Genomic DNA, 53,557 nt, shown 5'->3' on the forward strand with positions numbered 1-53,557 from the left:
GCTTGGGCCGTCTGGCTGCGGCAAGTCGACGCTGCTGAATATTATCTCCGGTCTACTGGTGCCGTCCCAGGGCGAGGTGCTGTTCGATGGTGTTCAGGTCAATGAGCTGCCGCCGGAAGAGCGCAACATTGCCCAGGTGTTCCAGTTTCCGGTGGTCTACGACACCATGACCGTGTTCGACAACCTGGCCTTTCCTCTGCGTAACGTCGGCACTTCCGAGGAGCGTGTCAGAGAGCGGGTCGAGGAGGTGGCGGACATTCTCGACCTGACCGCGCAACTGCCGCGCAAGGCGCGCAATCTGACGGCCGATGAAAAGCAGAAAGTGTCGATGGGGCGGGGCCTGGTGCGCGACGATGTTGCGGCGATTCTGTTTGATGAGCCATTGACGGTGATCGATCCCCAGCTGAAATGGAAGCTGCGTCGCAAGCTCAAGGAGATTCATCAGCGCTTTGCGGTCACGATGATCTACGTGACCCATGATCAGCTGGAGGCCTCCACCTTTGCCGACAAGATCGCGGTGATGTACCAAGGCAGCATCGTGCAATTCGGGACGCCGCGGGAACTCTTCGAAGCCCCCGCACATACCTTTGTCGGCTACTTCATCGGTAGCCCCGGCATGAACTTCTTCACGCCACAGCTCGACGCCGATGGGGCACTCGTGGGTGGGCAGCCGCTGCCGCTGTCGCCCGGCTTTATGAGTGCCCTGCGCGATGCCATGTCCCGCAGCGACAACGTCACCCTCGGCATTCGGCCTGAATTCATCGAGGTGGTGTCCGCGGACGACGGCGGCATGCCAGCCACGGTCTCTCACCTTCAGGATCTTGGTACCTACCGCATTGTCACTGCCTCGCTGGGCAGTCTGACCTGCAAGGTACGGGTCGACGATGCCCTCGACCCAGCGACGTCGTGCATTCACCTGCACTTTCCCGAGCGTTGGTTGGGGCTCTACGTGGATGAACGGCGGGTGGAGGTGGCGTCATGAACAAGGTGCCGAATAACCGGGCCTGGTGGCTGGTGCTGCCCATGCTGTTGCTGGTGGCATTCTCCGCCATTGTGCCGTTGATGACCGTGGTCAATTACTCCGTACAGGATGTGTTCGACGCCAATACGCGGTTTTTCACCGGAACCGAATGGTTCGTGCAAATGCTCAATGACCCCGCCTTGCAGGCGGCTCTGGGTCGGCAGTTTGCCTTCTCGCTGACCATTCTGGTGATTCAAGTGCCCCTGGGGGTCGGTATCGCGTTGCTGATGCCCAAGCGGGGCTGGCGGGCCTCGCTGGTGCTGGTGCTGGTGACATTGCCACTGCTGATTCCCTGGAATGTGGTCGGCAGCATCTGGCAGATATTCACCCGCGGGGATATCGGTCTGATGGGTTTCAGCCTGCGCCAGCTGGGGTATCCCTATAACATCACCTCGAATCCGATGGATGCCTGGGTCACCATCGTGCTGATGGATGTGTGGCATTGGACATCGCTGATCGCCTTGCTGTGTTACAGCGGTCTGCAGGCGATTCCCGAGGCCTACTACCAGGCTGCCAGGATTGACCGGGCGTCACGCTGGGCGGTGTTCCGCTACATCCAATTGCCCAAGTTGACCAATGTGCTGGTGATTGGCGTGCTGCTCCGGTTCATGCACTCCTTCATGATCTATGCGGAACCCTTCGTGCTGACCGGCGGTGGGCCGGGCAGTGCCACCACCTTTCTCAGTCAGTCCCTCGCCATCATGGCCACCGCCCAGTTCGATGTGGGGCCGTCGGCGGCGTTCTCGTTGATCTACTTCCTGATCATTCTGCTGGTGTGCTGGGTGTTCTATACCGCCATCATGAATCTGCAGAAGGATCGCCAAGGAGGGTCGCGCCATGACTAGGCCATTGCCATCCAGCCCTGACCAGGTGAACGAGCACGCCGCACGGCAGGCGGCCAGGCGTCGGCGTCGCCAGCGCTCGGCCGGACGCAGGATACGACGCGGTGGGTTGATGCTGGCCTATCTGGTGTTCGTACTGCTACCCATCTACTGGTTGGTCAACATGTCACTGCAGACCAACAACGAGATCCTGGGAGAGCTGACCCTGTGGCCTCAGGCGCTGACCTTCGACAACTACACCCGGATCTTCACCGACCCCAGCTGGTACATGGGCTACGTCAACTCCATGACCTATGTGGTGATGAACATGGTCATCAGCATGGCGGTGGCCTTGCCCGCCGCCTATGCCTTCAGTCGCTATCGGTTCATCGGTGACAAGCACCTGTTCTTCTGGCTTTTGACCAACATGATGGCGCCGCCTGCCGTCTTCCTGCTGCCTTACTTTCAGCTCTACTACACGGTCGGCCTGTTCGATACGCACATCGCCGTGGCCTTGGCCCATTGCCTGTTCAACATACCGTTGGCGGTCTGGATTCTCGAGGGCTTCATGTCCAGCGTGCCCAAGGAAATTGACGAGACCGCCTTTATCGATGGCTACAGCTTCCCGCGGTTCTTTGTCCAGCTCTTCATTCCGATGATTCGCTCAGGCATCGGCGTGACCCTGTTCTTTCTGTTCATGTTTTCCTGGGTCGAGCTGCTGCTGGCCCGCACCCTCACCTCCACGGAGGCCCAGCCCATCGTGTCTGTCATGACGAGAACCTCCACCGCCTCTGGTATCGATTGGGGAACCCTGGCGGCAGCGGGAGTGCTGACCATCGTGCCGGGCATCGTGGTGGTGTTTTTCGTCCGCCATCATATCGCCAAGGGCTTTGCTCTGGGGCGCACCTAAGGAGCCGCGACATGGACTGGATGGTGTGGACCCTACCTACGGCGATGTTCTTCTCCGTCATCGCACTGCTGCTGGTGCTGATGACCACCTGGGAGCTGATCTCGCCCAGCCGCGAGCGCCGCGGTTTTCTTCCGATCAGCACAACGCGGGGAGACCGGTTCTTTATCGGCATGCTGTCGGCGGCGTATATCCACCTCGCCGTTATCGGCTTTACCAGCCTTGGTCTGTGGCTGGCATTGGCGTTATCGGTGGTGTGGATGGTGCTGCTGTTGCGCTGGGGGTAACCGACAGCATGCCTGCACCCATTGGCTGGCGACGATAGCGAGGCTGGCCTTCATCAATGATAACAATGAGGTGACCATGAACGTGAGACGCAAGCTCAGCAGGGTAGGTGTAGCCGGATTGCTGCTATTGGCAGGCGACGCCATTGCCCAGGAAGATCGTGCCGCAGTGATCGAGCGGCTGGCCGATGAAGTGTTCGCAAACTCCACCTTGACGCGGGAGCAGCGGATCGCCGAACTGGAGTGGTTTGCCGAGGCCGCGGAGCCCTTTCGTGGCATGGCAATCAACACGGTGGCGGAAGGGTTGACCACCCATACCTGGGAGCGGGACGTGCTGACGCCGGCCTTTCTCGAGCTGACCGGGATAGAGGTGACCCACAACATCATCGGCGAGGGGGATGTGGTTCAGAACATGCAGACCCAGATGCAGTCGGGTCGCAATATCTACGACGCCTATATCAATGACTCCGATTCCATTGGCACCCACATTCGCTACGGATCGACCATCAATCTCAGTGATGCCATGGCCAACGAGTGGAAGGAGCTGACGCTGCCAAGCCTGGATCTGGAGGACTTTATCGGGATTCAGTACACCACGGGGCCAGATGGCAGCCTTTACCAGCTACCGGACCAGCAGTTCGCGAACCTTTACTGGTTCCGCTACGACTGGTTCCAGAGAGAGGACTTTCAACAGCAGTTCCGTGATCTCTACGGCTATGAGCTAGGCGTGCCGACCAACTGGACGGCGTACCAGGATATCGCTGAGTTCTTCAGCGAGCACATCGGCGAGATCGACGGGCAAAAGGTCTATGGCCATATGGATTATGGACGTCGAGATCCCTCGCTGGGTTGGCGTTTCCATGACTCCTGGCTATCAATGGCCGGAATGGGCAGCCCTGGGGTGCCGTTCGGCAACCCGGTGGATGACTGGGGTATTCGCGTAGACGAGGACAGTCATCCGGTGGGAGCCAGCGTCAGCCGAGGCGGGGCCACCAATTCCCCGGCTTCGGTGTTTGCCGTCACCAAGATGGTCGAGTGGCTCAGAGACTTTGCTCCTCCCGAGGCACAGGGCATGACCTTTGGTGAGGCGGGTCCCGTGCCGGCCCAGGGTAATGTGGCGCAGCAGATGTTCTGGTACACCGCCTTTACCGCCGACATGGTCAGTCCGGACGTGGCGGTGACCGATGACCAGGGCAATCCCAAATGGCGGATGGCCCCATCACCGACGGGTCCGTACTGGGAAGAAGGAATGAAGGTGGGCTATCAGGATGTTGGCGCCTGGACCTTCTTCGACTCGACGCCTGAAGACCGTCGCAGTGCTGCCTGGTTGTTCGCTCAATTCAGCGTGTCAAAGACGGTGTCTCTGGAAAAGCTGATGGCGGGGCTGACGCCGATTCGGCGGTCGGACATCTTCTCCGAGCAGATGACCGAGATGGCGCCCAAGCTGGGTGGGCTGGTGGAGTTCTACCGCAGCCCCAACGAAGCCAAGTGGACGCCAACGGGAACCAATGTGCCGGACTATCCGCGCATGGCGCCATTGTGGTGGCAGAACTTGGCACCGGCGGTGAATGGCGATATTTCCGCCCAGGAGGCGCTCGATAATCTGGCGGCAGATCTGGATAACATCATGGCGCGACTGGCTCGGGCCAAGGTGTTTGCCACCTACGAGCCGATTCTCAATGAGCCCAAGGATCCCGAGCAGTGGCTGAGCCAGCCTGGCTCGCCCAAGGCCAAGCTGGACGATGAAATGCCCCAGGGCACCACGGTGCCCTATGACCAGATGATGGAAGACTGGATGTCCGCGGGTACCCGAGAGTAATCCCGGTATAGCGGTGTGTGCCGGCCCCCCAATCCTCAGGATGGGGGGCTTTGTCTTGCAGAGCAGTTTCAGCAGCACTGAGTGAGCCATCAAGGGGAGCCATCAGGGGGAGCCAAAGGGGGACTAGCGCTTGGCAAAAAGGGGAAGGGTTGCGTGATTGCTGCGTTGGCGACCTGGGGTTGGCGCAAAATTGTGCCCTGAAGGGGCGCCGGGATTGGTAACATGGCCCGCGTTTGGAATCGGCTGTTGGCGCGATGAGCCTCTTTTCGCCCCACAGCAGACTTCCTGTTCACCACGGAGCCCCCTCATGTCTGACCCCCATTCTTCGTCAACTCAGCCACCCGAACCCTCAGCGACGGCGTCGGATTCATTGCCCAGACTCGCGCTGGTCGGCGCGCAGATGCTGTTCGTGGCCTTCGGTGCCCTGGTGCTGGTGCCTCTGCTGACCGGGCTTGATCCCAATGTCGCTATGTTCACCGCCGGTATCGGTACGCTGGTGTTTCACTTCACCACGCGGATGACGGTGCCGGTGTTCCTGGCATCCTCCTTTGCCTTCATCGCGCCAATTCAGGGCTCCATTGCGCACTTTGGGGTGTCCGCCACCCTGGGCGGGTTGATCGCGGCGGGCCTGGTGTACGTGGTGATTTCGCAGGCGGTGCGCCTGAAGGGGACCGGTTGGCTTCATCGGTTGCTGCCGCCGGTGGTGGTAGGGCCCGTCATCATGGTGATCGGCCTTGCTCTGGCGCCCGTAGCGGTCAATATGGCGACCGGTGAGAACAGCGAAGGGATCGGTTACGCTCAGGCCATGGTTCTGTCCATGTCGAGCTTGCTGGTTACTTTGATTCTGGCAGTGTTCGGACGTGGTCTGCTGCGCCTGGTGCCGATCATGGGTGGCATCGTGACGGGCTACCTGCTGGCCCTGTTGATGGGAGTCGTTGACTTTACTCCGGTGCGCGAAGCCTCTTGGCTGGCGCTGCCATCCTTTACCGCTCCTAGCTTCAACTGGTTGGCCATCGCGTTCATGATCCCTGTGGCCATTGCGCCTGCGGTCGAGCACATTGGTGACATGATTGCCATCGGTTCGGTCACGCGCCGCAACTACCTGGAAAAGCCCGGTCTTCATCGCACCTTGCTGGGCGATGGCCTCGCCACCATCTCTGCGGCCATGTTCGGCGGGCCGCCCAATACCACCTACTCCGAGGTAACCGGGGCGGTCACCCTGACCCGGGCGTTCAATCCGATGTTCATGGTGTCGGCGGCGTTGGTGGCCATCCTGCTGGCCTTCGTGGCCAAGCTGGGAGCCGTACTCCAGACCATACCTGCGCCGGTCATGGGGGGCATCATGACGCTGCTGTTCGGTTCCATTGCGGTAGTCGGGATGAATACCCTGGTGCGCGCGGGCAAGCCGCTGACGGCGCCGCGCAACCTGGTGGTCGTGTCGTTGATTCTGGTCTTCGGTATTGGTGGCATGCAGTTTGGTGGAGGGCAGTTTGCCCTGCAGGGCGTCAGCCTCGCCGCCCTGGTGGGCATCGCGCTGAACTTGGTACTGCCGCGCGCTCGGGAAGAGGACTAGGGCTTGTACGAAAAGTGCCTGCGCTTGGTGATACGGCGTTAAAAATCGGCTGGTACGCCAGTCCGGTCAAAATGCTCATTTACACCTCGTAAACTGCGCTTTCCCACCGATTTTTGCCTTGTCTAACCTTCGCTCGTCGACTTTTCGGACAAAGTCTAGCCGAAGTGCCGGGGCGACGCCGCAGCCTGGCGGCGTCGTCCACTGCTTGACGCTCACTCGGTGAGCGGTGAGATTGTCCCTGCGGTCCTGATCGGACAAGGGCTGAACAGCCAAGCCCCTCAGTGATGGATCTGTTCGCCACCATCTGAAAAGGTGGGCGGGGTATTGGCGCTGACGATCACGCATTCTTCCTGCCCCAGATTGCGAAACCGGTGGGGCAGGCGGGAGTCAAAGTAGTAGGCATCTCCTGGGCCAAGCAGCCCCGTCTCTCCGTTGACGGTGATCTCGATCTCCCCGGCGATGACGACACCGCCTTCTTCGCCATCATGCTCCAGCATTTCCTCGCCGGTATCGGCACCAGGTGGATAGCGCTCGTGCAATACCGACATGCGCCGGTCGGGGCGTCTGGCGGCGACAAGTCGCCATGAAAGGTGGCGATCACCGATCTCGGTCAACTCCGCAGCGCGATAGAAGGGGCTCGGATGATTGGGCTCGTCGGCGGCGAAGAAGGCGCTGATGGAGACCGGTAAGGCGTCAAGTATCTTCTTAAGGGAGCTGACCGAAGGGCTGACATTATTCAGCTCGATAAGCGAGATAGTACTGTTGGTGACGCCCGCTCTTTTCGCTAGTTCGCGCTGAGATAACTGTTTTTCCTGACGTAGTTGGCGCAACCTAGCGCCGACATCGAAACCGTCGTCCATCCTGGTGTCCGCCATTCGTGAGTCGCTGTCGTGCAAAATGATGGACACATGATACCTGCTATGGCCTGGGTGGGTCACCCTCGCGCTCTCGGACTACCTCTATGCGTGCATGGCGACTACCTACGGCCTGAGGCATCATGTAGTGATGCATGACGAACATAGCAATAGGAGCTTCTTGTGGTGAAACCTCAGGCAAGCGAGGTATGTGGTGTTGTCCTGGCGGGTGGTCAGGGACGTCGCATGGGAGGCATCGACAAGGGCCTGGTGTCCTTTGCGGGTCAGCCCCTAGCCGCCCATGCGGTCGCCTGTCTGCGACCCCACGTGGGTTCTGTACTGATCAATGCCAATCGTCATCATGAGGACTATGCGGCGCTTGCCGATGGTGTCTTCAAGGACGCTGCCGAGGGCTTTCAGGGGCCGCTGATGGGCATCTACAGTGCGCTTGAGGCTGCGGACAGCCCCTGGGTCATGGTCGTGCCCTGCGACAGTCCGCTACTGCCCCATGACCTGGTGCCACGCATGTTGGCCGGCTGGCGTGAGGGGATGGACATCCTGGTGGCCCATGACGGAGAGCGCCTACACCCGGTGGTAGCGCTGCTGGCAGGTCATCTGCGCGAAGATCTGGCACAGGCGTTGGCGCAGGGAGAGCGCAAGATCGATCGCTGGTACGCGCGACATGCCTGGGCCACGGTCGATCTGAGCGACTGTGCGGACGCTTTTGCCAACCTCAACACTGAAGAAGAGCGTCAGCGTCTTGAGCCCACTCGTCCAGGGGAGGGCTCATGAGGTCCCGGCTGCAATGGCAACCGCAACAGCCGGTATTGGGCATCGCCGCCTGGAGCGGGACCGGCAAGACCACCTTGCTGGAGCGCATCGTACCGATGCTGAAGGGGAAAGGGCTGCGGGTATCGGTCATCAAGCACGCGCATCACCGTTTCGATGTCGATCAGCCTGGCAAGGACAGTCACCGCTTGCGAATGGCCGGGGCGGAGCCGGTGCTGATCGCCTCCCGGGCAAGGGTGGCGATGATGCTGGAGACCCCCGAAGCTGAGGAAGCGGACCTGCAGACGCTGCTGGCCATGGTGGCGCCACTGAAGGCGGACCTGACGCTGGTGGAGGGATTCAAGGACTGGCCAATGCCCAAGCTGGAACTGCACCGTGCCGCGTTAGGCAAGCCGCTGCTGGCGACCGAGGATCCCTGGGTGCAGGCGGTAGCCTGTGATACTCCCCTGAGCACCGCGGTCGAGACGCTGGATCTGAATGCCCACGACCAGCTGGTCGAGTGGATGTTGCGGTGGGCTGCTGACTGGAGCGGCTGGCTGGCGACGCAGGAGGGACGCTGATGATGTCCTCATTGTCTTGCTTTGACCTGGGCGAGCACATGCTGAGCGTCGACGAGGCACGTCAGGCGCTGCTTACCCTGGTGGATGGCCAGCTGGCGACGGAGTCCGTGGCGCTGGCCCAGGCTCATGGGCGCGTGCTGGCCAAGCCGGTGACGGCGCCCTTCAATGTTCCAGGCCACACCAATTCGGCGATGGATGGCATCGCTCTGAGCTGGCCCGAGGAAGGCGTCGCAGGCTCCCTGCGGCGCGTCGGTTCCGCCCTGGCCGGCCGGCCTTTTGCCGGGCGGGTGGGCAGTGGCGAGTGCGTCAGTATCACCACCGGAGCGCCGTTGCCGCCTGGCACTGACACGGTGATCATGGTCGAGCAACTTCAGCAGCATGGTGATGTGGTCGACATCCTCCAGGCTGATCGAGTCAAGCGAGGGCAGAACGTCCGCCAGGCGGGCGAGGATCTACGTCGGGGTGAGGTGGCGCTGGAATCCGGCAGGCGGCTGGAGGCAGCGGCGTTGGGGTTGCTGGCGTCGTTGGGCTGCGCGTCCGTTGAGGTGCGACGCCAGCCCCGTGTGGCGGTGTTTTCCACCGGGGACGAGGTGACCGCCCCTGGACAGCCTCGCGCTGATGCCGCGATTTATGATGCCAACCGCTTCACCTTGATGGGCATGTTGCAGGAGCATGGCGCAGAGGTGCTGGATCTGGGCATCGTACCTGATGACCCGCAGGCGCTGGAGGATGCCCTGGCACGAGCGGGGCAGCTGGCTGATCTTGTGGTGTCCAGCGGGGGAGTGTCGGTGGGGCAGGCCGACCATACTCGAGCTGCCCTGGAGCGGCTGGGGCGACTGACCCTGTGGCGAATCGCCATGCGTCCTGGCAGGCCGATGGCATGCGGTGTGATGGGGGACAGAGCGACGCCATTTCTGGGCCTGCCCGGCAATCCGGTGGCCTGCATGGTGACCTGTCTGGTTTTCGTTATTCCCCTTGTACGTAAGCTGCAGGGACGTGAGCTGCGCTCGCCTGCGTGGCAGGCGGTGGCCGACAGCGACTTCCGCAGTCGTAAAGGTCGCACCGATTACAGTCGTGGCGTGCTCAAACGGAGTGATGACGGGACCTTGCGGGTGGTCAATACAGGTAGCCAGGGTTCCGGTATCCTGTCCTCCATGGTGGCTGCCGAGTGTCTGGTGGAAATTCCTGCCGACAAGGCAGCGGTTGCCATCAATGATATGGTGACCGTATTCCCTCTCTTTCGTTTCCCCTGAGGCTTGAACATGACGCTTTCCCATCTCAATGCCCGCGGCGAAGCCAATATGGTGGACGTCGGCGACAAGGCATCCACCCGACGTGAAGCAACGGCTACAGGGGCTATCAGTATGGCGCCTGAGACCTTGGCCTTGCTCAGCGATGGGCAGCTGCCCAAGGGAGATGTGCTGGCCACCGCCAGAATTGCTGGTATCCAGGCGGCCAAGCGCACCCACGAGTTGATTCCGCTGTGTCATCAACTGGCCCTGTCCAAGGTCAGTATCGACTTCGATATCGATCGCGAGGCGAGCATGGTCAGGGTGTCCGCGACGTGCCGGCTGAGTGGCAAGACAGGCGTCGAGATGGAAGCGCTCACCGCGGTGTCAGTGGCCTGTCTGACGCTGTATGACATGTGCAAGGCGGTCGACAAGGAGATGGAGATTGGCCAGATCCATGTGGATGCCAAGCAGGGTGGCAAATCCGGAGATTATCGTCGCCGAGAGATAGCACAGGAAACCGTCGCTCCCATCGTGACGAGTCCGGAGAACAGTCCTGCATTGACCTTGGGGCTTGCCTCTGCAGAGCAACAAAGCGTCAGGGTGAAATGCCTGGCCGAGCTGCGAGAACGCCTGGGTATCGGGGAAACCTCGGTCCCCTTGGATCGTTTGCCCAGTGCCGATGTGGCAGGCCTCAAGAAGGCCTTGAAGACGCTGGACCAGCGTTTTTCCGGTTTGGAAGAAGGTCGGGTGCTGTGTGCGGTGAATCAGGTGATGGCCAGCGACAGCACACGTCTGACGTGCGATGACGAGGTGGCCTTTTTCCCGCCGGTCACTGGAGGTTGATGATGATTCGGGTGCAGCAAGAGCGCTTTGAGGCAGGTGACGTACAGCAGGCGATGCTGCAAGGTCGCTCCGATGTGGGGGCTGTCGTCAGCTTCACCGGGTTGGTCAGAGATTTCAATGAACGCCCCGACGTCACGGCGCTGACGTTGGAGCATTATCCCGGCATGACCGAGGCCTCGCTGGCCGAGATCGAGGATGAGGCGCGCCAGCGCTGGCCGCTCGAGGACGTGACCATCATCCATCGGGTGGGGCGGCTTGCACCAGGTGATCCCATCGTTCTGGTGGTGGTGGCCAGTGCTCATCGCCGCGCCGCCTACGAGGCCTGCGAATTCCTGATGGACCAGTTGAAGACGCGGGCACCCTTCTGGAAGAAGGAGCACACGGCCAGCGGCGATTATTGGGTATCCGAGCGCTGCCAGGACCGTGCGGACGCTCGTCGATGGGAAGGTGGTGTGCAATGACGGACAGCATGAGCGACGGCTTGGTCGACAGCTTCGGCCGGCGCGTGAATTACGTCAGGCTATCGGTGACGGACCGCTGTGACTTCCGCTGTGTTTACTGCATGAGCGAGGAAATGACGTTCCTCCCGCGGGCACAGGTGCTGACTCTGGAAGAAATCGCCCAGGTGGCGCGAGCCTTCACCGAGCTTGGCGTCGAAAAGATACGTCTGACCGGTGGAGAACCCCTGGTGCGGCGTAATATCGGTGAACTGGTGACGCGTATCGGTGCCTTGTCAGGGCTCAAGGATTTCGCAATGACCACCAATGGTGCCGGACTTCGGCGTCATGCTGTCGAGCTTCGTCAGGCGGGTCTGAAACGCCTGAATGTCAGCCTGGATTCGCTGGATCCTCAGCGCTTCCGCCGCCTGACCCGTACCGGTGACCTGAGTCGAGTGCTCGATGGTATCGAGGCTGCGCGAGAGGCGGGGTTCGAGCGGATCAAGCTCAATGCGGTCGTGCTGAAGGGGCGCAATGAGGATGAGGTGCTGGATCTGGTGACCTTTGCCAGGAACCAGCAGCTTGATATCAGCTTCATCGAGGAAATGCCCCTCGGCGACGTCTCGGACCACTCACGCGCAGAGACATACTGTTCCAGCGATGAGGTCAGGGCGCTGATTGAGCAGCGCCATCCGCTGTTGTCCACGGCGGAAGCCACGGCGGGTCCTTCACGCTATTTCCGGATGGAGGACAGTGATACCCGCATCGGCTTTATTTCTCCCCATAGCCACAACTTCTGCGCAAGTTGCAATCGGGTTCGCGTCACCGTCGAGGGACGCCTGTTGCTGTGTCTAGGCAACGAGCACTCGGTTGACCTGAGGGCGGTGTTGAGACGTTATCCCGGCGACATCGAGCGGCTCAAGCGAGCTATCGTCGAGGCCATGCCCATGAAGCCGGAAAGGCATCATTTCACGACTGACGGGGATGTCCAGGTCGTGCGCTTCATGAACATGACAGGTGGCTAATGGCTTGGGGCTTTATCTGCCATTTGCCGAATAAGTTTTCGCGGGCGCCATGGGCGCCCGCGTTGCGTTGTGCTGCTTCTTCACTCACGGTAACCCGCTGTTGAAGGCTCCGCCATGTAAGGGAATGGCCAGGTATGCTGGGGAATGGAAGGCGATGTATGATGGGTATTGGCACGCCGGTTTTTGATAATTGACCAGGAAATATTTGCTGCATTTCTTGCCAAGAGCCAGAGGTTGCATATACTTTTCTTCAAGTGAATCACGGCGCGCGCCGTTTTATGCCAAGGCTATGGAGTGAGCTATGTCCAGCGAAACATTGGAACGCATTGCACGAAACAAGAATGTGGCACGCGCAGCGGCCCGACAGCTCAGCATGGAGCAACTGCAAAAGCTGGCGGAAGTGGTCGAGGAAGTGATCGATCAAAAGCGTGATGAAGAGCGCCAGCGCCAGCAAGAAGAGATGCAGAAAGCGCAGAAGCTGGCGGAAATCCGCGAGCAGATCACTGAGGCGGGATTGTCGCTGGACGACCTGGTGTCCGAGCAGCCCAAGCGCAAGCGTGGCCGTCCGCCCAAGAATGCCAAGTAAGCTACACCACCCAAGGCAGGTATTTCACCGCTAGCGTTGCTGGCCCTGCCTTGAGGTGTGGCACCGAGGGTGTCGTGTTAGCGATGATGCCCCTCCGTGCAAGCGGCCCCGGATACCTCCGGGGCCGCTTTCGTTTGGGGCCTAGAGATCCCCTGCAATGCCTTCCATATCGGTAGCCATCAGCTGTAATTCCAACTTCGGTCGACGCTGGAGATGGTCATGAAGCCACGCGAGAATGCGTGGATAAAGGCCATGACGCAGGGCGGATAGGGTGTCGGCTGTCAGCTCATCGAGCTGATCGTCAAGCCAGTCGCTGAAGCTATCTTCGTCGACGCCCAGTGAATGGCTGGTGTCCAGCATCAGGCGCCCAATTCTTGCCCAGCCTCGTTCAGTTGCCACCAGGCTGATGGCCAGATACAGCTCTTCCTGGCGCTGACGCGCGGAAGAGCGCGAGGTGCGCCGATCGATGCCGCCTCGCTCGATGATGCATTGGGATACCGCAAAGCGCTGCTCTGCCGTCAAACCGTCCTGATCGAGACGGATCAGGTCACCATTTTGGGGTGCCAGCGGGGCATCAATGCCGAGCCGTTCCGCCAATGCCTGGTGGGCGGCCTGATGGGGAGCCTCGCCGTGCACCGGTAGCAGTCTGGCCGGCTGTATCCACTGATAGAGGCGCTCAAGTTCTTCCTGGGCGGGATGACCAGAGGCATGTAGCTGTGGGTGGCTGGCGTCGTCGAGGAGATGAACATCGAAGCGGGCAAGGCCTCGTTTCAGGCGTTCGATCAGGTGCTCGTTGCCGGGGATGGCCTTGGCCGAAAATATCACGCTGTCGCCCGCTGTCAGCTCGAAATGCGGATGTCGTCCCTGGGCCAGTCGCGACAAGGCGGCGCGGGGTTCTCCCTGGCTTCCTGTGGCGATCACCAGTACCTCTTCAGGGGGCAGATACCCGAGGTCGCTGACCGGGACCAGCGTCGGGAAATCGTCAAAATACCCGAGCTGGCGCGCATGCCCGACCATCCTCTCCATCGAGCGTCCCAGCAGGCTGACACGCCTGCCGCAGCGACGTGCTGCGCGGCCTATTGCGAGCACACGAGCGAGGTTGCTGGCGAAGCAGGAAACAACGACCCGCCCACTGCAGCCGGCAATGGTGTCCGCCATGGCCTTGGCGACGTCTCCCTCGCTGCGTGAATGCCCCGGCACGTTCGCGTTGGTGGAGTCGGCGACGACCAGGTCGAGGGGAGCCAGGGCGCGGAAGGCGTCTTCATCAACAGGTTCGCCGAGCACCGGCTGCGGGTCGAGCTTCCAGTCACCGGTGTGCAGCAGGCGCGTATTGCCCGCTTGAATGAACACCGCGCAGCTTTCTGGAATCGAGTGTGTCAGGGCGAGGAAGCGACAGGAAAAACCTGCGATGTCCCTGGCCTCTCCCGGGGTGATGACCTCGATGGCATCGCTGGACAGGCCGCGTTCGGCGAACTTGATCCTCAGCATGGCCGCCGCCAGGGGCGTGGCAATGATCGGGCAGCCCCAGCGGGGCCACAGCCAGGCAACGGCACCAATATGGTCCTCGTGGCCATGGGTGATGAGCAGCGCGCTGGGCTGAATGCCGAGGGTCTCCAGGACGGTGGTGTCCGGGACTTGAATGGGATCGCCCGGCAGGTCCTGGCGAATCATCATGCCGCAATCGACCGCCACCCAGCGTCCCTGGTGGCCATAGAGGCTCAGGTTCATCCCGATTTCGCCGCAACCGCCCAGGGGCAGGAAATGCAGGGGGGAGCGGCGGCGTGGACGAATCTGAATTCGAGGGATCGACATCGGGCTCGGCATAGTGAAGACAGGTAACGCCACTATAAGGGATGGAGGTCGGCTCACTCAACGCAGGACGCCCCTGGCAGCGCAGCAGGAGTCGTTCGCTACCTCACTTTTCGCTACAATGGCCGGTTTTCGTGGCGCGCTATCGAGCGCGTCGAGAGGTGGTGCCAAGGGCACGCCAAGGGTTGGCTTCAAGAGACAAGTGTTATGTCGCATTTCTATCGTCTGGTGGTGTCCTGTCCTGATCGACTGGGGATCGTCGCCCGTGTCTCCAACTTTATTGCTGGGCATGGTGGTTCCATTACCGAGGCCAATCAGCATTCCGACCTGGCGTCGGGACGCTTCTTCATGCGCTACGAGATTCTGGCGGATTCGATTGGCATGTCTCGGGAGGCGCTGTGTGACGCCTTTGCCCCGGTAGCCAGGGAGTTTGAAATGGATTGGGCGCTGCGTGACACTCGTCAGAAGCGCCGAGTGGTGCTCATGGTGTCCAAGGAATCCCACTGCCTGGTCGATCTGCTGTATCGCTGGACGGCGGGGGAGCTGGATTGCGACATTGCGGCGGTGATCAGCAATCACGACGATATGCGCAGCATGGTGGAGTGGCATGGCATTCCCTACCACCATGTGCCGGTCGTCGCTGGTGACAAGCAGGCGGCATTCGCTGAGGTGGAGCGTCTGGTAGAGGCGTCGGCTGCGGACAGCATCGTGCTGGCGCGCTACATGCAGATTCTTCCGCCGGACCTGTGCCAGCGCTACAGCGGTCGCGTGATCAATATCCACCATAGCTTCCTGCCATCGTTTGCCGGCGCCAAGCCGTACCATCAGGCCTACCAGCGAGGGGTGAAGCTGATTGGTGCGACCTGCCACTATGTGACAGAGGAGCTGGATGCCGGGCCGATCATCGAGCAGGACATCCACCGTGTCAGTCATTGCCACACGCCTACCGACCTGGTTCGCTTCGGCCGAGATGTGGAAAAGACGGTGCTGGCGAGGGGGCTACGCTGGCATCTGGAAGATCGGGTACTGATCCACGATAACAAGACCGTCGTCTTCGCCTGAGCGCTACGTCAGGCCTGAGCCCCTGCTGCGACGTGTCGAGCTCGCCGAGAGGAGGGGGCGGTCATGTCGTTCGCCGAGGTAGTGGTGGCGGGCTGGATGCTGTGGCTGGGTGGGGCGCTGTCAGCAGGGTGTTTGCTGCTGGTAGTGCGCCAGCGGCCCTGGCAGGCGCTGGTGGCCAGTACCGGGCTGCAGCACCGATGGCTGGCCGCCACCGTGATGATGGCCTTGCTGTGGCAGTTGCGTGCCCAGGCGGTGGACTGGCTGAGCTTGCACTTGCTCTTCACCACCCTGCTGACGCTGGTTTTTCGGGCACCGCTGGCGCTGTTGAGCTGTCTGCTGGTCAACCTGTCGCTGTGCGTGACCGGCAGGGTGGCCTGGCCGCTTATCGGCCTCAATCTTGTCGTGACAGGGGTGGTGCCCATGCTGGTGACCATCGCCATATGGCGTTTGGTCGACAGGCGCCTCCCTGCCCACCCCATGGTGTTTCTGTTTGTCGGCGGTTTTGGCTGTGCCGCGCTTTCTTCGCTGGCCTCGGGGCTCGCGGCCATGGGCGTTGCGTGGTTTGCCGCGGTGAATGCCGAGGTGCTGTTTCAGGTCCGTGAATACCTACGCTTTCTGCCGCTGCTGATGCCGTCGGAAGCCTTTATCAGCGGCATGCTGCTCAGCATTCTGATGTTCTATCACCCGCACTGGGTGGCGACGTTCAACGATCGACGCTATCTCGATGATGACCGGAAGTGAGCCCCCCGGATGTCGAGGGGCTTTGGTTTGCTGTGCTGGCGGCTGGGCCAACCGTCAATGCGGGCGCCTATCTGCGGCAACGGTCAGCGGCGGCAACGGCCATGGGCGGTTGGCGTTCCGTGTCAGTGTCTCGCGTAGCGTGAAGGCTGGGGCGCGGGGTCTGCGTGGCGCGGGCATTGGGGATTGTAGTGCAGGCCTCTTGATTCGCGGCGTGCCAGGGCGCTGGCGACGGTCAGTCGTGCCAGTGTCAGGGCGTGACGGAGGGCCAGCAGGGCGGGTGTCGGGCAGGCGTCGTCGGCCAGCTCCGCATAGCGGGAGGCCAGGGTCTCGATGCGGGCGGCCGCCTCCTTGAGGCCCTCGTCGAAGCGCACGATGGCCACCCTGGCGCTCATCACTCGGCGCAGTTCCTGGTGTAGTTCAACGATGTCGGACGGCTTAGCCTGGCGGGTGCCAGCGATGATCGAGCTCGGCGGATGCTGACGTGGTGGCTCCCTTAGCGTGGCGAGATGACGAGCCGCCGAGCGGGCGTACACGAGGCACTCCAGTAGCGAATTGCTGGCCATGCGATTGGCACCATGCAAACCGGTGCAGGTCACCTCTCCAATCGCATACAGCCCTGTCACGCTGGTCGCGCCGTGTTGATCAACGCTGATCCCGCCACAGCTATAGTGGGCCGCAGGGACGACGGGGATCGGCTGCTGGGTGATATCCAGGCCACGCCCCAGGCAGTGGGCATGGATCGTCGGGAAGTGGTGCCGAATGGTCGCCGCCCCCAGATGGCGGATATCCAGCATCACACAGGGGCTGTCGGTGCGTTGCATTTCGGCGTCAATGGCTCTTGCCACCACATCGCGTGGGGCCAGCTCGGCCCGTGGGTCGATGTCTGGCATGAAGCGTTTGCCATCCGCATTCAGCAGTAGGCCACCTTCTCCGCGTACCGCCTCGCTGATCAGGAAAGGAGGACCCTCCGGGTCATATAGGCAGGTGGGATGGAACTGCTGGAATTCCAGGTTGCTCAGCTGCGCACCGGCATCGTAGGCCATGGCCATGCCCTCGCCACTGGCGGGAGAGGGGCTGGTGGTGTGCAGATAGAGTCCGCTGGCGCCTCCGGTCGCCAGTACCGTGTCCTGGGCAATGAGTTCCCGGACCTGATGCTGGGGATCGAGGCAGCGGGCTCCGCAGCACTGGCCCTGATCGTTGCTGATCAGCTCATAGGCGACCAGGTCGTCACGCAAGGTAATGGACGGATGCTGGAGGGCGCGCTCCCTCAGGGTATCAATGACCGCGCGACCGGTGGCATCTTCTGCGTGAATGATCCGTCTGGCATTGTGCCCGCCTTCCCGAGTGAGGTGATAGGGATACCCCAGGCTAGGATCTGGTTCGGGGGTGAAGGGCACCCCGAGTTGAAGCAGCCAGTCGATGGCGTCAGGACCTTGTTTCACGGTGAAGCGCACGGCTTGCTCGTCGCATAGTCCGTCACCGGCGACCAGAGTGTCCTGTACGTGAGCCTCTACATTATCCTGGGGGGATAATACCGCCGCGATCCCGCCCTGCGCCCAGCGGCTGGCCCCTCTATCGTCGTTGCCGGGCCGCAGCAGCGTCACCCTGCGGTGATCGGCCAGCTCCAGGGCCATGGCAAGACCGGCGACGCCGCCACCGATGATCAGGACGTCATGACTGGCGTGGGTCATGGGATCTTCCTTCCTTGCTGTCGAGAGAGGGTGCCTGGTGCAGGCCGTGACGCGGGGCTCGTCGTCGCAGTCGCTTGCTGGGGAGGCGTTCGAGTTTGCCAAGCTGCTCAGCGATGGACCCGGAGAGGCGGGCCAGCTCGCGGTTCAGCCACAGGTAGCCGCTGGGACCAAACAGCATTCTGCCATCATCACTGCGCGCGGTGGAGGCCTCTGCGGCAAAGGCTTCCAGCGAAAAAGGCGTGATGTTGGCCTGGATGGGCCGACCCGTGCGTATCTCGAACGCCAGGGTGCCGATATCCCTGGCGAGCACATGCTGTTGGGCCCGCAGCCCCTCCATGGTATCGATCTGCTCGTGTCCCTGGCGGGTGCTCCAGTGAGTCTCCAGCAGCAGCTCCAGCGTCGACAGCATGCGTCGTTGGTAGGAAATAAGACCGTCGACGTCCGTGCGAGACAGCCTGCCCTCACGGTGCACCGCGTCTGTCAGTCCGCGCTGCTTGATCAGTAGCTGGCTGGCCGCCTTGAACAGCTCTCGGGTGTCGATTCCCGGTGCCGCGGTGGATGACGTGTGGGCGTGATACAGCCGGGCCATCTGATCAAGGCAGTCGGCCAGCAGAAAGCGCTGCAGGTCCGTGGCCTTGTGGGGCAGAAAGACCAGCGTGGCGGCGATGCCCACCAGGGTGCCGACCAGCACGTCGAGGCCTCGCCACAGGGCGACATCCAGCTGCTGGGTACCATCGCCGATAACGAGCAGCAGGCTGATGGCAAACATCAGGCCGCCGTAGGCCTGGCGGGCACCGAATACCCACCAGGTGGCGACAGCGATACCGGCCAGAGAGCCCAGCTGCACCGCCCAGGGTGGGATGGGCAGGCTGATCAGCAACAGGCCCAGGGCGGCACCAATCAGCGTACCTGCCAGGCGCTGACGGCCCTTGTCGATGACGCCGCCAACATGGGGCAGATTGCCCATGACCATAACGGTGCTGACCAGGGCCCAGCCGCTATGTTGCAGCGGCAACAGCTCGACAATGGTGAAGGTCACCATCAGGGCCAGCGTGACGCGCAGTACATGGAACAGGCGCCGATGTCGGTGGTTGATAAAGGGGTCGCGCAGGCGTCCGAGTAACATGGGTCAGCTCCTGGCCTGCGTGGGTGAAAGCGGCAATGTGCGCAAGGCTGGTTCCGCGCAGTGGGGTGCGGTCACGGCAGGAAGCGTCATTGGTGTCTGGAGGAGGGCGGGCGGAAGCAAGCGGTTGCTCAAGGTTCGGCGGCCGTTATGAAGTGGCGTAAAGAGGCGCAGATGCTAACACGTCACGGCGACGTCGTCCTGGCCTCAGGGGCTATTCAGTACCGGATCCAGGTGTATGTCGAGGCCTGGCTAAAGGGCAGGGCCCAGGTGAAGGGCCCACGCTGAAGGTGAGGCGCTGGGTGCAGCCAGCTCGCGTCCTGGGATGTGAGTGTGGTGAGTAAGACGAGGGTTGATGACATGTGGCGGATACAGCTGGGGCAAAAACAGATCGGGCGGATACAAGTCGCGCGGATAAGGCTAGGGCCACTACCCCGTAGTGGCCCTGATCTTTAACTAAGTAGCGTGATGGATGTCCGTGCAGTCCTCAGGAGCTATCCTTAGGAGCAATCCTCAAGAGCTACTCTTAAGAGCTATGGTCTTCCTCGGCCATCATATGGATAAGTTCCTTGAGGTCCTCCACTTGCTGCTCAAGGGCTGCGACACGATCCTCCTCACTTGCTTGCGCGGTACGCTCCTCGATCTCAGCCATCTTTTCGTTGAGCATCTCGGAGTCCATGGCGAATGCGGCACCCGCCATCATGAGAGATGATAGCGCCATGGCGCTCAGTAGCTTCAGCTTCATACGGCCTCTCCAATAAAAGTCACTGCTTGGCTGCCTCATGGTATGAGGCGCTGCGTACTTCTCGGACGACTGCGACTTGCACTGCTACCTGCACTTCTGAAGTGTAGTCTAGGCCACTTATTGAGCAAGGTCGCATAAAGCGTGATGTAGCGTTTCATTCTGACGCTTAACACATGCTGCGGGCGGGGCATTAGCCGGATTCGCACGATCAAATTGCGACCAGAGAGGAGGGCGTCGAGAGCTGAGTAGCGTCAGGAGGTAGCGTAAGGCATTGAAACTATTGGTGCCCGGAGCCGGGCTCGAACCGGCACGGTGTTGCCACCGAGGGATTTTAAGTTCGATATGATCTAGTTTTTGGCCGCGCTTGCAATGCGGTTTCTTTTAAAATCATAGAGTTATGTGGTCGCATTGTTTGACATATGCGCTCTCAGAGCTAGGCCCGTGCGACCAAATTGCGACCACTCAGCAGTAAAACTTGCCATGGTTCCAGCCGCCTTCATGCAGACTACTGCGCCGCCTCCATCGCAAGGTGAAAGTGGACAGTCGAGTCCCGGGCGACCTGCTCATTCCGGCAGGTCTGGCCAGGTCGCATCGGCCAGGAGACAGCCAGGCCCAGCGTTGCCAAGGGGCACACCTCCCCACTAAAGGCGCCCGTCGCTAAAACAAAAATCCTAGCCAAATTGATCAGAGTTCTCATATTGACTGCTTGGCACGGGTAACAACTTCATAATTCAATTTAATTTTCAATAGTCTAACTGTGCCGCAGCAAGCAGGATTGTGGATCATGATCGAAGCCTATGTCAGCATTTACATCGTAAATGGCTGAAACAGGAATCGGTTTGTTAGAAAAAAAGAAGCTGATAATTACGAGCGCGGTGAGCTGAAGGAAAGGATTGAGTTGCTCAGGGAAACTTTGGTTTCTATCGAGAATATCTCACGATCAGACCTATAGAGGAGTGAGAACAGTAGACAGCGTGTAGCTAGTCTGTCCCACGCCGCTATCTACCTGGTGGATATAGTCGATGATCTTGTGGCAGACGATTGGCCCCAAGCTCAAGATGATTCTGAGCCATCAACATGAGAGTCTTGAGGCGATGACAGGCCGATCTCTTTGAGGTGTATTTGGAAAGCGATCACAGCTGCCTCATTTCTGGCTTTCGTCTCGTCTCCAAAAGTCCCGAGTACTCGCCTTCCCACTAGTGGATGATACTTCACAACATCCCAAGAGGTACGGATGCCCTGTGAGGTCTGGCGGGGCTCAACAAATACGGAAGCAGGGTAGTTCATCACGAAACCATAATGTGACAGAAAGTAGTAACAGTGTAGCTCCTTTACCTCTTTGCAGGCACGAGTTTACTCGTTTGGGCAAAGGTCCGGTGCTCTGTGACCGCTAGCCTGTAAGGTTCTGACGCCCTAAGCACAGAAGTTCCCCTGCCTGGCCCCATCTCAGTGGGCTAAACTGCACCCGTGAGACTCACGGGGAGAGCTTGTATGAGCACGCAGAAGGTCAGCTTGAAGGTCATCGATGGCGGTCTGGAAATGCGGTGCCTATCGTGCCAGAGCGCAGAATTTCTCGAGCACGGCAGGCAGCGCTGGAAGCACTTTGAAGTCACGCCCGACGGCCCCTATGGGCGCTGCTTCATCATCAAGTGCAGGGCCTGCGGCCACCAGAACCTACGTGCCTCAATGCAGCCAGACTGGTAGCGCCGGCGGTGAGCGTTTCAATGATACCTATAGATGCTCAGCTGCTCTCAGGTATAGCGCCTGATCCGGTTTGGATGCTGAGAGTGCCTAGAGGCCACCCGTTCCACTAAAGGGAGGTGGCAGCTAAAATCCACTATGCTTACCATTAGTCTGTTAGTCATTGGGAGAGCATCATCATGGTTAGGCAGAGTATCTGCTTCGAGGCCGTGGAGGGCGGCCAGGAGATCCACTGCCTGAAGTGTTACTCGGCAGAGTTCAATATCTCAGATACTTCCTCTTGGATTCAATTTGCCGTTCGTGCATCCGACGAGGGCTATGTGATCAGATGTAAGTCGTGTGGTCAGGAAACGTTTATTCAGGCGTTGCAGCCGGGCTGATTGAGCACTACGCAGGACTGATAAAGGCCCATGGTTACTGGGCTGGCGTGAAGAAACGTGCTTTGCCATACACCAGGCTATACACGGTGCCGTCGGCATGGCTTAGGCGGGAGGTGGTTTTAGAGAATAAGGTAGCAGGCCATGGGCCACACTATGGCAGGTCGTATTGATGAGGGGGAAATCATGAAGCATATGGCTCTGTTCGTCGCCGGCGACTACGTGACGTTGAGGTGCTCTTGTGGTAACGAAGAGACAAAGCACGAGGGCGACGATTGGCTGACCTTCAAGGTTGAAGCGGGCTGGTTAGGCGAGGGCTGCACCATGATCAACTACTGGTGCATGGGCTGTCACCGCCACGAGAAAGAGCGATTGTTTGTAAAATAGGCAGGTAGCTTCTTGCGTGACGATGGACAGCTACCAAATCACCCAGTGGCGCAAGCGCCTCGAGCGAAAAGGCTGGCTCAGCCTGAGCCGTGCAACGCCGCCGATCGACAAGCTGGTCGAATACCACGTCGTGTGGAAGGGGTGGCTGATCAGTGGGCGCTGCGTTCTGGACAAGGAGATCAAGGACGACTGGTGGCAACCAGGCACGCCTCAGTATCTGCTCTCACGCAAGCACGAGATCAGCGAAGGCGTGTGGCGCTTGGCGAAGGATTCTTGGGCAGAGGTGGGGCAGGTGAGAAGGAGGCTATAGGAGTGTGAGTGCGTGGAAGAATTGAAATCTTTGGCTTTCTGGGTCGAGCTTTCTCCGGCCATTTTGGCAGCTGTTTCAACTGTGTTCGCTGCCTGGGCTGGCATAAGCTCAGCAAGAACAGCCAGGATGTCACACAGGCTACAAGTTGAAATTCAAAGACTTGAGGAAGTCCGGACCGTAAAAAGGCCCGTGCTTGATGCGCTGGATACCATCCATGGTTGTGTTGGCTTCTTCTCCGGGCGCCCCAAAAACTCAGCTACGAATGGATATGAACTGCGTCGAGAGGTGGTTTCGAGATTTGAGAAGGCTATGGACTCGCTTCTTTATTTGGATCCCGATGTAAATAAATTGGTCAATGACTGGTATTGCGACCCAACAGAATTCGAACGGGTCTATATCATCGTTTATCAGCAGTACAGAGATCATAATTCAGGGCCGAGCTCTGCCAGTATGGAATTTATGCAGAGAAAAGCAAAAGAGATCGAGAACATTAAGAAGATGGTAATTGCTGGTGAGTTATAATGCCATCCGTGGCTCTCACCTCACTCCCAGCCAATCCCCTCAATAGCCGCGACGGCATCGTCCAGCGAGGGATAATCGCCCAGCTCCACCGCCTCGATGGCGTCCTTGCGGTCCCAGCTCTGCGCCATCACGTCTTTGTAGTGCAGCAGGGCTGCATCCGTCAGGTCAATCATCTGCGCCGGTGTCAGCGCATACCGGGTGTTGGACCTTGCACGGAATTCCTGCACCGCCCCCGTCTCGCCTGCTGTCACCTGATCGCGGGCATCAATCGCCAGCCCCATCAGGTTCTGGCGGTCCTCAGCCTGCATCTGGATCACGTCACCGGTTCCGTCTGGCATGGTGTAAGGCAGTCCGTCAGCGAGCGTGGCATCACGGGCCGCATTGATGCGGCGCAGCGCAGCCTGTTGAGCCTCCGCCAGCTTCTCTGCCTCTGTCTTAGGCGGGATCCAGTACACGTTACCCATCAGCCATCTCCTTCTTACGGACCGTCCAGCCGGTGTTGCCGGCAACATCCACGCCTTGCACGATTTCGTAGTCGTCTACGCCTGCCATGCCTGTGGGCACGACGTAGCATTTGTTCGGGTCATAGTCGGCTGCGTCGATAATAGGTGACTCTCGCCAGTGGGCCTTATGTTTAGGGTACTGTCCAGGAATGACTTGCTGAGCAAGCGTAAGCTTTAGCTGACCATTTTCCCGCACAACGCCTAGTATCGCTTCAGGCCCTGAGCCTGAATTTGATGCACCGACGAACCCCCCTCCCTCCGGAAAATTGGAAAGGTCGTATTCCTCATGCCCATATCCCGAGTAGGCATTAACTTTCTCTCCATCAAAAAGGTATTGATCGGGGGCGGACGTCACTGCCTTAAAGACTATAATCATGTTAAGTATTCTTCCAATAACCAATGGCAAAGAAGGTGCCTTCGGCTTGCGAAGACCCGCTGTATTGTGTGACAGTCGGGCAGGCGTACCAGCAAGATTCGATAGCTGTATTACTAGCTACAGCTCGCACGACATAAGCTGAGCGCGAACCAACTTGACCATCTTGGCTCGCTGGTATAACAAAAGGTGGGCTCACAAATGACGAAGCTAACGTTTTGTTTCCAGCTGAAGCAAACAGGAAGCCCCCTCCTGCGGCACCTTGCCATCCGTTTAAAGGAGGTCTGGGAAGCTGCCCCCATACATATTGAGTACCGTCTGCGTATCTCGTGAAAAACCCGTCGCTGTTACTGTCGGACTCTAAAATCGGGCTCCCTCCGACAAGAGGCATCGTGTCGAAGTCATTCGCCCCGGACAGCCGCGCGTACCTCGCATCTGCCTGCGATGTTTTTGGGACATCGTTCGCACCAGTACCTACGAAAGCCGTCGCCGCAGTGCCTAACCCTATATTACTACGTAGAGTGGCAGCATTGCCCACAGGGGAAGCGCTGAGCGTATCCAGCAATGACAGGTCGCCCAGAGTTCCGCTTTGCCCGACATCAATTCCTCCCTTAAGAATGTTGACGAGCTCACGGGCTCTGCGCTCCAGCTCCGTCAGCGTCTCAAGGGTCTGTTGATTTGCGTCCTCAACGGATTCGTATGCCATGATTCACCTGCTTTGGTGGAGATTTTGGGTGTGTAGTGCATGTGGTGGAGGCGTGGTTTTTCCTCACGCCAGCTGAGGGCTCACGTTCGTGGAGAGCAGTTAGGCTGTGTGCGTGAAGCTGAAACTTACCCATAAGGTACGGGGCAAACCGAGATATCTACCATGAGTATGGGCATGGCCCAATCATCATTGTAGTTCCAGCCTTGACTATTCCCGTATTCTCCTGCAGCTATGTATCTCGTATAGAGAGTATTGCCGGACGTCCAAAACCCTGATTTATACGTGACCGGTATATCCTGGTAGGGCGCCACGGTGTATAGCCTGCAAAACGTGGGCATGATGGCGGTGCCCGCCACTATAGAGCCAACGGTGAACGTCTCTGGATCGCCGCCTGATGAAAGGTTTACGATTCTCGGTCTGTTTGCCGGGACATTGATGACGCCCCGCACCTGCATTGTGTACCAATCGCTGTGGAAGACGACCTGGCCACTGTAATTGAAGACCTCGACCCCACTATTCCCTCTGGGAGCTGTCCACTGATCGAAGATGTAGTAAGTCACTGACGCACTGCTATCATCGAATGTGAACCGAACGTAAGAGCGCCCCCCTACGTACCCCCCGAGGTAAGTTCCCTCAGGTCGAATGATCTCCATGCTACATCTGTTACCAGAACCGCTCGCGATGTAAGCCACTGTTGGGTTATTGAACCCGGTAATATCGATACAGCAATGATATCCCCCAAGTCCGTTGGCTTTAATCATTGAGGAGCTGATGGTACCTGATTTCCTCAGGCTGAAGTTGATGTACTCTCCATCAACCTGCAAGGTCTGCCCATCAGCGGCAAATACCTGAAAGCCCGCAGCCATCAGTAAACTCCAAAGTAGAGGTACAGATCACCGACATTAGATCCACCTCCAAACGACCCGGAGCTGCTCTGCCAGGCATTTAAAGCGTTCACATCCCAAGTCCATGAGATCCTGTCACCAGAGAAGCTGACTTGAGGCACCGGTGGCGGCCATCCGTCGTAGAAGCGTTGAGCGATAGACCCTGGTGCAAAGAAGTAGAACGGGGACCCATTTGTTAGTAGCGAGTGCGTCGTGCTGCCGTTATATCCAGAGGGGATTGTGTCGTAGCTTCGCGATGTCCATGGGAAGTACTTGTATCCCAGCACTCGGGTTAGCCGGTCTGTCACGTCCAGCGTTTTTGCCCCGGTGCTGCTGTGCCACGCCTGCAGTCCAGAACCCATTACCACATCCCCATTCTGACCAGCAGTCTTCCGCTGGAGTTGTAGACCCGAATGCCATCGCCGTTCTGCACGATTCGTCCACCGCTGGCCGATGAATTGAGCTCGAAGGTGCCGTTTTCCCGGAAGGCGTATGCTGGCCTTCCGTTGACCGTCACTGAGGAGATGATCTCCTTGGGAACGATCTGATCCACTTCGATGTATTCGGCTTGCAGCTTGCCGTTCTTGAACACCAGAGAACCGTCTCCGGCACGCAGCTTCGTGAACAGAAGTTCAGAGATCATCGCCTCTTTGATGAATGTCTGGCTTCCCTGAGTGAAGAACGGAATGACTTCGTTGTCCGGGAGACCAGGCGGCGCCACGGCAAACGTATCGGCTCGGACGATAAAGCTGACCTCCTGGCCGTCATTCGCCAGCCCGATTCCGCCCACGAGCCCATTTGCGTCCACCCGCAGAGTCCACATCGCGTTGATGCGACCTGCCTGCTGGTCGATGCTGGCCTGGGCTTGCTCTTGGACACTGGCGATGTCGTTGCCCAGGGTCGCCTGCAGTGTCTCGATCCTTGTGGCAGTGGCCGCTGTATCCGATACACGGTTGACCACCTCCATCTGGTAGGCCGATCCGCCCGCCGCATTTTGAACGACTGAGACCGAACTGGTGATGGACTCAAGCAGGCCATCCAGCTCTGCCTCTCGCTCCAGGGCCGGGATTTTATCAACCTCGTCGGAAAGCTCTGGCCACAGGTCTGACTGCTTAATCTCTCCGCTGATAAGCTTCATGATGACGGTCGGATCGTTATCCGTCGTTCCCTGGGCACTGAACCAAGCGGATGTGTAGTTCGCACTCCATCCCCGAACGTAGTAGTAGTACGTGGTATCAGGGGTCAGGCCTGTGTGAACAAAGGACGAGCCAATGCCAAGCAGGTTTCCAACAGAGACAATATCCCCCTCGGCCAGCGGCGTTTGAGACCAGTAGACCTGCCACTTTGCGTCCGGATAGATGCCTTTGGGCTGAATCACGATCTCGAAAGTGTGTTCATTGATCTCTACGCTGGTTGGTCGCGACACTTGCTGACCGATAGCGTCAAAGGCTACCTGCTGGGACCACGGAGAGAATAACTGGCCGTTGCGCGCGCGCAGCTGAATTTCATACCTCTGTTCGTCGCTGACGTTGTCGATCGTCAGGTTTCCTGAGGCCACGAAAGGCCCTGCCTTCATCCATGCTTCATCGCCAACCACGCGGTAACGTGCCTCTACCTGCAGAGAAGGCAGCCCCACCTGGGCTGAGAACGAGTATCCCACCCGGATTAAGGTCTTGAATGAGCCGTCAGGGTTCTGGAACGCAGCCGACTGATCGCCACGCACTGAGGTAATGGCAGGAATCGGGGGTGGTATCTGGTCGATCGGTATCGGACGTGTAATACCTGGGTCGAAATCTGGTGCTGACGAGAAGTCATATATATCAGTCGCCGCTGGAACCAACGTCAAGTCAGCCGTGAATTCGCCGGCATACTCAATCTTCGATACTTTGCAGTCGATAGACTCTTTGTTGAGAACGCCATACAGAACTAAGTCTCCCACCTGAACATCAATGGGATCGGATAGCGTCAGCTCCTGGGTCGCACCTACCGTGCTCGCGGTGACCAGTGATGTAGCTTGTGGGCCGTCGTAACCTCGAATTCGCACACCATAGGGGCGCGAGGTCTCATACTGGACGGTCTCATCCAACGTGATTGTCAGGCCGCTGACGGACGTTACCCGGGCCTGCCCGAGGCCGACAGAGATCACGTCGTAGGCCAGAGCAACACGGTTCCCTCGCATGACGGCGAGGTTCTCCCAGTCCATCTGAACGCGGTGGGTCTCCGGCCGGAGGATGGCCTGGCGGATGTGGTACATGCCGTGGTGGTACGCCTCGGCGGCACTGGCCACGCCCTGGGTCTGGAAGTCCTCGAAGCGCGTCGCATTGCTGGCGTTGTAGCCGTCCCGGTAGACAATGCGCTCGGCGTCGGACCAGGTGTCCGGGTCAATGTACTTCACGCGCAGGGCGTGGGGCATGTCCTGGAACTGCCGAGAGGACGAGAACCCGATGGCATTTCGCGGTGAGATCGCCTGCACCACAGGCTCGTTCGGGTTGTCCCGCACTACACCAAACAGGCCATCCTGGAGCGCGAACGAGGCCTGGCCGGTGGAGGCGATGGCCTTCGCGCGCTCGAATAGCGTCTCGCTGGCGTCGTGCACCCAGTGGTAGCTGAGGCCTTGGATCCCGCAAAACAGCGCCCACTCTCGAATGCTCTCGATGTCGATCTGCCCGTCACTCACCGGGCGCCCGACTTGCTCGCCGGTGAGGGCGTCGAGATAGGCCCATGCTGGATTGCTGGTCGCCTGCAGTGAAAACGAGGAACCATTGTAGACACGCAGAACCGCCTGAGTCTTCACGTTAAGCTGATCAATGACACCGTTCAGCTGATCGGTAGCGCGGACCCTCAGGCCCATGAGGACGTGATTACCTTTGTAAGAAGGGCCGCCCTGGACAGAGCGAAGCACCGCCCATTGGCAATCGGTATACACCGCCTGGACGCCGCCGTGGCTCGATCTGACCCTTGTCAGCCGGACATCATATTGCCCGACAGGGACGCTCCACCGACGATTCAGACGATACGTATCCTTGGTGCCTTTGCCTCCACCAACGAGCCAGTTTGCATCATGGACCTGCCAGGTAGTTGCCCCCTTGCGGCGATACTCAATTTTGAATTCAACCTTGAGGCCAGATCGTGTGCCGTTGTCATTGATGCAGAAGAAGCCTTGAGGGAACACGATATCAAGGCTTATCTCTTTCGTGTTTGGGGCCGTGGTTCTGGCGGCGCTGACTCCATCCGATACCCATACATCGTTGTCATAGTCCCGGTTGGGGTTAAGTGCTACACCCACAGCCTCTTCATCAATATCTGCGTAGTCGAGCTCAATGCTGTCGGCTGTGCCGATCTCCCACTCCACGTCCTCATAATCGGAGATGTTGGTTTCTCCAATGCGGATGGCGTTGCCAATGTCTGTGTTCTGGTTGAGCACAGGGTAGCCCTTGCCAACGCGATGACCGGCTACTTCCAGGGGGCCATATCCCAGGCACAGCACCATTCGCAGGTATTGGTCGTTGCCGGCGATCTCTGTAATAGGGTTCGCAGCAAGCTTTGGATACCAACGTGGGTTTCCATAGACGCGGGGGACGACGCCGTACGGGTCGGCCTGGTTGCGAGTGCCCGTCAACGATTGACGGACATTGGGCGACGGCACGGCGCCGGCCGGCTCCGGCGATGCCGGAGGGATCAGGGAGTTGACTGCCAGGTTTCCAGCAATAGTCACTGCGGCGCTAGCTGCAGCGCCCGCCAATGCGCCTGTTGTTGTTCCCACTCCGCCGAAGGCCGCTGCCGCCGCGCCCCCGGTGTAGGCGGCGAGCACAGCCACTGCAATGATGGCCACAGCGCGACCGATATCATCCTCGGGGTTGGCGTACAGGGTGACCACGCCGTCGGCAGGCAGAGGCGTGCTCCAGTCCTCGCGAGACCACACCTCACCGTCGACCTGGGCGAAAACGTTCGCCGGCAGATCGCCAAAGGTTTCGTACAGCGTCGCGCCGTCCGGAATTTCGGCGCTGTAGCATTCACTCCGCATGGGGTGCGGACGGGCGACAATCGTTGTCATACCGGTAAAATCCTTCGATACGTGAGCGCCAATAAGGGCGGGTGTATTGCTCGATGCAGGCGTCTTTCTGGCGGGTCGTGTGGAGCATCCACCCCGGCGCGATGACCAGGCCGATGTGGTTTGGGCGTCCATCAACGTTGAACAACACGGCGTCCCAGGGGTCCGGGTTGGCCACTCTGCGCCAATCCACCAATCCACCCTGGATCATGGCCGCGGTGACCGGCGTCATAGTGTCGGTGTAGCCAACATGCTCTGGGATCTCGATGGCCAGTCGATCGGTGTAGACGAGGCGCAGGAGGCCGTAACAGTCATATCTCGGGCCACGGCCACCCGACTGAAAGGGCAGCCCGATGTACTCGCTGACGTCGAGCATCAGAACAGTCCGGGGGCAAGGCCAGGGTTGAAGATGTCAGCGACGGCGGGCTCGTTGAGGATGTCCATGGAGTAGCCGATGGAGAGAGTCACAACGTCCACGCCGATATCCGAGTTAAGAAGTGAGAAGTCGAGCGGGCCGATTTCCGGCGTAACCACGCCACCTTGTACGCGAACGATGTCCAGGCGTACGCCGGGCGGAGAGTCCACGCTGCGAAGCAGATCGACCAGTGTCCGATCGACGTTGTCGACCCTCATCTCAACGGTGGGGATTCGCTCTTCGGTGTCTGAGGGCAAGGTCAGCTCGAAGGGCAGGCCGATATAGGTCTGCCCATTGAACTGGATGTTCTCGGTGTTGTTGACGATGCGCGCAGGCTCAGACATCTGGGCGTGCGTGAACTGGACACAGGCCAGCATCACGGCGCCACTGTTCTGAGCGAACAGCTCTCTCATCGTATCGGCAGAGATAGAACGAACGGCCACGGCGATCTCCGGGCAAAAGAAAACCCGCCGAGGCGGGCTAGGGTTGAATCTCAAGGGTTAGAGATAGGCGGTAGTGTGTCGCCCCGGCGCCAACCGGTGCCAACTGGTAAGGCGGATCGCCTTTCAGCAGCACCGATACCGTTGCCCCGGTCCGTGGGTGTGGGATATCAAAGGGCAGGGCGCCGGCGGCAATTTCGTCGGAGTAAAACGCCTCGAACGTCGGGATTTGATCGAGCGTCAGATGGCACTCAAACGGCACAGTCATGGTCGCAGCGGTGAAGCGCCGCCGGGTCTTGGCCGGGCCGCTATCCATCGGGGACCGCAGCACCTGGCTCTGCGGAGCCTCGTTGTAATTGGCCGCGAGCGTTTTCTGAGGGAGGGAGGCAGGCCAGGTGGGCATTATAAGGGCCTCCGCTTCTGTCGATAGTTGCGGGACATGGTCGAATCCATGGTGCCGTCATTGAACATGCTCTTGACCTCGTCGCGTATCAGGATGCGGATTTGCCGCCGGCCATCGGAGCTTCGGCTTTCTTGCACCTCCGGCTGCGCGCCGCCTTGTCGCTGATCGATCACCTGGACGACGGTGTCGCTGATGGCCGTTGGCGAGCCTCCCACTAGGCCTCCATTGGAATAGCCGGGCATGTTGTTGAGGCGCTCGAGCATAGGCAGTACGCCTGGCCGTTTCACCACTTCTCGGCGGACAACAAACTCTTCACCATGAACTACGCCTTTCGGTTCGTACTTGCCGCCAGGGCCTGTCCATCCACCCTCCGCAAAGCCCTGGAAGCTGCCAGCGCTCGACGAGCCGTATGAAGCTCCAAATGCGCTCCCGCCTGACGCGCTACCGAAAGCGCTGCCGATCAAGCCGCCCCAGTCAAAGCCTGAGATTGCCTCGACTGCGGGCTCGGTGATGTTCTTGCGAACCGTCAGGCGAGCGATGTCCTCGGCAATGCCCGCCAGAACATCCCGGAAACCCTCGCCGCCCACGATGGCGTCTTCGAACGCGCTGGAGAACGTGAGCCCCAGATCCCGAGTGAGGTCGTCAGTCTCCTTGACCTTCTCAGCTAGCCCGCCGGTGGCGATCTGCTCCATGAAGCCGCCGGTCAGCTCTACCGAATACTGTGTGCGTAGTCGCTCCTGGGCGTCTGCGAGGTTCAGCGTGTCGTCGGCTGCGGCCTTGAGATCGAGCAGATCGAGTTCCTCTCGATACCGCCGATGTGCTGCCTCAAGAGGATACAGCCGGTCAAGCAGTGTCTGCTGGGACTGCGCTAGTCGTTCCTCTTCACGAAGACGCTCGCGCTCTGCTTTGGCCAGCTCTCGCTCTGCCGCTGCCCGGTCCTTGCTACTAACGCGATCGAATGTCTGTGCTGTCGGTGGTTCAAAGCTGTCTGGCTGGTTGATCAGTTCCTGCTTGCGTTCGATGAGTTCGTCATAGCTCGCTTTCACCTCATCCATGGCGGCGAGTGCATCCTGACCCTGCGGAGAGTCAGCGCCATACATCTCGATGCGCAGCTCGAGTCGACGCTTGTCGTCGAAGACCCGACTTAGCTCATCATCAATGCCTATGATGGACCGCTTGAGGTCGTTCTCGCGGAAGTAGTCCATGAAGGCGCTGAAGCCATTCGATACGTTTTCGATGGCCCAGCTAATTCCCTCAAGGGACGACTTCATCATGTCGTCAAACTGGCTGACAGCGCGGGCGGTCTCGACCGTAAGCTGTTGCTCCAGGCTATGAAACTCGTTCCGTACATTCTTGAGTCTTTGCACATTGAGCGCTGATAGCACCTTCCCTGTACGATCGGCCTCATCGCCAAGCCGCCGAAGCGCTTCACCATTGTCCTGAAGAAGTGGGATCAGCTCTGTCGCATCGCTGGCGAGCGCCTCCATGTAGAAGGTCATCTCGGAGGCGGAAAGGTTGGCCCGATCCAAGGCGTTGTAGATCGCCTGCAGAGCATCCGGACCTGACATGTTGGCGAGAGCCTCGGCAGTCAGGCCGACCTGGGGCGCGATGTTCTCGAAGAAATCTGCGAATTCACCGCCACCCGTTTGCAGGAAGTCACCGACACGGTCCTGAACGTCTCGAATTATGTCTGCGACCTTTCCTTGCTCAAGGTTGTACTCGCGGGCCGCGTAAGACAGACGCTGAAACTGTTCGACGCCTGAATTTGAGATGCGCGCCATGCGCTCGATCTCGACTGCGGCGTCTGAAGCTTGTCTCGAGACTGCCGCAAAGATCCCTGTGCCGACCGTGAGCCCAGCCATCGCACCTGAGGCTGCCGTGAGCGCAAGACCTATCTTGTTCGTCGTCGCCGCGGTCTTTGAGCCCTGGCGTTCGACCTTATCTAGGCTTTGATCGAGGCGTCGCAGCTGGCGTTCACCGCTGCGGCTGTCGATAGTGAGCTCTAGGCGTGATTCATAGGCCATCATATTCTCCGGGCACGAAAAAGCCCGCTCTAGGCGGGCTTCAATTAACTGGCGTTGGCGACTATTTCTCAGGCGGAGGCTTGTCCAGGCAGGCCCATGTGAGGGCAACGACCCACCCTACAAAGGTCCAGCCAGCAACAAAGTTCAGCACCGTAATGGCCCCTGCATGGCGCATGCTCCTCGCCCCGGCGATGATGCAGGGAAGAAAGTAGACGGCTATAAACAGAGCCAGCGTTACCAGCGGGTGCAGCGGCAGAGCTTCCAGGAAGGAGTAACTGATATCCAAGTCGCTGTCTCCTGGGTGGCCTAGTCGCAGAATGGCACGTCATTCAGCAAAAACTGCCTGACCTGCTCACCTGACTGATCCCAGAGGCCGAATGTTGACGGATATGCGGTCACGAGTGTGGACTGAGATTGGTCTAGAACTTCGACTAACAAAAACACTGACTTGTCGCCCATGTTGTTGTAGCGCACCGCTATCTCCCCCTCGCCCAGGTCTGGATACAGCTGGGCATCCACACGAGCACTCGCCATCAAGAAGCCGCCAAAAATGCAGCGATCAAGCTCACCTTTGAGATCCTTGAAAACACGCTGGTAGGGCTTCTCTGTGGTGAATTCTACGGGAGTCGCCTCGTCTTTCAGCTCAAGCACGGTAGATGGCGCGCAGCCCGCCAACACAATCGCAGCTGAAGCCGCCAAGAGTGCCTTCATGCCCATTTTCCTTTTACTTCTAAGTAGGTGAAGTCCATCTCTTGGACAATCCCAATGAACTCCTCTGAGGAGCAGGGTAGCACCATCATCTGTCGTAAGGCAGCCATCTCAGACAACGGTATGGGCTGAAGGTGGCCGTGGCCGGCAGGCCTTGAAGGGGAGAGGAGGTCGAACAGATGCAGCCAGAAGGCGCAGCGCTCGTCGATCTCTGGCGGCTCAACCTGCTTTGAGAGATTGAGCGCCTTTGCGATCGTGGCGAGCTTGGTTTCTCGCCCGGCTGTTGTCAGGCGGTACTTGAGCGCTGCCGCGGCTTTTTTCCCTGCTCGGCAATGTCCTCCCTGCGGAAGTGCTCACGCCGGCGGGATTCTTGGGCCAGCTCAATGGCCAGATCATCGTTGTCGAGCAGCACGCGCGTGGCATTGGCCACCGTGAAGGGTATAGGGTCGCCGTTGCGGTCGACGACATCCTCCCATCCTCGAAGAATACCCTTCGCCAGAGCCCGCGCCTCAGCCTCCATACGCTCCGCTTGTGACTCGGGCAGGTTGGTGCGCAGGGCCTCAAGCTCCTCGCGGTATGCGGCGTTGCCTGAGCGGGCAATCAGCCACTTGGCTCCGCGCAATTCTACCCAGGCGCCACCATCGATCTTGGCGGGGTCGTTCTGCTCTGCATTGAAAGCCATCGGGAATTCCTTATACCAGCACGCGGGTGACTTTGATGGGAGTGTTTTTGGCGGTGTAGTTGAGCGACACCTGCACGATGTCCTCGTTGCCACCGTCTGGCAGCTCTCCGTCGATCTCGATTTCCGGCAAGTCGAAGGTGTAGCTGTTGCCGGCGGCATCGGTCAGAGGGAAGGACACGCCGATAGCCTCGCGGGTCACCATCTTCTTCCATTGGTTCCAGGCCGCCTTACTCCAGGCCATGGTGAGCGAGCCGGAGACGTTGGCCGACGTGGCAATCAGAGCCCCGGGGCCAGCCTTGCCGAGGCAGCGTTGCGTTTGCAGCGTGTTGTCGATGGACATGGAAAGGGCGCTGATACAGGCCTCGCCAGCCAGCGTAGCGCCGTCGACCAGGATGTCGCCCACACTGGTAGCTGAACCCATGGCAACGGTCGTCGTCTGTGGGTTCACTGTGCCAGCGGCAGTCGGATCGGTCTCGCCGTCCTCATAGCCGAGACCCATGCCGGTGAAGCTGCAGGTCACCTTGCCTTCTTCGGGGATGTCGAGCTGCATGGCGCCAATGTGCACGCCCTTGAAAGTTGAGTAGACGCCGATGTCCTTGAATGCCTTCACGATGGTGAAGGTGTGGCGGTCAGCACCAATCTCCAGCACGTCGGTCGCCCAGGTGCCGTAGAAGGCCGCCTCAAGCAGCTTGTCGAACGTGCCCGCGCTCATCTCTCCGGACAAGTCGCCGGAGTAGTCGAGGCTCGTGATGATGCCGCCGCCCTGCATGCGTGTCTCGCGGATCTCGGCAGAGACCTCGGTGGAGACGTTGGGTGTCAGGGTGTTGCCGGTGAGGCGCAGGGTGTCCCAGGTCGCCGGATCAGGCGTTTCCCCAGGCGTGGACTCGGGAGCGAGGTAGGTTGCGATCTGAGAGCCGCTGGACATGTGTTTTCTCCAGGCATGAAAAAAGCCGCTCAACGCGGCTCGGAGGTGGACGGTGGGGCGGTTTAGCCGACGCGGAAGGGCGTCGTTACGTTCAGTTGATACCAGCCGTCAGAGGGCCCTACGCGCTGCACTGAGGAGGCGAGTGTTTCGAGGTGGCCAGTACGCCAGAACTGCAGGTGCGCAGCCAGGGAGTCGGCGACTTGGTACGCCTGCCGGCTGCCCTGGTTATCTTTGGTGAACACCTGGCACATGATCAGCCCATGGCGGCGAATGCAGGGCTCGGAGCCGAGACCAGCGACGAAGCTGTCGCCGTGCTGGATGGTCAGGCGAACCCATGGCTCCTGGTTGGTGATGGCCGCATCCACGCTAGGCCCGTTAGGGTTGCCGTCGAATGCCACGGGCACACCATCCCAGGCCACCAAGCGCGACTCGATAGCGATGCGGATCTCGTCGAAGTTCATCGGTTGGCGTACTCCCTGGCGTTGTTCGCAGCGACCTGGAATACGCCCTGAGGGGCCTGCCCGGAGTGGCCGTGCTCCAGCATCTCCCCGTAGGGGGTGGTGTTGACGATGTAGAACACGTCGCCATAACGCAGTGAGGCCATGACGATGCGTGCATTGGTCAGGGTCGTCGTCCGCGACGGGTCCCGCTTTTCTGGGTCGTAGCTCTCGTCAGGGCTGTTGACCGAGAAGTTGTTGTTGGCCAGGAATCGGCTGGTGTCCTTGGGCGAACCGTAGATTACGCCGCGGACGTGGTGCTCTGACATATCGACCAGCCGTGCCAACTCTTCCTCGCGAACCTGGTCGGCGAATCCTGCGAGAGACTTGGACCATCCTCGTTTAGCCATCAGTTCCTCCTGAGCTGGATTGTCCAGGTGGCCTCAGCAGGATCCTGCCCGACGTTGATCACCAACATGCCGTCGATGGTGTCGTCGACCCTGGGTGTGGCTGGCGTCTGGTCAGCGTCCATGATCAGCTCATTCTGAAGCACGCCAGAGAGCTTCACGTCTGTGCGCTGGATGTGCTGATCGTCGACCTCTCGGATCGAGTACCCGCCGAACACGCCGCGCCCGGAGTAGGTCACAGTAGTCTCGGGATAGGTGCCCTCGACGGGGTCAAACTCGCCCGATACGACAGTGCGCGAGCCGGTGAACGTCGTCACTGCGTCAGCCAGGTCCTCGTCAAAAGCTTCGGCGATATCTGCTTGAAGCTCGTCACGTAGCCCCATAGCCATACCCCACGGTAATGCCCATCGGAATGGTCCGGTACGCTTCGATCAGCGCCAGTGCGAACTGCACGCGCTCGGGGAGGGCGGCATGCTCACCATAAGCCGTTACATCGGAGTAGCGCTTCTCGCTCTCGACGGTATCGGCCTTGACTCGCTTCTGGGTCATGACGCCCTCGGTGCGCTGGGCGTAAAGCTGCCCATCAGCTGCCGCCGCCGACAGCTCTGCCCCTGCCATGATGATTTCGTCAGGCACAGGGGTTGGTAGCTGGATGCGCTGCGACGACAGATAGGCGTTGGTCATTGCCACGAATCTGGCCTTTTCGGCGTCTGGCGCCCAGTCTGGGCCCAGCTTTCCGTCGACGTCTTCGACAGTCACGTATTGCGTCATGACAGCCTCGGTATTAGAGAGGCCCCGGAGGGCCTCGGGTTACTCGGCCGCTTTTTGTTGCGGCTGTTCGGCCTTATCGGCCGGCTTATCAGTCTTGGCGCCGGCGGATCGACCATCGACCTTCACCAGGATGCCGCGCTTGACCAGGCCAGCCAGCCCACACGCTTTGTCATCAAGGTCGGCCACCTTCTTCGGGGCGATGACTGCACCACCCACGTTCACGACGCCGAGCGTCTCGTTACGGTACTTGGCCATGATCAGACTCCGGTTGCTTTGGTGAGGGCCAGCGGCCGATAGATCGCAACACCAGAGCACTTGGCGATGCAGTCGATCACCATCTCCAGGTTGCGCTTCTCAGCGGGGAGCTGCTCGAACGGGCGCGGGATCTCGATAGAAAGGTTGTCCACGTCGCGCTCGTACATCACTGCCTCACCATTGCCTTCGGCGGCCTCAAGCTCGGTCGACGCGATCAGTGATACGCCGGGGTGGATGGACTGGAAGGCCGCCCATACGCTCTGCCACTGCCCGCCGGTGTTGACGTTCTTCGACACCAGTGCCGAACGGCGGGTCGGGGCGACCGCCAGAGTGTTCGGCGTATGGTTGTCGTAGGATTGCACCAGCACCGCGTCGTACATAGCCAGAAGGTCGTCGAGGATCTCCTGGCCGGTGGTGGCGGATGCGGACCAGCTCCCTGCGACCGCGGTGGTGCCGAGGTTGGGGTGATTGGTGAAGCCGTAGAAGCCGTGAGCGTCATCGCCGACCAAGGCCACCTTGTTGACGAGCTGGTCGATAGCGCGACGCGCGGTGCGGCCCTTGCGCTCTGGCAGATTGGTGCCCATGGCGTTAGCCAGGCGCATCTCGTCCAGGCTGTAGCCGTAAGCGTCGCCCAGGCTCTTGAGCTTCAGGGTGTCTTCCTTGCCCACGACGTCGACGCGGGGCAGGTCATCGGCATAGTTCGAGATGAACTTGGCCATGCCCACTTCGTCGTATGTGCGGTAGGTAAAGGACTCGGCCCATTCCGGCACTTCGGTGGACACCGGTACCAGTTGAAGGCCAGTCAGGTTGGGGGTCTGGACTTCGTAAATGCGTGACTTCACGTAGTCGAGCTGGCGAGCCAGGAAGATCCCCTGGTCTTCTCGCTCAATGCCGAGGCGGTCGCCGGCATCCATCACCGCCGCAAGGTCGGCAGCGTCATAATGCATGTGCTGTTTCATCGGTTTCAATCCTTATGCGGTCGGGGAGTGGAGTTCGACAAGGGCCAGGACGGCGCCGTCACCCATGGTTTCGGCACCTGACCGGAATACGGCGTTCGGGTAGGCGGTGCCGGCGGAGGCGTCCTGCACTTCACCAGCAGCGTTGAATTCGACGGCGCCGCCGTCGGTAACGGAGCCGGCATCCACCACCACGCACCAGACAAGGCCGCGTGTCATCACAGATACGTCGTCATACTGTGCGTACTTGTCGATCTTGGTGTGAGTGTGCAACGCCACGCCCGCAATGCGGGTTCCTGACCCCTCACTTACGGCGCCATCGGCGTCAACGCCGACCACATGGCCGAAGCGCACATCGGCGGCAGCCGGGAATGACTCGACGCGGTCGAATCCAGCGTCAGCCTTCATGCCCGCACGGGCCTTATCCATCTGGTAGATCATTGGTCATCCTCCACTTTCTCGCCGCGCAGTCGTGCGGCCATTTTCTCGCGAGCTGACGCGGCGGTGGCGCCAGGCTTGGCGTCCTCGTGCGTAAAGGTGGTTGCCTTCTTGCGCTGGTCGGCGGCGTCGTCCCGGCGCTTGTTGGCATCGGCGCGTGCTAGGTCATAAGCGGCGTCGATATAGGCCTCGGGCTTATCCTTGAGGTCCACGGCATCGCCACGCACGGCAGCGATGACGCCGGCCTTGATATCGCGGTCAGAGGCATCCTCGGCAAACTTGATTTTGTGCTCCTTGGCTACGGCTTCCAGCTCAAGGCGGGCACGAGCCTGATCGACAGCGTCTTGCTTGATCTGCTCGGCCTTACCCTCGGCTTCTTTCTTGGCCAGCTCAGCAGCATCGGCGCGGGCCTTTTCCTGCTCGAGCTTGGTGGTGGCATCGCCAAGGTCGGCGCGGGCCTGATCGTAGGCCTGAGCCACCTCGGGCGCGGCGTCGTACTCGATGCCGTTGTCGAGACGGACTTTTTTCATGGTGAATTCACCTTCATCGTCGTCGGTTGGTGTTGCGGCATCGGCCGCGTCGAGATTGAGGCGGGCATTACCGGCCCTGCCTACCGGGACAACCGCGAGATGGTTTACGCGGATGTTGGTTTGGATCGCGTCGTAACGCTCTCCGTTGTATTCGCCGGGCTTGTCGATCAGGTCGACCGAGTACCCGACAGACAGCTCTTTCCAGCCATCCTGTTTGATGACTCGTGGGTCGTGGATCACGATGTCGCTGATGACGTTCTCGCCATCCTGACGCCCTTGGGTCGTCACGGTGCCGATTTGGTGGTGCTTCACTGTCGCCGCATCGACTTTGCCGTGGTGGCCTTTGGTGATGGGCTTGTTGCGGTACGAGGACAGGGAGTCCTCGGAAAACACGTCCTCGGCGCGGCGCAGTTCACGACGAACCCCGCCTTTGCCGTCGCGGTATTCAAAAACGCCCGTGCGGGTCAGCACGGGCGAGTCTTCGAGGTAGCCGTTTTCGTCATACCGGGCCTTGAGAGGCGCTCGGTCGTAGCGATTGACTGTCATGTCAGCGTTACCTTGTCGCGTGTGGGCCATATCGGCTGGCCGTAGCAGCGGCACCTAACCGCAGAGCCAGGGTGGCCATCACTGGGTGGGTTCGACCACTGGTAGGTGCGCCCCTCTCGGCGCCGGTGCTCTGGGCGCTCCCGAGCATCAAGGATGCCGCGCCAGGCGTACTCTTTGACGCCGATGGCCTGCTGCCTGGCCTGGGCTAGCTGGCTGTGCAGCTTGCCCACCTGGTCGTCGGCGATGAGCTGGGCGCGCTTGACTGGCTTGTCGTAGGTTCTCTTAATGGCGGCGGCTAGATCGGTTGCCGATTGACCTTCGTTTATTGCTCGAATCACCGTGCCTTGGAGCTCTTCAACATAGCGCTCGGGGATGGACCGAATCAGCGACAGGTTCTGCGCCTCCCAAGCCCTGAGCATGTCAGTTAGCCATGGCTCATCCTTTGCGTACTGCTCGCCATACTGGGCCTTGGTCATCCGCCTGATCTGTCGAAGGCCGTGCTCGCTGATCTGCTCGGCGTAAACCGCAACGCCTATCTCGCCTGCGGACGATGGCCCGGGCAGTGCCTCGACTTCCGGCTGGTTGCTCCCAATGACTGCTGCCAGGCCAACATCTTGGACGCCTGTCACAACACCCAAGGTGGACTCGAGCAACCCGGCTAGTAGGTCGACCCAAGAACGGCCGGCGACCGGAGTGGCCGCATCATCGGGCCGGTAACGACTGGCAGACTCAACCAGACGCGGCACCTCGGGAATAAGGATCAGATTGCAGGCCTTGCCAAGCCGGCGAGCGTATTGCTTCAGCGCCTTGGCATACTGGCGTTCAATGCCGACCGGCTGCTGGAGCCTAGGCGCCATCATTTACCTCCAACCCATACAAACCATCTCGGGCCATGTGCTTTCGCATCTCATCACCGCTTACCGTTCCGTTGTCGAGGTCGATCTGACGTGTGGCGGCTTCAGCCTGAGAGGCTTGAGCGTTATTCAGTCTTGTTTCTGCCTGCTGGGCGTCAGTCGGCGTCCAAAGCGACGGCCACTTAATGCGCCACTGCCTTGAGGCGTCGATACCCGACTGTCGGGTGATCGCCTCGATCAGGCGATTGATGGCCGCCTGCGCGCACGTCTGCTGAATGCCCTCACATAGGTCGTAGAGCCCCTCCAGGTCGTTCTCGCCAGTAGCGTTCAGGCCAGCAGCAGCACGCCCAAACAGCGCCGTCACCGGGATGCCGGAATCAGCAGACACGGCCACCTGAAATTCGGCGATCAGATCCTTGATGCCGGATACGTTCTGGTCATAGACCTGATAATCATCTTCTGCATCGACGGCCACGCCATTCATCAGGCTGCGCACCTCATCCACCAGATCAACACGCTTGCGGACGAGGTGCTCTTGGCCGTTCTGGATCAGTTCGGCCAACCCCTTCATGCGATGGACGGCCTGCTGCTTGCGCTTAAGCACTTCCAGCGAAAGCGTCAACGCCTTCTCGTATCGCTCGATGGATCGGAATGGTGCGGTCGCGGCGGAGCGCCCTGACCAGGGCACCGCGGCGCCAATTCGCAGCCTGGATGGCAGCGGGTCGCCATACACCGGCAACAGTCGCGACTCGTGGACTACGAAAAAACCCGTGGAGCCACTATTGCCAGCGGTGATGGGGCGGACGTGGTAATACTCCGGCTGGCCGTAAGTCGGCTCGCTAGGGTCGTCGTAATAGCCCCCCGGCGCCACGGAGAGCTGGGGTAGCTCAATCACGCGGATCTCGGTGATCTGGCCAACACTCTCCGGCAGGGGGGCATCCAAGGTGCCGGTATCGGTCAGCAACATCAGCGCTGCACCACCATCGAGACGCGACCAGCGCAGGGCATCAGACATGTTTCCAACAAGGTCGAGGCGCTGGAGCTCATCAGTAATCACACGGTCTTCATCGCCCTCAATTTCAACGCCCCGGGACATGGCCAGGTCAGCGGGCAGGTCAATCACCCGAGCCGCAATCCCGCCCCGGGCGTACATGGTCGCCTGATCGGTGGGTGCGACCTGACGGCGGCGTCCGCCCAGCAGCGCCGAGCGATAGCCGTCCTCGTGGATGTTCGACATGGTGTCTCCTAGCTAGCCAGCGTCTTGAATCGATCGACCGGTGACTTGTTGGGTGAGTAGAGGATCATCACTGCGTCGCCCAGGTTGGGTGACTTGGTGCCTTCCGGCGCCTTGTCCACTACCACCTTGCCGGTGCCGTTGATGTGATAGGTCGGCTGCGATAGCTCGAGCGTCAGCTTCGAGAGGATCGGCAGCCGGCTGTCGATGGCGATGATGTCGTCGGGGTCGAACTCCATGCCCTCGACGACGGCCCGGTAGGTGCGCTGGAAGCGGAGCCGCAACGCCCACCAGGCCTGGGCCTTGAGGTTGGCGAAAAAGTCCTGGTTTTTGCGCTTGGGCACCATCTCGCTACCTGGATCCAGAACGCCACCGGATCCTCGGAATGGCTGTATCTGAAGCTGCGGGCGCTTCTGCTCGGCGCGCAGTTCGTTGATCACCCTCGCGTCGCCACGCACGCCAGAGCCCAGCCCGTCGGCGTCGTAGTCGAATCGGTCGCCACCGTGTCCGTCGGTCAGATCGAAAGCGCGCTGCACCGTGCCGAATATGTCCGAACCCTTGCCCGACCATTCGTCGACCAGGTCCAGCAAGATCCCGTGCCGTCCGGCATAGGCGTTTTGGTCCTTGCCCTCGTCGGCTACGTCCAGGGCGCCGAATCTGTCGCCGTTAACGGTGATGCCAAGCTTCTTGTGGGCATCCACAGCGGCCTGCACCCAAGCCGAGGGGATCAGCACACCCTCAACAGAAGCGCTGTAGTTGATGTCGATCTCTTGAGCGATCGTCACCGGATCCAGCTCGGCCACCTGCTTGTCGTACCAGGCCTGATCCTTACGCGGATCGTCACGCCAGTGAAAAGTGAAGACCGGGATCTTTCCGCTGTGCCGGCGCTGGGCGAACGGGTTGCCCATGCCGTTCGGCGTGGAGATGTCCTGTCGGCAGTTGGTGGTCGCCGATAACGAGGCGTCCACCAGATGCGGGCGCTCAAGGAAGGCCGACTCATCGACGATGTAGAAGCCCGCTCGGTCGCCCCGACCGATGCCATCGCCTGACTCACCTGTCATTACCGACTCGGTCTCTGGGAACAGGATCCGCATGTGAGGGGCGTGCTGCTTGCGGCTCCATCCGCCCCTGAACTCGCGGGGGAGCATGCCCATGAAGGTGCGGGCCTTCTCGAACAGCGACTTCGGTGAGCCGATCTTGTCGACGTACTCCTCCTTACGGGAGCCGAAGCCGACCGCCATACCCTGACGATGCAGGCATACCGTGCAGCCCAGGCCGATGGTCAGCCAGGACATACCCATGTCGCGTGTCTTCTCGGTGATCCCCGGTTCCTGGCGCGTCCAGCGCTCCATGAACCACTCGACCCACTCCTCTTGTTTCGGGAACAGCAGGAACGGAATGCTGGCCGGCAGGCCGCGCTCGGGGTTCCTGGGGTCGTAGGTCATGCCCCAATCGATGATGAACTGTGCCGGGTGATCGCGGTAATAGGCCTTGAGCGCCGGGATGCATTCCGGCGCCTCGCGGATCCGTTGCAGCCGCTCGGCCCGCCACTCGAACACCTGAACGTAGTCAGGATTGCGGAAGTCGAACGGGAAAGGTATCGGCATCAGTCGCCCATCATGTCGCGGTACAGGCGCGCCGCCTCCTGCGGGTCATCGGTGGTGATGCCCACGGTCTCGATCGGGCCGCCGTTCTTGCCGGTGATCTCCTGGCGCTCACGCCAAGCCTGCACGTCGACGTGTTTCCCAAGGAGTTCTAGATTCTTCACCTTGTCCGGCCATTTGATCTTCTTGAGTAGGCCGACCTGCTCGCGCGTGTCGCCGTTGTGCTCCCATAGTTCGCTGACATCTAGGCCTGAGAGAGTGCGGCGCCAGGCCATCGGCCACTCGCGAATCGGGAGGATGCTGCCGTCGTCGGCCAGGATGTCGAGCACGTCCATCTGATCGATCTCGACCAGGCGGTGAAGCACGTAGTCAGCGTCGATCTTGGTACGCTCCGAGCGCTCCGCTCTCGCCTCATTAACGGCATCCCAAACGTGGCGCATGCTGGGAGGACAAGATTCCCTACTTTTCCCTACCCAGAGCGGCGCCTTCTTCTCGGCCGTGGACTTCGCGAATCCAGCGCGCAGCGCCGCCTTGGTGGCGTTGAGGTCGATCAGATACTCATCACGGAATCGAGACTGCCGAGGCGTCAGCTCGACCGCCCTGCGTGCAGTCCTGCTATTCATGGAGTATCTCCAGCAAATTGATGCGCGGAACGGCACAGTATTGATTACAGAAAGCTGCTACTTTTTGCTGAGGAGTGAGGAAGTCCGCAACCGGAAAAGGAATCCATATGAGCGTATTGCTAGTCACTTACGACTTGAACAACGAGACAAAGCGCCCTCCTATCGTCCAAGACATCAAGAAACTAGGGCAGTCTTGGGCACGACTATCGGAGTCAAGCTATGCCATTGATACTCACCTCACTCCCCAGCAGGTTTATAACCAACTGGATAAGCACACAGACAGCGATGACCAAATTGCTGTCATCACCCTCAAAAAGCCTTGGTACGGCTACCACGCGCGGGATGTGGTCAATTGGCTTGAAGCAAGGCTTAACTACTAACCTCTAGCGTCAATCTCCTCACTCCCTTTCCAGACAATTACCCGTTCAAATGCGGTTGCCGGCAACGGCTGAGCGAAGCTTTGATAACCCGACAATCTACTTTCCAGCCACCAGTGTTTTCACGGCGTCCATGAAGGTGTTGGGCTGCTGGCCGGCGGTGATTCTCCCCATCTTCTGGTACAAGCGGCACAGCGGCTCTTCACGTAGCTGTGCAGTGCGGAGTCGATACCATGTCTTGGTGTTGTACAGGCGGCGCCAGGGGCGTTCCTTCATGGTCACCTCGCAGGCGTGCCATCCAGGTAGGTGGTAGGGGGATCGTCGAGGTCAGCCTCGTCCGCCAGGGCTTGGATCAGCAGGGCCAGTAGTTCGTTGGTCCGTCTCTGCTTCAGAAGTATCTCGCGGAGTAACGAGTTGCTTGGCTCGCTCATGGGCGACAGCCCTCCACTTCTTTATGCGCTCACGTCGAGCGGCACAGCCTGAACATGGCATGGTGACCTCATCGAATAGGGACCGCCTGAGCTTTCTCAGGCGGCTGGTACGGAGTGCAGCGCTTCACAGCGTCCGCCCTTGGTAGGTGGGGACCACCTCCGGGTGCTGCAGGGTGTTTAGCGCGCTGAGCTAGGGCCTGGACGCGTACGGAGCGACCACTAAGCTCAAGCGTCTTACATCGGCTTTGGGCATTGGCTTGCATCTAAACCGTTGATATACCGATGAATGTGTTTTTGCCACAGGTTCGCTCTCAGCATACTCTGCGACCGCTTAAGTCGATCTGTAGGAGCGCTGGAGGTGGATAAGTACTTGGTCGAGAGCTACCTAACCGCTAAGAGCCGGCGGGTGAGATGGGCGGTAGTAAAGCTTTCTCAGCACTACAATGAAGAATCCAGAGAGGTTGTCTCGCGGCATGTCCTCGAGGAAGAAGCTCGTGCAGAAGCTGCAGCCCTATCTTTTAACTCACCGCCTGCCAGATAAAATCCTCGGGCAGCCCCTTCAATTGCGAGGTCGCTCCAGAATGCCCGCCAGATTTCAGGTTCGCTCAGTGCTCACCGATCCCGATAGCAAGAAGGTCGACTATTGGCAGGTTGTAGATACCCACCTGGACGATGACGTGATTGCTTCCCACCATGATTGCGAGGCCGCTGAGCGAGAAGCTGAGAAGCGTAATCGCGATTGCGATTCTGACTGATTGCTGTCGAACTCACCTCGTCTTGATCGCGTTCATGAACATGCGGGGCTGCTGCGACTGTTGCCGCTGGCGGCTGCCGAGGAAGAACCCCATCACGCTGCTGACCAGGCCTGCGGCAATGCCCGTCACCGCGATGTCGGCATACCGCTCACCGGTGGGCGTCAGCTCCACGAACGTCACCGCGCCGATGTAGGCGAACACTGCGACGATCACTAGGGTGCCGAGCAGATACACGAAGTTGCGGGCCAGCCAACCGGCGTTATCAGCCTGAAGCGTGGCGACTTGCATCGCCCTGGCATCCTGACGGTCATGCAGATAGAGGCGCGTCAGCTCGATGTCGAGTTCGCGCAGCTTGATCTTGGCCGCCTGTGGGTCAGCTTGCACCTTGCTCACTACCGCTTGCGGCGCGACTTGAGCGCCCAAAGCATCAGCGACGCGCTTACCCAGAGCAGCACCGACCAGCCCACCAGCACCAGGTACAACGGCATTGCCAGCCGCTGTAGCGGCAACCTGCGCCATGCCAGGGGCAGCCTCTTTGAGCGCTTGGCCCACGCTCGGTGCGATCTCGGATAGGAATCCACCAACGTCGCTCCAATTCATCACCGGTTCTCCAGGCGCGACACCCGGGCACCCAGGGCATCGATTCGGCTGTTGATCTGATCGCGGTACATAGCCGCGTCGTTGATCGTCATGTAGTCGTTGCCGACCTCACGCAGATCTGCACGAAGCTGTTCGGTCAATGTGATCAGCTGGGATATACGCTCGTCCTGGCGCGCTGATGTCTCGATCAGGGTTAGGGTGGTGTTGCCTGACCAGGCGAGCAGGCCGACGACGAGGGCTAAGAGCACGGTTTGGACGTGTCTCTCGAGAATAGGCTTGGCCTTCAAGGCAGTATCGGGACTCGTTTGTGACATCCCGCCTCCTGGGTGGGCCTGCGTAGACAATACGGGTTTACGGCTTTGAAACTCTGACGGTCTCGTCAAGCCAGCGAAACTGGACGCTCTCAGGCGTCAGGAATAACTCGCGCTCAGCCTTGCGGCGTCGGGTCAGCCCAGCCAGTACGCGACCACCGGCCTTGTTCCAGCGCGGCAGCTCGTCCGCGGCGCCACGGTAGTCGCCGGTATTAAGCTTGCGCAGGAGGGTAGAGGTCTCGAGAGCTGTAGGGCCGACGTTGTAGGTGAACGAGACCAGGGCGTCGAACTGGTTCTGGTTGAGCGGTACAACCACCAGGCGCTCGACGTCATCTTCGAACCGGGCAACGTCATGACGGAGGAAGGCGAATGCCTCATCCTCGGTGATCGTGTCGCCGGGCTGAACGCGGGAGCCATCGGGATAACGAGTCGTGCCGCGCCCGATGGTCCAGGGATGGCCGCCAGTACCGGGATCGGGGTATGCCTCAAGCTCAAGCCCCTCGAACTCGGCGACCAGGTTCAGTCCGCGCTGGCTGGTCTTCATGGCGACACCTCGGGGGAATAAAACAGCCCGCAGGAACGGGCAAAGACACCAGGTGGCGGCGTCATCACGGAAAAGGGTGCCGCCCGACCAGGGCGAGGGAAGGCTCGCAGGGCGGCATAACGAACTACGCCCCGGCGGGAGGCCAGGGCGCAGGAAAGAACAAGTCTGTCTGAACTAACGGATCGAGTATCAAGGACGGTATGCGGTTACTAACTTCGAGGGATCATTGAGTCGAGCAACAGCCTGCTGCGCCGAATGAAGAGTTTAGAATCACACCTCATTCGAGGAGTAGACCTCCACGCGATCTCGCCCGTTTCTTTTAGCTTGATACATAGCAATATCAGCTTCTCTTAATAGTCGGGAGAGGCTCGAAGCGTCCTGTCCATTCGTGCCAGAAATTCCAAAGCTTGCAGTGACAGTAATGGAAAAATCTTTGTAATTAATAGGTGAGCTTTTGAGATTTTCTCGTAACCTATCAGCCAATAATAAAGCTTCGTCTGTAGACGCCCCAGGCACCGCAAGGGCAAATTCTTCGCCTCCAAAACGACAAATGATGTCTGACGAACGCGTTAGGCTTTTCAGGCGCTGAGCAGCAGCATGCAAGACATGGTCTCCTGCTGGGTGACCATAGGTATCATTAACAGCCTTGAAGCTATCCAGATCAATCATTACTAGAGAAAACGGAGCATTATCACAACTGGATGCAAGTGCGTTGTCGCACTCAGCTAGAAAGGATCGGCGATTAGGAAGGTGGGTCAGCTCATCCTGTAATGCGAGCCTTTGTGCAGCCTTTTTAGATACACGAAGCTTCTCCTCAAGGTCCTTCTGCGCAGTAATGTCGATGGCTATTTCGATGCGAACCAGTCGGCCGTCAGGCCACACGGTTGCAATATCTCGGCATTGATACCACCGGTTATCTCTAGTGTTTCTAAACTCCCACACAACTGGATCGAGCGAGGGCTTGCTCCCTGGCGCTATCAGAGAATTCGTGCAGAAATTGCACGGACCAACTTGGTCTTCTTGTAAATATTGCCAGCACTTTTTACCTGAAGGCTCTCCAAATTTACTTTGGAGTGCTTTGTTGACGAAGATAAGTTCGTGGGTATCTAGATCGCTGACGTAAATGAGCGCATCAAGACTCTGGAAAATACAGCGTATCTCGTTCTCGCTGAGCTGATCTTCGTTTTTAGCAGATTCCCGCATGGCTCATCCCGGCATCAGTCTCTTTGACTTCTGTCTATATTGTACAACTTTCTTCACATTCGTATTAGTTTTTCGTGAAGAATGCAGAATAGTGTCGAGCTGGTGTATTGGCTAAGAGTACAATGCCCATGGCCTTCGGTATGAGGCAGAAGTATGTCGTTGTTTGAGCGGCCTGAGTAGCTAACCTATCGTGCAACTTAGTGAAATACGAAAAAACCCCGCCGGAGAGGGCGAGGCTTTGATATGTGCTAGCTGTTTGGGTGTACGCCGTCCAGCTTAAAGATAAGCTACAACATCGGGGCTTAGAAATCCAGCACTTTATGCAGCCTTTCTGATGTTTCTCACCATATCGCCGATCGTCTCGCTGATTGGCTCCATGGCTTCGCCCTCCCAGTGGTTGATCGACGCCTGGATCACGGACCACACCGGCATCCAGTCTTGATGCCACTTTCGGGTGTTGATTGCCACGCCGTACCAGTCGGCCATCATGGCGCCGATGCGCTCAGGAACCCATGCCGGCTGCTCGTTCGAAAGGTTGCGCTGCCGCTCAAGCAGCGCGACGTGGACCAGGTAGTGGACTCGCTCTTTCTTCGCAGGGCGCCAGGCTCGGCCATCGCCCCAGTTCGGGATACTGGCGATCACCTTGCCCTCGACGGCTCCCACAGCGTCATCTAGGTAGGCATTGGCCTGTTCCGTCGAGGGATGGCACAGCACATGCCCGATGGCGGCCAGCGTGGGTTGCTCGCGCTCCAAGCGGCAGATGCGTGCATAAACAGGCCCGTACTCGATGCCGTGTGCAGCGCCGGTGCCCCCTTTCTTGGTGAACTGCACGCCGCCACCGCTTTCCAGCTCCTCGAGGATGGGGCCCATCTGAGAGCGAACACCGGTATCGAGTGCCATGGCCCATGCCAGTTTCGGATCAGTCGTAATCATGCCGCGCTCTCCCGTTTTGCTCGTGCCTTGGCTTCGCTCGCCGTGCTGTGTTCGCTGATGCTTTGAAACCCTCGCCAGAGGGTGTAGCGGTCGACGCCGCCGTGAGTTGTCCTGCAGATCACGAACTCGCCGCTCTGTATCGAGTAGGCGCTTTTCCGTGACCACTTCACGACCGGCGTCTCGGGTCGTTGTGGTAGCGTCGATCTGGTGGACGCTCGCTCTGCTTGTCGCTCACTCGAAAACCTCCTCTGACCAGCCGCCGCCATCCTTCTTGCGGCGCTTCATGACCGCGATAAACCGGAAGGGGTAGAGGTCGGCGGCAATCTTGATCTTTGCTCGGGCATCGTCCCGCCAGAAGCCTTTGACCTCGTGACACTCCATCAGCCCATCAGCTCGCATTACCGCGAAGTCGGGTGAGTAGAAGGTGTTGTCAGCTAGGCGCAACTTAAGGCCTTCGAATCGGTACCAGGCGATCTCTCCGGCGACGCGCTTCTGCTCGAGCAGGGCGGCATAGGCCGCCTCTGTTTGGTTCATCTTTCCGGCCTTCATGCGGCCCAGGGCGAGGTCCCTCATCAGTCCTCCCCATCCATCTCGTGGAAGCCTTGGTGGATTAGCTCGTCTGCTACTGCATCCGCTGCTGCCTCGTATTCCTTAACCGCTTGCTCGCACTCCGCTAGGTGTGTCCCGCCGCGGAAAATGGACTCGATGCGTTCTACCTCGGCCTTTGCTTTGGCCAGCCTGCGTCCGGCTGGACTTGAGATGGTCATCATTTGGCATCCTCCTTGGCGGCGATGAACTCGAGGGCGTCAGCCAGGGCGCCGACGATGGGCTCGTCTGTGAAGTGGTCGAGGCCACGGTTGATGGTGTCGGTCAGCCACCCTGGCTGCCGGGCCTGCATCTCAGGGCTGGCATGGATCGCCTGATGGCACACCCGGCAGACGGGCATGGAGAAGCTGTCCGGGGCTGTGGTGGCCATGCCAGACAGGCCCCAGTGAAGGCCGATCACGTGATGCGCGTCAGTGGCGCGGCCATCGCACACACAGCAGCGCAGGGAGCGGACAAACGCCAGGTAACGCTCACTACGCCACCGGGTGTCGGTCGACGCCTTCCGTGCTGCCTTGCGGCGCTTCTGCATTGGTTTGCGAGCCATCGGCGCACTGTTGCGGAGTGGCGTCTTACGTTGGAGGGCTGAGCGCTTCATGAGCCCCTCCTATCGATCCTGTCCAACAGCTCTTGGATGGACTCACGGGCCCGGCGCTTGTCCTCGCGCTGGGCCCATACCAGGGAGGCGCAGGCGCCAAGGCAGGCAATGATCCCAAAGGCAAATAAAGCGTGAGTGCCGGTCATGCGGCCTCCCGGTATTCGTCGTAGACCTTCAGTGCTGGCTCGCTCCACGCCACGTCGAGCTCTACGCCGGTGGAGTAGAGAAACTCGATGAAGGCGGCGGCCTCGGCCTTGCGGAACTTGGTGGTGGTCGGCCGGACGTAGACCGGCTCCTTGGTCTTCCAGTCCCAGACCCGCTCGCCCGGCTTGGCCAGTGGCGTGCCTTGCTCCTCCATCTCCTGGGCGAACTGGTTGACCAGGACCGCTTTCACGCCGTCGAACGAGTAGCCGCGGAAGGCCTGGCGATGAATGTCGGTGATCATGGCGTGGAACTTAGCGTTCTGGCTCAGGACGCGCCCGGGCCGACGCAGGACCAGCTCCACCGGCCCGGCCTCGAGACCCTTGCTCGCCATCCGCCCGGCCATGCCCAGCACGCCCTGGAGGTCGCGAAGGGACTCGATGCGGTAGGAGTGCTCATTGCTCATGCCGCGCCCTCCGCGATTACACTGTGTCCGAGTTCGATGTCGCGGTCATGCCATCCGGCTTTGAACCAGGCGACGAGATGTGGTGATAGGTTGGCCGGCGCGTGGCAGCCTTCCTTCTGGTCGCGGGCATGCCGCCCTTTCCGGTACTGGTGCCAAGGGTCTGATCGCAGCGGATGAGCCCGGTTGAACTGGCGCCGCTCGACGTCCCGGATCCCCAGGCCCGCGGCCTTGCCTTCGATCGAGGCCCGGGAGCGCTTCAGCAGGGCCGCGATGACAGGTACCGGGGTGAACTCCTCGTACATTTCACGCAGCTTCTGCTCCTCCTCCTCAGTCCAGGCGCGGGGGCTCATGACCGCACCCCCGCCATATGCTTCTCAGCCTGCTCCAGCACTTCCTGGCGGCGCCTCTCGAAGCGGTCGGCTTCCTCTTGGCGGCGCTGGCGTGCAACCTCGTCGTTGTGGTTCAGAAGGTCGCGCAGATGGGCGATGACCTTGGCGCGCTTTTCCGGGTCGTATCCGGGCTCGTCTTCCGGGCGAGTCGGCGCGGGCAGCAGATGCTTCACCTTGGGCGACTCCAGCCGGCCCTGCTTGACGGCCTCGTCAATGGCCTCCTTGCGAAGTTCCTTGCTGTCGCCGAGGGTGGGCCACCAGCGAGGCTTATCGCCCCTTGCTTTGGTTGCGGCGACCTCGCGCTCGTAGGCGGCGATGAAAGCCATCCGGGCACCCACCTTGTCGCCCAGCTCCAGCACCGGGCTGGCGGCCCCCATGGCCTTCGCGATCTCGTCGGTCCAGACCACGGTGGTGTTCTCGTCTTGCGACTCCAGCGCCTTGGCCCAGGCCTCGTTGGGCGTCAGGTGGTCATCGCTACTCGCCATGCGCTCGAGGATGGCGGCCAGGGTCAACCGGCCAGACAGCTCTGAGCGGCACCGGGCCAGAGCCTGCTCGACTTCACCGCGCTCCCGGTCCTTCAGGTCGCGGATCATCAGCGACGCGGCGGCGGGCTTGATTTCGCTGCCCAGCACCTCGGCGGTGGCGTAAAGCTGTTCCAGAAGCTGTTCGGCGTCCTGTCGTGTCAGCGGCATGGTTATTCCCCCCAGTTGCCCAGCAGGCGCTTGGCCTCGTCGGCGGCGCTGGCGTTGGCTTGCGTGCCGTCCATCTGGCGGGCACGGGTGGCGGTCATCTGATTCCCGGTTTGCATCTGCATCGCGATGTTTTCGCAGTCAGCCAGCAGCAGGCCGACGGGATGGCCCTTGGTGACGTAGTACTGCGAGTTGATGCTCAGGAAGTACGCGGCGACGCCGGGGGCAAGGTCAGCACCCACCCGGTCAACCAGCTGGCCAAGCTGCCCAGCCACCTTGGCGTTCCAGATCGGCCAGACGCCGTAGCGGCGGCGGTACGTCACGGCGTAGTTCGCCCAGGGCTTGAAGGTCTTGGCGCCCTGATCCTTCGGCCCTGGCATGTCGGCAGGGATTGCGGCACGGGGTTCGTCAGCAGGCTGATCACGCTCCACCAGATCGCCGGTCGAGGCGGGCGGCGTAGCCCCCGGCTCCAACACTGGTTCATTGGACGGTTCAGTGGATGGTTCAAAGGACGGTTCGGGTGACACTGTGTCACCCCGTTCCTGCACAGGTGTCACCCCGTTTGTGTCAGGCTGACACCCCGTTGCTGTACCAGTGTCACCCCGTTTCTTACGGGATGACGCCTTGTCACCCCGTTTGCGGGGGAGGTCAGTAATCACGATGTCGTAAACCACAGGACGCTGATCGGCGCGCTCAATGTGAGCAGCGGCGATGGCCTGATTACCCATGCGAATAACGCCCAGGGAGAGAAGGTCATTGATCTTGCGGGTGACAGTGCGACCAGACAGGCCGGTGTACTTGGCCAGTGTGGCGTTGGACGGAAAGGCGTGACGCCCGCAGTTATCTGCATGGTTGGCCAGCCCCACCAAAACAAATCGGGCACCGGCATCAGTGACGATCTCTTGGTTCATGGCCCAAGTCATTGCTTCTACGCTCATGCGGCACCTGCGATGTTGTACTGAGCCCACAGGCCGGCAATCCAATTGACGCCCTTGGGTGTGAATTTGGCCTGGCTGTAGGAGTGGCCACCGTCCTCAGTTACCCCGGTCTTGACGACGAAGCGGTCAGCGTCGATATGCCGCTGGTACGGCATCCACTCGCCGCCCAGGCGGTACATGACACGGCTGTCTTGCAGGAAGGCGCGGAACTCGCGCTCGTTGGCCTGGAGCAGCTTGGCGACCTGGCGGAAACCCTTGTTGCCGGAGTCGGCGGAGACGTAGCGCTCTACAAACTCAACGGCAGGCTTGGCATGCTCAAGGGCGGCCTCAGCGCGCAGCTTGCTCTCAACCTCATCGGCCCAGGCACGGGCGGCCTCGACAGGGTGGGTGAAGTCGGGCAGGGCAGGCTTGGCCGTGCCAGTCTCGAGGTCGTACCAGCGCTTGATCACGGCAGCCCGGCGCTTGACGTCGTAGCCGGTGACCAGCACTTCGGTGTGGTAGCGATCGAGGAGGAAATGCTGTGTGTACCCGCGCGAATCCCGCTCCTCGGTGACATGACGCAAATCTGCGTCATCCCCCATTTGCTCCAAC

The 53,557-nt window shown here is 60.0% G+C and carries 66 protein-coding genes (2 of these 66 cut by a window edge); 21 read left to right on the forward strand and 45 right to left on the reverse strand.

Annotated elements, in window-relative coordinates:
- The 6 genes from KUV41_RS11290 to KUV41_RS11315 all read left to right on the forward strand — a co-directional run.
- On the forward strand, positions 1-982 hold the 3' portion of the coding sequence (locus KUV41_RS11290; RefSeq protein WP_222486139.1) for an ABC transporter ATP-binding protein. 119 nt of this gene lie to the left of the window's left edge; 982 of the gene's 1,101 nt are visible here — the last part of the coding sequence; its start codon lies off the left edge, out of view; it ends in the stop codon at positions 980-982.
- The gene (locus KUV41_RS11295) at positions 979-1,866 is read left to right on the forward strand and encodes a carbohydrate ABC transporter permease (protein ID WP_206944575.1); all 888 of its coding nucleotides are present in this window, start codon (positions 979-981) and stop codon (positions 1,864-1,866) included. Before KUV41_RS11290 ends, KUV41_RS11295 begins: the two co-directional genes overlap by 4 nt.
- A 109-nt stretch (positions 1,867-1,975) precedes the next feature.
- Positions 1,976-2,752, forward strand: coding sequence for a carbohydrate ABC transporter permease (locus KUV41_RS11300; protein WP_409995801.1), 777 nt, complete (start codon positions 1,976-1,978; stop codon positions 2,750-2,752).
- An 11-nt stretch (positions 2,753-2,763) separates the two neighbouring features.
- Positions 2,764-3,036, forward strand: coding sequence for a DUF2160 domain-containing protein (locus tag KUV41_RS11305; RefSeq protein ID WP_206944573.1), 273 nt, complete (start codon positions 2,764-2,766; stop codon positions 3,034-3,036).
- Between the two features lie 76 nt (positions 3,037-3,112).
- A complete protein-coding gene (locus KUV41_RS11310) occupies positions 3,113-4,852 on the forward strand; it encodes an ABC transporter substrate-binding protein (protein ID WP_206944572.1) in 1,740 nt (579 codons plus the stop codon).
- A gap of 307 nt (positions 4,853-5,159) precedes the next feature.
- Positions 5,160-6,425 (forward strand): uracil-xanthine permease family protein, encoded by a 1,266-nt coding sequence (locus KUV41_RS11315; protein WP_222485987.1) that lies wholly within the window; start codon positions 5,160-5,162, stop codon positions 6,423-6,425.
- Between the two features lie 278 nt (positions 6,426-6,703).
- Here the strand turns inward: KUV41_RS11315 and KUV41_RS11320 are convergent, their stop codons facing one another.
- Positions 6,704-7,285 (reverse strand): cupin domain-containing protein, encoded by a 582-nt coding sequence (locus tag KUV41_RS11320; protein WP_206944764.1) that lies wholly within the window; start codon positions 7,283-7,285, stop codon positions 6,704-6,706.
- Between the two features lie 177 nt (positions 7,286-7,462).
- Here KUV41_RS11320 and mobA point away from each other — a divergent pair, with 177 nt between their 5' ends.
- The 7 genes from mobA (at position 7,463) to KUV41_RS11355 (ending at position 12,751) form a co-directional block, all read left to right on the forward strand.
- On the forward strand, positions 7,463-8,071 hold the full coding sequence (gene mobA, locus KUV41_RS11325; protein ID WP_206944570.1) for a molybdenum cofactor guanylyltransferase MobA: 609 nt from the start codon (positions 7,463-7,465) through the stop codon (positions 8,069-8,071).
- Positions 8,068-8,628: a molybdopterin-guanine dinucleotide biosynthesis protein B gene (gene mobB, locus KUV41_RS11330; RefSeq protein ID WP_222486143.1), complete on the forward strand. Its 561-nt coding sequence runs from the start codon at positions 8,068-8,070 to the stop codon at positions 8,626-8,628. Before mobA ends, mobB begins: the two co-directional genes overlap by 4 nt.
- The gene (gene glp, locus KUV41_RS11335; RefSeq protein ID WP_261396019.1) at positions 8,628-9,881 is read left to right on the forward strand and encodes a gephyrin-like molybdotransferase Glp; all 1,254 of its coding nucleotides are present in this window, start codon (positions 8,628-8,630) and stop codon (positions 9,879-9,881) included. Before mobB ends, glp begins: the two co-directional genes overlap by 1 nt.
- A gap of 9 nt (positions 9,882-9,890) precedes the next feature.
- The gene (gene moaC, locus KUV41_RS11340; protein ID WP_222163327.1) at positions 9,891-10,703 is read left to right on the forward strand and encodes a cyclic pyranopterin monophosphate synthase MoaC; all 813 of its coding nucleotides are present in this window, start codon (positions 9,891-9,893) and stop codon (positions 10,701-10,703) included.
- 2 nt (positions 10,704-10,705) lie between these two features.
- A complete protein-coding gene (gene moaE / locus KUV41_RS11345; RefSeq protein WP_222486288.1) occupies positions 10,706-11,164 on the forward strand; it encodes a molybdopterin synthase catalytic subunit MoaE in 459 nt (152 codons plus the stop codon).
- A gap of 8 nt (positions 11,165-11,172) precedes the next feature.
- Complete coding sequence (moaA, locus tag KUV41_RS11350) at positions 11,173-12,165, forward strand: GTP 3',8-cyclase MoaA (protein WP_222486290.1); 993 nt, start codon at positions 11,173-11,175, stop codon at positions 12,163-12,165.
- A 301-nt stretch (positions 12,166-12,466) separates the two neighbouring features.
- Positions 12,467-12,751 carry a hypothetical protein gene (locus KUV41_RS11355; RefSeq protein ID WP_206944564.1) on the forward strand — a complete coding sequence of 95 codons (285 nt, stop codon included), beginning with the start codon at positions 12,467-12,469 and terminating at the stop codon, positions 12,749-12,751.
- Positions 12,752-12,892: 141 nt separating this feature from the next.
- Here the strand turns inward: KUV41_RS11355 and KUV41_RS11360 are convergent, their stop codons facing one another.
- Positions 12,893-14,479: a ribonuclease J gene (locus KUV41_RS11360; RefSeq protein ID WP_222486292.1), complete on the reverse strand. Its 1,587-nt coding sequence runs from the start codon at positions 14,477-14,479 to the stop codon at positions 12,893-12,895.
- A gap of 288 nt (positions 14,480-14,767) precedes the next feature.
- Here KUV41_RS11360 and purU point away from each other — a divergent pair, with 288 nt between their 5' ends.
- Both purU and KUV41_RS11370 read left to right on the forward strand, forming a co-directional pair.
- Complete coding sequence (purU, locus tag KUV41_RS11365) at positions 14,768-15,622, forward strand: formyltetrahydrofolate deformylase (RefSeq protein WP_206944563.1); 855 nt, start codon at positions 14,768-14,770, stop codon at positions 15,620-15,622.
- A gap of 63 nt (positions 15,623-15,685) precedes the next feature.
- A complete protein-coding gene (locus KUV41_RS11370) occupies positions 15,686-16,363 on the forward strand; it encodes an energy-coupling factor ABC transporter permease (protein WP_222486145.1) in 678 nt (225 codons plus the stop codon).
- A 122-nt stretch (positions 16,364-16,485) separates the two neighbouring features.
- On the opposite strand, the gene nadB is transcribed toward KUV41_RS11370, so the two are convergent.
- The 3 genes from nadB to KUV41_RS11385 form a co-directional block, all read right to left on the reverse strand.
- Positions 16,486-18,054 (reverse strand): L-aspartate oxidase, encoded by a 1,569-nt coding sequence (gene nadB / locus KUV41_RS11375; protein ID WP_222486147.1) that lies wholly within the window; start codon positions 18,052-18,054, stop codon positions 16,486-16,488.
- Entirely contained in the window at positions 18,035-19,180 is a 1,146-nt protein-coding gene (locus KUV41_RS11380) for an FUSC family protein (RefSeq protein ID WP_222486149.1), read from the reverse strand. Before KUV41_RS11380 ends, nadB begins: the two co-directional genes overlap by 20 nt.
- Before the next feature lie 523 nt (positions 19,181-19,703).
- A complete protein-coding gene (locus tag KUV41_RS11385) occupies positions 19,704-19,922 on the reverse strand; it encodes a hypothetical protein (protein WP_206944555.1) in 219 nt (72 codons plus the stop codon).
- 1,491 nt (positions 19,923-21,413) lie between these two features.
- Here KUV41_RS11385 and KUV41_RS11390 point away from each other — a divergent pair.
- From KUV41_RS11390 to KUV41_RS11405, 4 genes are all read left to right on the forward strand, one after another.
- On the forward strand, positions 21,414-21,626 hold the full coding sequence (locus tag KUV41_RS11390; protein WP_222486151.1) for a hypothetical protein: 213 nt from the start codon (positions 21,414-21,416) through the stop codon (positions 21,624-21,626).
- Between the two features lie 518 nt (positions 21,627-22,144).
- A complete protein-coding gene (locus KUV41_RS11395) occupies positions 22,145-22,387 on the forward strand; it encodes a hypothetical protein (RefSeq protein WP_222486153.1) in 243 nt (80 codons plus the stop codon).
- Between the two features lie 22 nt (positions 22,388-22,409).
- Complete coding sequence (locus tag KUV41_RS11400; protein WP_222486155.1) at positions 22,410-22,697, forward strand: hypothetical protein; 288 nt, start codon at positions 22,410-22,412, stop codon at positions 22,695-22,697.
- 12 nt (positions 22,698-22,709) lie between these two features.
- Positions 22,710-23,219, forward strand: a complete 510-nt coding sequence (locus KUV41_RS11405; protein WP_222486157.1) for a hypothetical protein — start codon at positions 22,710-22,712, stop codon at positions 23,217-23,219.
- Positions 23,220-23,239: 20 nt separating this feature from the next.
- Here KUV41_RS11405 and KUV41_RS11410 read toward each other — a convergent pair whose 3' ends face one another.
- The 25 genes from KUV41_RS11410 to KUV41_RS11530 form a co-directional block, all read right to left on the reverse strand.
- Positions 23,240-23,683 carry a DUF4376 domain-containing protein gene (locus KUV41_RS11410; protein ID WP_222486159.1) on the reverse strand — a complete coding sequence of 148 codons (444 nt, stop codon included), beginning with the start codon at positions 23,681-23,683 and terminating at the stop codon, positions 23,240-23,242.
- Positions 23,676-24,098 carry a hypothetical protein gene (locus KUV41_RS11415; protein ID WP_222486161.1) on the reverse strand — a complete coding sequence of 141 codons (423 nt, stop codon included), beginning with the start codon at positions 24,096-24,098 and terminating at the stop codon, positions 23,676-23,678. The genes KUV41_RS11410 and KUV41_RS11415 overlap by 8 nt, the downstream gene beginning before the upstream one ends.
- 1 nt (position 24,099) lies before the next feature.
- On the reverse strand, positions 24,100-24,801 hold the full coding sequence (locus KUV41_RS11420) for a hypothetical protein (protein ID WP_222486163.1): 702 nt from the start codon (positions 24,799-24,801) through the stop codon (positions 24,100-24,102).
- Positions 24,802-24,926: 125 nt separating this feature from the next.
- On the reverse strand, positions 24,927-25,667 hold the full coding sequence (locus KUV41_RS11425; protein WP_222486165.1) for a hypothetical protein: 741 nt from the start codon (positions 25,665-25,667) through the stop codon (positions 24,927-24,929).
- 379 nt (positions 25,668-26,046) lie between these two features.
- Positions 26,047-29,739 carry a host specificity factor TipJ family phage tail protein gene (locus tag KUV41_RS11430; RefSeq protein ID WP_222486167.1) on the reverse strand — a complete coding sequence of 1,231 codons (3,693 nt, stop codon included), beginning with the start codon at positions 29,737-29,739 and terminating at the stop codon, positions 26,047-26,049.
- Complete coding sequence (locus tag KUV41_RS11435) at positions 29,699-30,112, reverse strand: NlpC/P60 family protein (RefSeq protein ID WP_222486169.1); 414 nt, start codon at positions 30,110-30,112, stop codon at positions 29,699-29,701. The genes KUV41_RS11430 and KUV41_RS11435 overlap by 41 nt, the downstream gene beginning before the upstream one ends.
- Positions 30,112-30,594: a DUF1833 family protein gene (locus KUV41_RS11440; protein WP_222486171.1), complete on the reverse strand. Its 483-nt coding sequence runs from the start codon at positions 30,592-30,594 to the stop codon at positions 30,112-30,114. Before KUV41_RS11440 ends, KUV41_RS11435 begins: the two co-directional genes overlap by 1 nt.
- Positions 30,595-30,631: 37 nt before the next feature.
- On the reverse strand, positions 30,632-30,994 hold the full coding sequence (locus KUV41_RS11445; protein ID WP_222486173.1) for a hypothetical protein: 363 nt from the start codon (positions 30,992-30,994) through the stop codon (positions 30,632-30,634).
- The gene (locus KUV41_RS11450; protein ID WP_222486175.1) at positions 30,994-33,126 is read right to left on the reverse strand and encodes a hypothetical protein; all 2,133 of its coding nucleotides are present in this window, start codon (positions 33,124-33,126) and stop codon (positions 30,994-30,996) included. The genes KUV41_RS11445 and KUV41_RS11450 overlap by 1 nt, the downstream gene beginning before the upstream one ends.
- The gene (locus KUV41_RS11455; protein ID WP_222486176.1) at positions 33,080-33,304 is read right to left on the reverse strand and encodes a superinfection immunity protein; all 225 of its coding nucleotides are present in this window, start codon (positions 33,302-33,304) and stop codon (positions 33,080-33,082) included. The genes KUV41_RS11450 and KUV41_RS11455 overlap by 47 nt, the downstream gene beginning before the upstream one ends.
- A gap of 20 nt (positions 33,305-33,324) precedes the next feature.
- Complete coding sequence (locus KUV41_RS11460) at positions 33,325-33,729, reverse strand: hypothetical protein (RefSeq protein WP_222486177.1); 405 nt, start codon at positions 33,727-33,729, stop codon at positions 33,325-33,327.
- A 283-nt stretch (positions 33,730-34,012) separates the two neighbouring features.
- Positions 34,013-34,408, reverse strand: coding sequence for a hypothetical protein (locus KUV41_RS11465; RefSeq protein ID WP_108448757.1), 396 nt, complete (start codon positions 34,406-34,408; stop codon positions 34,013-34,015).
- A 10-nt stretch (positions 34,409-34,418) separates the two neighbouring features.
- Complete coding sequence (locus tag KUV41_RS11470) at positions 34,419-35,333, reverse strand: phage tail tube protein (RefSeq protein ID WP_222486178.1); 915 nt, start codon at positions 35,331-35,333, stop codon at positions 34,419-34,421.
- A gap of 62 nt (positions 35,334-35,395) precedes the next feature.
- Positions 35,396-35,794: a phage tail terminator-like protein gene (locus KUV41_RS11475; RefSeq protein ID WP_222486179.1), complete on the reverse strand. Its 399-nt coding sequence runs from the start codon at positions 35,792-35,794 to the stop codon at positions 35,396-35,398.
- On the reverse strand, positions 35,791-36,180 hold the full coding sequence (locus tag KUV41_RS11480) for a hypothetical protein (protein WP_222486180.1): 390 nt from the start codon (positions 36,178-36,180) through the stop codon (positions 35,791-35,793). The genes KUV41_RS11475 and KUV41_RS11480 overlap by 4 nt, the downstream gene beginning before the upstream one ends.
- The gene (locus KUV41_RS11485) at positions 36,180-36,560 is read right to left on the reverse strand and encodes a glutamate 5-kinase (RefSeq protein WP_222486181.1); all 381 of its coding nucleotides are present in this window, start codon (positions 36,558-36,560) and stop codon (positions 36,180-36,182) included. The genes KUV41_RS11480 and KUV41_RS11485 overlap by 1 nt, the downstream gene beginning before the upstream one ends.
- A complete protein-coding gene (locus KUV41_RS11490; RefSeq protein WP_222486182.1) occupies positions 36,547-36,948 on the reverse strand; it encodes a hypothetical protein in 402 nt (133 codons plus the stop codon). Before KUV41_RS11490 ends, KUV41_RS11485 begins: the two co-directional genes overlap by 14 nt.
- A 39-nt stretch (positions 36,949-36,987) precedes the next feature.
- A complete protein-coding gene (locus KUV41_RS11495) occupies positions 36,988-37,203 on the reverse strand; it encodes a hypothetical protein (RefSeq protein WP_222486183.1) in 216 nt (71 codons plus the stop codon).
- 2 nt (positions 37,204-37,205) lie between these two features.
- Positions 37,206-38,162 carry a DUF2184 domain-containing protein gene (locus KUV41_RS11500; RefSeq protein ID WP_222486184.1) on the reverse strand — a complete coding sequence of 319 codons (957 nt, stop codon included), beginning with the start codon at positions 38,160-38,162 and terminating at the stop codon, positions 37,206-37,208.
- A 12-nt stretch (positions 38,163-38,174) separates the two neighbouring features.
- Complete coding sequence (locus KUV41_RS11505) at positions 38,175-38,600, reverse strand: hypothetical protein (protein ID WP_222486185.1); 426 nt, start codon at positions 38,598-38,600, stop codon at positions 38,175-38,177.
- Positions 38,597-39,673: a DUF2213 domain-containing protein gene (locus KUV41_RS11510; RefSeq protein ID WP_222486186.1), complete on the reverse strand. Its 1,077-nt coding sequence runs from the start codon at positions 39,671-39,673 to the stop codon at positions 38,597-38,599. Before KUV41_RS11510 ends, KUV41_RS11505 begins: the two co-directional genes overlap by 4 nt.
- Positions 39,670-40,530 carry a phage minor head protein gene (locus KUV41_RS11515; RefSeq protein ID WP_222486187.1) on the reverse strand — a complete coding sequence of 287 codons (861 nt, stop codon included), beginning with the start codon at positions 40,528-40,530 and terminating at the stop codon, positions 39,670-39,672. The genes KUV41_RS11510 and KUV41_RS11515 overlap by 4 nt, the downstream gene beginning before the upstream one ends.
- Positions 40,520-41,764: a DUF1073 domain-containing protein gene (locus KUV41_RS11520; protein ID WP_222486188.1), complete on the reverse strand. Its 1,245-nt coding sequence runs from the start codon at positions 41,762-41,764 to the stop codon at positions 40,520-40,522. The genes KUV41_RS11515 and KUV41_RS11520 overlap by 11 nt, the downstream gene beginning before the upstream one ends.
- 8 nt (positions 41,765-41,772) lie before the next feature.
- A complete protein-coding gene (locus tag KUV41_RS11525) occupies positions 41,773-43,368 on the reverse strand; it encodes a TerL protein (protein WP_222486189.1) in 1,596 nt (531 codons plus the stop codon).
- A complete protein-coding gene (locus KUV41_RS11530) occupies positions 43,368-43,988 on the reverse strand; it encodes a terminase small subunit (protein WP_222486191.1) in 621 nt (206 codons plus the stop codon). Before KUV41_RS11530 ends, KUV41_RS11525 begins: the two co-directional genes overlap by 1 nt.
- Before the next feature lie 107 nt (positions 43,989-44,095).
- Here KUV41_RS11530 and KUV41_RS11535 point away from each other — a divergent pair, with 107 nt between their 5' ends.
- Positions 44,096-44,368: a hypothetical protein gene (locus tag KUV41_RS11535; RefSeq protein WP_222486193.1), complete on the forward strand. Its 273-nt coding sequence runs from the start codon at positions 44,096-44,098 to the stop codon at positions 44,366-44,368.
- Positions 44,369-44,464: 96 nt separating this feature from the next.
- Here KUV41_RS11535 and KUV41_RS11540 read toward each other — a convergent pair whose 3' ends face one another.
- Both KUV41_RS11540 and KUV41_RS11545 read right to left on the reverse strand, forming a co-directional pair.
- The gene (locus KUV41_RS11540; RefSeq protein WP_222486195.1) at positions 44,465-44,641 is read right to left on the reverse strand and encodes a hypothetical protein; all 177 of its coding nucleotides are present in this window, start codon (positions 44,639-44,641) and stop codon (positions 44,465-44,467) included.
- Between the two features lie 2 nt (positions 44,642-44,643).
- Positions 44,644-44,796, reverse strand: coding sequence for a hypothetical protein (locus tag KUV41_RS11545; RefSeq protein WP_222486196.1), 153 nt, complete (start codon positions 44,794-44,796; stop codon positions 44,644-44,646).
- 494 nt (positions 44,797-45,290) lie between these two features.
- On the opposite strand from KUV41_RS11545, the gene KUV41_RS11550 reads away from it, so the two are divergent.
- Positions 45,291-45,551 (forward strand): hypothetical protein, encoded by a 261-nt coding sequence (locus KUV41_RS11550; protein ID WP_222486198.1) that lies wholly within the window; start codon positions 45,291-45,293, stop codon positions 45,549-45,551.
- Between the two features lie 12 nt (positions 45,552-45,563).
- Here the strand turns inward: KUV41_RS11550 and KUV41_RS11555 are convergent, their stop codons facing one another.
- The 13 genes from KUV41_RS11555 to KUV41_RS11615 all read right to left on the reverse strand — a co-directional run.
- Entirely contained in the window at positions 45,564-46,070 is a 507-nt protein-coding gene (locus tag KUV41_RS11555) for a hypothetical protein (RefSeq protein WP_222486200.1), read from the reverse strand.
- 80 nt (positions 46,071-46,150) lie between these two features.
- Positions 46,151-46,465, reverse strand: coding sequence for a hypothetical protein (locus KUV41_RS11560; RefSeq protein ID WP_206937018.1), 315 nt, complete (start codon positions 46,463-46,465; stop codon positions 46,151-46,153).
- Positions 46,466-46,502: 37 nt separating this feature from the next.
- Entirely contained in the window at positions 46,503-47,006 is a 504-nt protein-coding gene (locus KUV41_RS11565; RefSeq protein ID WP_222486203.1) for a lysozyme, read from the reverse strand.
- Positions 47,007-47,276: 270 nt separating this feature from the next.
- Positions 47,277-48,209 carry a sensor domain-containing diguanylate cyclase gene (locus KUV41_RS11570; protein WP_222486205.1) on the reverse strand — a complete coding sequence of 311 codons (933 nt, stop codon included), beginning with the start codon at positions 48,207-48,209 and terminating at the stop codon, positions 47,277-47,279.
- Positions 48,210-48,527: 318 nt separating this feature from the next.
- Positions 48,528-49,109, reverse strand: a complete 582-nt coding sequence (locus tag KUV41_RS11575) for a hypothetical protein (protein WP_222486207.1) — start codon at positions 49,107-49,109, stop codon at positions 48,528-48,530.
- 264 nt (positions 49,110-49,373) lie between these two features.
- On the reverse strand, positions 49,374-49,715 hold the full coding sequence (locus KUV41_RS11580; protein WP_222486209.1) for a hypothetical protein: 342 nt from the start codon (positions 49,713-49,715) through the stop codon (positions 49,374-49,376).
- Positions 49,715-49,912, reverse strand: a complete 198-nt coding sequence (locus KUV41_RS11585; protein WP_222486211.1) for a hypothetical protein — start codon at positions 49,910-49,912, stop codon at positions 49,715-49,717. Before KUV41_RS11585 ends, KUV41_RS11580 begins: the two co-directional genes overlap by 1 nt.
- The gene (locus tag KUV41_RS11590; RefSeq protein WP_222486213.1) at positions 49,909-50,343 is read right to left on the reverse strand and encodes a DUF968 domain-containing protein; all 435 of its coding nucleotides are present in this window, start codon (positions 50,341-50,343) and stop codon (positions 49,909-49,911) included. The genes KUV41_RS11585 and KUV41_RS11590 overlap by 4 nt, the downstream gene beginning before the upstream one ends.
- Positions 50,344-50,485: 142 nt before the next feature.
- Positions 50,486-50,950: a recombination protein NinB gene (locus KUV41_RS11595; protein ID WP_222486215.1), complete on the reverse strand. Its 465-nt coding sequence runs from the start codon at positions 50,948-50,950 to the stop codon at positions 50,486-50,488.
- A complete protein-coding gene (locus KUV41_RS11600) occupies positions 50,947-51,300 on the reverse strand; it encodes a hypothetical protein (RefSeq protein WP_222486217.1) in 354 nt (117 codons plus the stop codon). Before KUV41_RS11600 ends, KUV41_RS11595 begins: the two co-directional genes overlap by 4 nt.
- Positions 51,297-52,031 carry a hypothetical protein gene (locus tag KUV41_RS11605; RefSeq protein WP_222486219.1) on the reverse strand — a complete coding sequence of 245 codons (735 nt, stop codon included), beginning with the start codon at positions 52,029-52,031 and terminating at the stop codon, positions 51,297-51,299. Before KUV41_RS11605 ends, KUV41_RS11600 begins: the two co-directional genes overlap by 4 nt.
- A gap of 2 nt (positions 52,032-52,033) precedes the next feature.
- Entirely contained in the window at positions 52,034-52,939 is a 906-nt protein-coding gene (locus KUV41_RS11610) for a helix-turn-helix domain-containing protein (protein ID WP_222486221.1), read from the reverse strand.
- Positions 52,940-52,962: 23 nt separating this feature from the next.
- On the reverse strand, positions 52,963-53,557 hold the 3' portion of the coding sequence (locus KUV41_RS11615; protein ID WP_222486223.1) for a phage antirepressor KilAC domain-containing protein. 104 nt of this gene lie beyond the right edge of the window; only the last 595 of its 699 coding nucleotides appear in the window; its start codon lies off the right edge, out of view — the gene reads right to left on this strand; the stop codon is at positions 52,963-52,965.

Source organism: Halomonas sp. DP8Y7-1, assembly GCF_019801685.1.
In the GTDB taxonomy this organism is placed as follows: Bacteria; Pseudomonadota; Gammaproteobacteria; order Pseudomonadales; family Halomonadaceae; genus Halomonas; species Halomonas litopenaei_A.

Excerpts from the sequence above, each read along its gene's own strand:
- KUV41_RS11470 (WP_222486178.1), bottom strand. The coding sequence starts at position 35,333 with ATGTCCAGCGGCTCTCAGATCGCAACCTACCTCGCTCCCGAGTCCACG.
- mobB (WP_222486143.1), top strand. The coding sequence starts at position 8,068 with ATGAGGTCCCGGCTGCAATGGCAACCGCAACAGCCGGTATTGGGCATC.
- KUV41_RS11555 (WP_222486200.1), bottom strand. The coding sequence starts at position 46,070 with ATGGCGCAGGTTGCCGCTACAGCGGCTGGCAATGCCGTTGTACCTGGT.
- KUV41_RS11590 (WP_222486213.1), bottom strand. The coding sequence starts at position 50,343 with ATGAAGCGCTCAGCCCTCCAACGTAAGACGCCACTCCGCAACAGTGCG.
- KUV41_RS11580 (WP_222486209.1), bottom strand. The coding sequence starts at position 49,715 with ATGAGGGACCTCGCCCTGGGCCGCATGAAGGCCGGAAAGATGAACCAA.
- KUV41_RS11570 (WP_222486205.1), bottom strand. The coding sequence starts at position 48,209 with ATGCGGGAATCTGCTAAAAACGAAGATCAGCTCAGCGAGAACGAGATA.
- KUV41_RS11355 (WP_206944564.1), top strand. The coding sequence starts at position 12,467 with ATGTCCAGCGAAACATTGGAACGCATTGCACGAAACAAGAATGTGGCA.
- purU (WP_206944563.1), top strand. The coding sequence starts at position 14,768 with ATGTCGCATTTCTATCGTCTGGTGGTGTCCTGTCCTGATCGACTGGGG.
- moaA (WP_222486290.1), top strand. The coding sequence starts at position 11,173 with ATGAGCGACGGCTTGGTCGACAGCTTCGGCCGGCGCGTGAATTACGTC.
- KUV41_RS11505 (WP_222486185.1), bottom strand. The coding sequence starts at position 38,600 with ATGATCTACCAGATGGATAAGGCCCGTGCGGGCATGAAGGCTGACGCT.
- KUV41_RS11565 (WP_222486203.1), bottom strand. The coding sequence starts at position 47,006 with ATGAAGACCAGCCAGCGCGGACTGAACCTGGTCGCCGAGTTCGAGGGG.
- KUV41_RS11320 (WP_206944764.1), bottom strand. The coding sequence starts at position 7,285 with ATGGACGACGGTTTCGATGTCGGCGCTAGGTTGCGCCAACTACGTCAG.
- KUV41_RS11475 (WP_222486179.1), bottom strand. The coding sequence starts at position 35,794 with ATGAACTTCGACGAGATCCGCATCGCTATCGAGTCGCGCTTGGTGGCC.
- KUV41_RS11540 (WP_222486195.1), bottom strand. The coding sequence starts at position 44,641 with ATGAAGGAACGCCCCTGGCGCCGCCTGTACAACACCAAGACATGGTAT.
- KUV41_RS11400 (WP_222486155.1), top strand. The coding sequence starts at position 22,410 with ATGGACAGCTACCAAATCACCCAGTGGCGCAAGCGCCTCGAGCGAAAA.
- KUV41_RS11480 (WP_222486180.1), bottom strand. The coding sequence starts at position 36,180 with ATGGCTAAACGAGGATGGTCCAAGTCTCTCGCAGGATTCGCCGACCAG.
- KUV41_RS11600 (WP_222486217.1), bottom strand. The coding sequence starts at position 51,300 with ATGAGCCCCCGCGCCTGGACTGAGGAGGAGGAGCAGAAGCTGCGTGAA.
- KUV41_RS11545 (WP_222486196.1), bottom strand. The coding sequence starts at position 44,796 with ATGAGCGAGCCAAGCAACTCGTTACTCCGCGAGATACTTCTGAAGCAG.
- KUV41_RS11595 (WP_222486215.1), bottom strand. The coding sequence starts at position 50,950 with ATGAGCAATGAGCACTCCTACCGCATCGAGTCCCTTCGCGACCTCCAG.
- KUV41_RS11485 (WP_222486181.1), bottom strand. The coding sequence starts at position 36,560 with ATGGGGCTACGTGACGAGCTTCAAGCAGATATCGCCGAAGCTTTTGAC.
- KUV41_RS11445 (WP_222486173.1), bottom strand. The coding sequence starts at position 30,994 with ATGCCCACCTGGCCTGCCTCCCTCCCTCAGAAAACGCTCGCGGCCAAT.
- KUV41_RS11490 (WP_222486182.1), bottom strand. The coding sequence starts at position 36,948 with ATGACGCAATACGTGACTGTCGAAGACGTCGACGGAAAGCTGGGCCCA.
- KUV41_RS11380 (WP_222486149.1), bottom strand. The coding sequence starts at position 19,180 with ATGTTACTCGGACGCCTGCGCGACCCCTTTATCAACCACCGACATCGG.
- KUV41_RS11520 (WP_222486188.1), bottom strand. The coding sequence starts at position 41,764 with ATGTCGAACATCCACGAGGACGGCTATCGCTCGGCGCTGCTGGGCGGA.
- KUV41_RS11430 (WP_222486167.1), bottom strand. The coding sequence starts at position 29,739 with ATGACAACGATTGTCGCCCGTCCGCACCCCATGCGGAGTGAATGCTAC.
- KUV41_RS11300 (WP_409995801.1), top strand. The coding sequence starts at position 1,976 with ATGCTGGCCTATCTGGTGTTCGTACTGCTACCCATCTACTGGTTGGTC.
- moaE (WP_222486288.1), top strand. The coding sequence starts at position 10,706 with ATGATTCGGGTGCAGCAAGAGCGCTTTGAGGCAGGTGACGTACAGCAG.
- KUV41_RS11410 (WP_222486159.1), bottom strand. The coding sequence starts at position 23,683 with ATGGGTAACGTGTACTGGATCCCGCCTAAGACAGAGGCAGAGAAGCTG.
- KUV41_RS11385 (WP_206944555.1), bottom strand. The coding sequence starts at position 19,922 with ATGAAGCTGAAGCTACTGAGCGCCATGGCGCTATCATCTCTCATGATG.
- KUV41_RS11370 (WP_222486145.1), top strand. The coding sequence starts at position 15,686 with ATGTCGTTCGCCGAGGTAGTGGTGGCGGGCTGGATGCTGTGGCTGGGT.
- KUV41_RS11305 (WP_206944573.1), top strand. The coding sequence starts at position 2,764 with ATGGACTGGATGGTGTGGACCCTACCTACGGCGATGTTCTTCTCCGTC.
- KUV41_RS11460 (WP_222486177.1), bottom strand. The coding sequence starts at position 33,729 with ATGAAGGCACTCTTGGCGGCTTCAGCTGCGATTGTGTTGGCGGGCTGC.
- KUV41_RS11435 (WP_222486169.1), bottom strand. The coding sequence starts at position 30,112 with ATGCTCGACGTCAGCGAGTACATCGGGCTGCCCTTTCAGTCGGGTGGC.
- KUV41_RS11585 (WP_222486211.1), bottom strand. The coding sequence starts at position 49,912 with ATGATGACCATCTCAAGTCCAGCCGGACGCAGGCTGGCCAAAGCAAAG.
- KUV41_RS11310 (WP_206944572.1), top strand. The coding sequence starts at position 3,113 with ATGAACGTGAGACGCAAGCTCAGCAGGGTAGGTGTAGCCGGATTGCTG.
- glp (WP_261396019.1), top strand. The coding sequence starts at position 8,628 with ATGATGTCCTCATTGTCTTGCTTTGACCTGGGCGAGCACATGCTGAGC.
- KUV41_RS11510 (WP_222486186.1), bottom strand. The coding sequence starts at position 39,673 with ATGACAGTCAATCGCTACGACCGAGCGCCTCTCAAGGCCCGGTATGAC.
- KUV41_RS11465 (WP_108448757.1), bottom strand. The coding sequence starts at position 34,408 with ATGGCTTTCAATGCAGAGCAGAACGACCCCGCCAAGATCGATGGTGGC.
- KUV41_RS11605 (WP_222486219.1), bottom strand. The coding sequence starts at position 52,031 with ATGCCGCTGACACGACAGGACGCCGAACAGCTTCTGGAACAGCTTTAC.
- KUV41_RS11315 (WP_222485987.1), top strand. The coding sequence starts at position 5,160 with ATGTCTGACCCCCATTCTTCGTCAACTCAGCCACCCGAACCCTCAGCG.
- KUV41_RS11395 (WP_222486153.1), top strand. The coding sequence starts at position 22,145 with ATGGGCCACACTATGGCAGGTCGTATTGATGAGGGGGAAATCATGAAG.
- KUV41_RS11425 (WP_222486165.1), bottom strand. The coding sequence starts at position 25,667 with ATGGCTGCGGGCTTTCAGGTATTTGCCGCTGATGGGCAGACCTTGCAG.
- KUV41_RS11415 (WP_222486161.1), bottom strand. The coding sequence starts at position 24,098 with ATGATTATAGTCTTTAAGGCAGTGACGTCCGCCCCCGATCAATACCTT.
- KUV41_RS11515 (WP_222486187.1), bottom strand. The coding sequence starts at position 40,530 with ATGGCGCCTAGGCTCCAGCAGCCGGTCGGCATTGAACGCCAGTATGCC.
- nadB (WP_222486147.1), bottom strand. The coding sequence starts at position 18,054 with ATGACCCACGCCAGTCATGACGTCCTGATCATCGGTGGCGGCGTCGCC.
- KUV41_RS11500 (WP_222486184.1), bottom strand. The coding sequence starts at position 38,162 with ATGAAACAGCACATGCATTATGACGCTGCCGACCTTGCGGCGGTGATG.
- KUV41_RS11420 (WP_222486163.1), bottom strand. The coding sequence starts at position 24,801 with ATGGCATACGAATCCGTTGAGGACGCAAATCAACAGACCCTTGAGACG.
- KUV41_RS11390 (WP_222486151.1), top strand. The coding sequence starts at position 21,414 with ATGAGCACGCAGAAGGTCAGCTTGAAGGTCATCGATGGCGGTCTGGAA.
- KUV41_RS11535 (WP_222486193.1), top strand. The coding sequence starts at position 44,096 with ATGAGCGTATTGCTAGTCACTTACGACTTGAACAACGAGACAAAGCGC.
- KUV41_RS11295 (WP_206944575.1), top strand. The coding sequence starts at position 979 with ATGAACAAGGTGCCGAATAACCGGGCCTGGTGGCTGGTGCTGCCCATG.
- KUV41_RS11530 (WP_222486191.1), bottom strand. The coding sequence starts at position 43,988 with ATGAATAGCAGGACTGCACGCAGGGCGGTCGAGCTGACGCCTCGGCAG.
- KUV41_RS11560 (WP_206937018.1), bottom strand. The coding sequence starts at position 46,465 with ATGTCACAAACGAGTCCCGATACTGCCTTGAAGGCCAAGCCTATTCTC.
- moaC (WP_222163327.1), top strand. The coding sequence starts at position 9,891 with ATGACGCTTTCCCATCTCAATGCCCGCGGCGAAGCCAATATGGTGGAC.
- KUV41_RS11525 (WP_222486189.1), bottom strand. The coding sequence starts at position 43,368 with ATGCCGATACCTTTCCCGTTCGACTTCCGCAATCCTGACTACGTTCAG.
- KUV41_RS11575 (WP_222486207.1), bottom strand. The coding sequence starts at position 49,109 with ATGGCACTCGATACCGGTGTTCGCTCTCAGATGGGCCCCATCCTCGAG.
- KUV41_RS11360 (WP_222486292.1), bottom strand. The coding sequence starts at position 14,479 with ATGAACCTGAGCCTCTATGGCCACCAGGGACGCTGGGTGGCGGTCGAT.
- KUV41_RS11495 (WP_222486183.1), bottom strand. The coding sequence starts at position 37,203 with ATGGCCAAGTACCGTAACGAGACGCTCGGCGTCGTGAACGTGGGTGGT.
- KUV41_RS11610 (WP_222486221.1), bottom strand. The coding sequence starts at position 52,939 with ATGAACCAAGAGATCGTCACTGATGCCGGTGCCCGATTTGTTTTGGTG.